Origin of the sequence: Streptomyces sp. NPDC096046 (assembly GCF_040303285.1) — a bacterium.
Lineage (GTDB): Bacteria > Actinomycetota > Actinomycetes > Streptomycetales > Streptomycetaceae > Streptomyces.
The window spans coordinates 56,211-113,881 of sequence record NZ_JBEOSZ010000020.1 but is presented as its reverse complement, the minus strand read 5'-3'; the positions used below and the strand labels follow the sequence as shown (position 1 = coordinate 113,881).

The window sequence follows — 57,671 nt, the reverse complement described above, 5'->3', positions numbered from 1 at the left end:
TGACGGAGGCCTTCGCGACGGCGGGCTTCACGGCCCCCCGCGTCTTCGAAGCGGTCCCGTCGGCGGGCGCCGGCCGAGTGCACTGACCCCCCGAGAGCGGCGCCCTCCCCTGTGGCCGGGGCACCGCTCCCGCCGTCGTCAGCGGCGACGGACCGGATCTCCTGGACCGTCACCGCCTGGACCGCCTCGACGACGGTCACCTCGCCGGTCGCCTCGTCGACGATGTGGGCACCGTCCGGCAGCTCGCCCCGCGCGCCGCAGGACCCCGCCCACGAGGTCTGCGGGGTGACCGCTGCCTTCAGCCGGCGGGCCGCGCCGTTCGGCGCAGCCGCTTCGTCAGCATGTACTCCGTGATCCCCGGCGGGTAGTCCGGCACCGCGCACACCACCCGGTACCCCTGCTTCTCGTAGAACCGCGGTGCCTGGAAGTCCCAGGTCTCCAGGCGGGCCGAGCGGCAGCCGCGCGACGATGTCGCGATGTGTTCCGCCTCCGCGAGCAACCGTGCGCCCAGGCCCCTGCCGCGGTGGCGTTCGTCGACCCAGAGGTAGGTCACGTGGAGCCATGTCGCCCAGGTGTGGCCGACCAGGCCGCCGGCGAGGCCCTCGTCCCGGTCGTTCACAGCCCACACATGCAAGGGGGCGTCCCTTTCGTCCGGTGTCCCGCGCAGGGCGCGCAGGATCGGAGAGGCGGCTGTGTTCGTGTCCCGCAGGCGGGTGCGGAGCAGATCACGTCGGGCCTTGTCGACTTCTGTCTCAAGACGGAACATGCGGCACACCATAAACGCGCCGGACAGTCAGTTCTGCAAATAACCTTCCGCTCCGGGCCCCCGCCCGTACCCTGATGAACAGCACCGGTGGGGGCCGGTGCCGATCAGGGGGCGAGACAGCCGGGTACGACGCCCGGGGTGGGGGTAGCGGTTACTGCACGGCGGCGGCCGTGCGGCTGCGGCGACCCGAACAGGCTGCTGCGGCAAGGACGGACGGTCGGACGTGGCAGATCGGACACCCCGGCGTCGTACCCGAGCGGTGTCCTCCTCCGACGTAGGGGTATCCCCTGCTCTTCAAGAGCTCGGGTAAGGGGGTTTCGTGGTTCGTATCCGAGTCCTGGTCGTCGACGACCATCGCATCTTCGCCGAGTCACTCGCGGCGGCCCTGGCCGCCGAGCCCGATGTCGACGTCTCCGCGGCCGGCAGCGGTCCGGCCGCGCTGCGCAGCCTGGAGCGGGCGGTCGCCGAGGGGCGGCGGTTCGACGTGCTGCTCGTGGACGCCGATCTGGGCGGCAGGGTGCCGGGCACCCGCCCGGCCGTACCCGTGCAGGAGGGCAACGAGGACGGGCTCGTCGACGGGATCTCCCTCGTCACGGGGGTGCGTGCCGCGCAGCCGAACGTACGGATCGTGGTGCTCGCCGAGAAGGACGACCCGCGGCGTGCCGCGCTCGCCCTGCAGGCCGGCGCCTCCGGCTGGGTCGCCAAGGACTGCTCGCTGTCCCGGCTGCTCACGGTCATCCGGGGCGTGCTGCGGGAGGAGACGCATCTGCCGCCCGCCCTGCTGACCGGTGTGCTGCGGGAGCTCACCGCCGCCCGCAAGCACCGCACCGAGAGCGAGCGGCTCGTCGAGTCCCTCACTCCGCGTGAGCGGGAGGTGCTGCGGTGCATGGTCGCGGGGCTGGGGCGCAAGGCCGTCGCCGAGCGCCTGTATCTGTCGCCGCACACCGTGCGGACGCACATGCAGAACGTCCTGGGCAAACTCGGCGTGCATTCCACGCTCGCCGCCGTCGCCCTGGCCCGGCGGGCCGGGGTCGGACCCGCCGACCTAACCGGGGATGTTGTCGAACGGGGCGGTCAGCTGGCGTAGCAGCCCCGCCAGTTCGCCGCGCTGGGCCCGGGAGAGCTCGGCGAGGATCGCGCGCTCCTGGTCCAGCAGGCCCGCCAGGGCCTGGTCCGCGCGGTCCCGGCCCTCGTCCGTCAGCCGGACCAGGACGCCCCGGCGGTCGCTGGGGTCGGGGAGCCGTTCCACCAGATCCTTCTTCGCCAGGCGGTCGATGCGGTTCGTCATCGTGCCCGAGGTGACCAGGGTCTGCGTGAGGAGCTGCCCCGGCGACAGCTGGTACGGCGTGCCGGCGCGGCGCAGGGCCGTCAGCACGTCGAACTCCCACGGCTCCAGGCCGTGCTCCGAGAACGCCAGCCGTCGCGCCCGGTCCAGGTGCCGGGCCAGTCTGCTGACGCGGCTGAGCACCTCGAGCGGTTCCACGTCGAGGTCCGGGCGCTCCCGGCGCCACGCTGCGACCAGCCGATCGACCTCGTCCTCCATGACGATCAGTGTAGTGGTTGTGTCGACGTAGAGTCTCTTGACGTCCAGTTTCTTGACATCGAGATATCTTCGCGATCACGCTGGGTGCACGTCCCGTACGGTCACCACCAGGACACCAGGAGGACCCATGCCCGCAGCCGCCCCCACCTGGGACCCCGACCAGTACCTCCGTCACGCCGGCCACCGCGCCCGCCCCTTCGGCGACCTCCTCGCACGCGTCCCCGACCCGCCCGCCGACCGTCCCCGCATCGCCGACCTCGGTTGCGGCCCCGGCAACGTCACCGCGCTGCTCGCCGCCCGCTGGCCCACCGCCCGGATCACCGGCTACGACAACTCACCCGAGATGCTCGACAAGGCCCACGTCGATCACGAAGGGCCCACCCCGGGCGGCGGGCGCCTCGACTTCGGCCACGCCGACGTACGGACATGGACGCCGGACGAGCCGCACGATCTGATCGTCGCCAACGCCACCCTCCAGTGGGTGCCGGGGCATGCCGAGCGGTTCGCCGACTGGGTGGCCGGACTGAAACCCGGCGGGACCCTCGCCTTCCAGGTGCCGGGCAACTTCGACGCCCCCAGCCACCGGCTCATGCGCGAACTCGCCGCCTCCCCGCGCCGGCGCGCCCGGCTCGACGGCACCCTGCGCCACGCCGACGCCGTCCTCGCCCCCGAGGCCTACCACGAGCGGCTGACGTCCCTCGGCTGCACGGCCGACGTGTGGGAGACGACGTACATCCACCTGCTCCAGGGCGAGGACCCGGTGCTCGACTGGGTGAAGGGGACCGGGCTGCGGCCCGTGCTGACCGCGCTCGCCGACGATCCCGAGGAGCGGGAGGCCTTCGTCGCCGAGTACCGGGCGGCCCTGCGCCAGGCCTATCCGGCCGGGCCGCACGGCACACCCTTCCCGTTCCGCCGCGTGTTCGCCGTCGCCCGGAAGGAGAGCCGGTGATCACCGCCCTCGACCGTGTCCGGCTCGCCGCCCCGCCCGGGAGCGGGAGCGGGCGTACCGCGTCGACGTCCTCGGCATGACCGAGAGCCCCGAACCCCGCTAGGCCTTGCGGCGGCCTATCAAGTGCGGCTTGGCCTCTATGCCGTCCAGGCCGTGCCACGCCAGGTTCACCAGATGTGCGGCCACCTCGGCCTTCTTCGGCCTGCGCACGTCCAGCCACCACTGGCCGGTCAGGGCCACCATCCCGACCAGGGCCTGGGCGTACAGCGGGGCCAGCTTGGGATCGAAGCCGCGGCTCTTGAACTCGCGGCCGAGGATGTCCTCCACCTGCGTGGCGATGTCCGAGATCAGCGAGGCGAAGGAGCCCGTCGACTGCGGGATGGGGGAGTCACGGACCAGGATGCGGAACCCGTCCGTGTACTCCTCGATGTAGTCCAGCAGGGCGAACGCCGCCTGTTCGCACAGTTCGCGGGGGTGACCGGCGGTGAGCGAGCTGGTCACCATGTCCAGCAGGCGCCGCATCTCGCGGTCGACCACGACCGCGTACAGCCCTTCCTTGCCGCCGAAGTGCTCGTAGACCACGGGTTTGGAGACCCCGGCCTTCGCCGCGATCTCCTCCACCGACGTGCCCTCGAACCCCTTCGCCGCGAAGAGCGTGCGGCCGATCTCCAGCAGCTGCTGGCGGCGCTCGGCACCGGTCATCCGGGTGCGACGCGCTCGCCGCGGCTTGTCATTGCTGGGAGTGCTGCTCGAGTCGGTCGCCACAGCGACCATCATGCCGCCTCGGCGGGTTCCTTCCCCCTCTGGGAGCCGCCTTCCCCGGTGTTACGGCGCGAATCGATACGGGAGCGTGACGGCCAGCGCACGTCGTACGCCCAGCCCGCCATCTCGAACCAGCGGATCAGCCGGGCGGACGAATCCAGCTGGCCGCGCATCACCCCGTGCCGCGCCGAGGTCGGGTCGGCGTGGTGCAGGTTGTGCCAGGACTCACCGCAGGACAGCACCGCCAGCCACCACACGTTGCCCGAGCGGTCACGCGACTTGAAGGGGCGCTTGCCGACCGCGTGGCAGATCGAGTTGATCGACCAGGTCACGTGGTGCAGCAGGGCCACCCGGACGAGCGAACCCCAGAAGAACGCGGTGAACGCGCCCCACCAGGACATCGTCACCAGACCGCCGATCAGCGGCGGCAGCGCCAGCGAGACCACCGTCCACAGGACGAACTGGCGGGAGATGGTGCGGAGCGTCTTGTCCTTGACCAGGTCCGGGGCGTACTTCTCCTGCGACGTCTGCTCCTCGTCGAACAGCCATCCGATGTGCGCCCACCACAGGCCCTTCATCAGGGCCGGCAGCGTCTCACCGAACCGCCACGGCGAGTGCGGGTCGCCCTCCGCGTCGGAGAACTTGTGATGCTTGCGGTGATCGGCCACCCAGCGCACCAGTGGCCCCTCGACCGCCATGGACCCCGCGATCGCCAGCGCGATCTTCAGCGGCCGCTTGGCCTTGAAGGAACCATGCGTGAAGTGCCGGTGAAAGCCGATCGTGATGCCGTGGCATCCCAGGTAGTAGAAGAAGACCATCAGGCCGAGGTCCAGCCAGCTCACCCCCCAGCCCCACGCCAGCGGCACGGCCGCCAGCAGCGCGAGGAACGGAACGGTGATGAAGAGGAGGAGGGCGATCTGCTCGACGGACCGCTTCTTCTCGCCGCCCAGCGTCGCGGAGCCCGTGGCGGCGTCGGTGTGCTGACCGGGTGCCTTCGCGGCGTCCTCGATCACATCGGAACTACTGGTCATACGCGTCCCCTGGGGGGTATGTGGATGGAGAAGGAGTCGCCGGGTCACCGGAGACCGCGCTTCCTACGGTTCCGTAACCTACGGCATCGTAAGTATGGCAGTGCGTCGCCCGGCGGCAAGAGCCCCCGCCCCTGCGCGTCCGGCCGACACCTATCCTGGAGTCGGTCGGACAGCGCGGTCCGCTCTGAATTTCTTCCCGGACGACCGGACCGTAAGCGGCGCCCCGCCGCGCGAGACACCGTCCGGGTTCCCCTCCCAGACGATCCCACCCGTCGCCCACCACCGCCCTTTCAGGGAGTCGCTTCGCGACGCACCTCCTGATTACTGCAAGGAGCCGCACCTGTGAGCAGTGCCGACGACCAGACCACCACGACGAGCAGCGAGCTGCGTGCCGACATCCGCCGGCTGGGCGACCTCCTCGGCGAGACCCTCGTCCGCCAAGAAGGCCCTGAGCTGCTGGAACTCGTCGAGAAGGTCCGCCGCCTCACCCGAGAGGACGGCGAGGCCGCCGCCGAGCTGCTGCGCGGCACCGAACTCGACACCGCGGCCAAGCTGGTCCGCGCCTTCTCCACCTACTTCCACCTGGCCAACGTCACCGAGCAGGTCCACCGCGGCCGCGAGCTGCGCGCCCGCCGCGCCGACGAAGGCGGACTCCTCGCCCGTACGGCCGACCGGCTCAAGGACGCCGACCCCGAGCACCTGCGCGAGACGGTCCGCAACCTCAACGTGCGCCCCGTGTTCACGGCCCACCCCACCGAGGCCGCACGCCGGTCCGTGCTGAACAAGCTCCGGCGCATCGCCGCGCTCCTGGAGACCCCGGTCATCGGTTCCGACCGGCGCCGCCTCGACATCCGGCTGGCCGAGAACATCGACCTCGTCTGGCAGACCGACGAACTGCGCGTCGTGCGCCCCGAGCCCGCCGACGAGGCCCGCAACGCCATCTACTACCTGGACGAACTGCACGCCGGCGCCGTCGGCGACGTCCTGGAGGACCTCACCGCCGAACTGGAACGGGCCGGGGTCAAGCTCCCCGACGACACCCGCCCCCTCACCTTCGGCACCTGGATCGGCGGCGACCGCGACGGCAACCCCAACGTCACCCCCCAGGTCACCTGGGACGTCCTCATCCTCCAGCACGAGCACGGCATCAACGACGCCCTGGAGACGATCGACGAACTCCGCGGCTTCCTGTCGAACTCCATCCGCTACGCCGGCGCCACCGAGGAACTGCTGACCTCCCTCCAGGCCGACCTGGAGAACCTCCCCGAGATCAGCCCCCGCTACAAGCGCCTCAACGCCGAAGAGCCCTACCGGCTCAAGGCCACCTGCATCCGGCAGAAGCTGGAGAACACCAAGAAGCGCCTCGCCAAGGGCACCGCCCACGTGGCCGGCCGCGACTACCTCGGCACCGGCGAACTCATCGCCGACCTGCGGATCATCCAGAACTCCCTGCGCGAGCACCGCGGCGGCCTCTTCGCCGACGGCCGCCTCGCCCGCACCATCCGCACCCTCGCCGCCTTCGGCCTCCAGCTCGCCACCATGGACGTCCGCGAACACGCCGACGCCCACCACCACGCCCTCGGCCAGCTCTTCGACCGGCTCGGCGAGGAATCCTGGCGCTACGCCGACATGCCCCGCGACTACCGCGCCAAGCTCCTCGCCAAGGAGCTCAGGTCCAGAAGGCCCCTCGCCCCCACCCCGGCCCCCGTCGACGCGCCCGGCGAGAAGACCCTCGGGGTCTTCCAGACCGTGAAGAAGGCCCTGGAGGTCTTCGGACCCGAGGTCATCGAGTCCTACATCATCTCCATGTGCCAGGGCGCCGACGACGTCTTCGCCGCCGCCGTCCTCGCCCGCGAGGCGGGACTGATCGACCTGCACGCCGGCTGGGCCAGGATCGGCATCGTGCCGCTGCTGGAGACCACCGACGAGCTCAAGGCAGCCGACACCATCCTGGAGGACATGCTCTCCGACCCGTCCTACCGGCGCCTGGTCGCGCTGCGGGGCGACGTCCAGGAGGTCATGCTCGGCTACTCCGACTCCTCCAAGTTCGGCGGCATCACCACCAGCCAGTGGGAGATCCACCGCGCCCAGCGCCGCCTGCGCGACGTCGCCCACCGCTACGGCGTACGCCTGCGCCTCTTCCACGGCCGGGGCGGCACCGTCGGCCGCGGCGGCGGCCCCACCCACGACGCCATCCTCGCCCAGCCCTGGGGCACCCTCGAAGGCGAGATCAAGGTCACCGAGCAGGGCGAGGTCATCTCCGACAAGTACCTCATCCCGGCCCTCGCCCGCGAGAACCTCGAACTGACCGTCGCGGCCACCCTGCAGGCCTCCGCCCTGCACACCGCCCCACGCCAGTCGGACGAGGCCCTCGCCCGCTGGGACGCCGCCATGGACGTCGTCTCCGACGCCGCCCACAGCGCCTACCGCAAGCTCGTCGAGGACCCCGACCTGCCGACGTACTTCCTCGCGTCGACACCGGTGGACCAGCTCGCCGACCTGCACCTGGGCTCCCGGCCCTCCCGCCGCCCCGGCTCCGGCGTCTCGCTCGACGGACTGCGCGCCATCCCCTGGGTGTTCGGCTGGACCCAGTCCCGCCAGATCGTCCCCGGCTGGTTCGGCGTCGGCTCCGGCCTCAAGGCCCTGCGCGAAGCCGGCCTCGACACCGTCCTCGACGAGATGCACCAGCAGTGGCACTTCTTCCGCAACTTCATCTCCAACGTCGAGATGACCCTGGCCAAGACCGACCTGCGGATCGCCCAGCACTACGTCGACACCCTCGTCCCCGACGAGCTCAAGCACGTCTTCGACACCATCAAGGCCGAACACGAACTCACCGTCCGCGAAGTCCTGCGCGTCACCGGTGAGAACGAACTCCTCGACGCCGAACCCGTCCTGAAGCAGACCTTCGCCATCCGCGACGCCTACCTCGACCCCATCTCCTACCTCCAGGTCGCCCTGCTCAAGCGCCAGCGCGACGCGGCAGCCGCCGCCGAACAGGCCGACCCGCTCCTCGCCCGCGCCCTCCTGCTCACCGTCAACGGCGTGGCAGCCGGCCTGCGCAACACCGGCTGAACCACCCCGGACACCACCGTGCCCCCGAGCCCGTACAGAGCTCGGGGGCACGGCCGTTCCACGTCAGCCGCGGCCGAACCCGCGCCGCCGCACCACCAGGAACCCGCCGGCCGCCAGCAGCACCGCCGCCACACCCGACAGCAGACCCACCGGCGCCCCGCTCCCCGTCTCGGCCAGGTCACCGTCCGTACCGCCCTGCGGCGACGGCGACGAGGACACCGGCACACCACCACCGGCCGACGCACTCGGGGACGCCGACACACCCGGCTCACCCGACGCGCCCGGCTCGCCCGACGGGGCCTGCGACGCCCCCGTCGACGGCGACCCGGACGCCGACCCGGACGGCGTTGCGCCACCCGGCTCCTGCTCGTCCTCACAGTCCGTCCAGAACACCTTGTGCTTGGCGGATCCCTTCTCCCCCTCGAAGGTCCAGAACAGCTTGTAGTGCCCGTCGGGCAGCGACAGGTCCGCACTGCGACCGTGACCCTGGGCGTCCAGCGTCAGCGCACCCGACTTCACCGTCTCCCCCTTGTTCTCACTCGGAGGGATGGCGTCGATGTGCCAGTCCACCTCCTGCCCGCCGTCGAAACCGAAGGCGTCCAGGTAGAAGGTGCACACATGCGGCTCGTTACGGCGCAGCTCCTCACCCGTCGAGGCGTCATGGATCTTCACCGTGCCGTTGTCACCGGGCGGAGTGGCCTCGGCGGCCGGAGCGAGCAGGAGAACCGCGGAAGCGGCGGCGCAGACAGCGCCCGAACACGAGAGAGTGCGCATCGAGAGATAGTCCATCTTCGAGAAGTGACGGGAAGATGTGGAGGGGGCGGCTCAGCTTCCAGCCTCACCAGGCAACACGTCAATCACGAACACACAACGCCTCGACCCCTCCACAGAAGGAGAGAACGCCCCGACCCCTCAGACGGTCACGAACGCGGCCGTCAGCAACGCCACCCCCGACAACGCCAACACCCACGCCGCCCGCGTCCGCAGCAGACCACCCGCCACCACCACCGACGCCAGCAGCAGCGCACCACCCAGCGGAACCCACGCGTACAGGACCCCCGCCGGGCCCGAACGCACCGCCTCGTCACCGCCGGGCTTCATCACCACCGTGTAGGCCCCGCCCTGCTCCACCGCGACCGACTTCTCCAGCACCACCCGCGACCGCGGAAGCGAACCCTCCGACAGCGGCGTGTACCGGCCCGAACACGTCTTCGGCCCACACCGCGTCACCTCGACCGTGCCCCGCTCCCGGCCCTTCGTCAGCATCACATGCTGCGCCGTACCCCACGAGGCCCACACGCCCGCGATCAGGAGCAGCACCGCGACCGCCCCCATCGCGGCGAACCGCCCGAACCGCAGCACAACGGCCGAGGCCCGACGGGAAGAAGCGGCATGGGCAGGCATGGCCGGGATCATTGGCCATGCCTGAACGGCACGTCAACCTCAGTGGGCGACACGTCAGGAGTTGTACGTGCTTTGCGCCCGCTCCAGCCCCTCGATGACCAACGCCTCCACCGCGTCCGCCGCCCGGTCCACGAAGTAGTCCAGCTCCTTGCGCTCCGCCGACGAGAAATCCTTCAGCACGAAATCCGCCACCGGCATCCGCCCAGGCGGCCGCCCGATCCCGAACCGCACCCGGTGATACTCCGCACCGAACGCCTTCGTCATCGACTTCAGACCGTTGTGCCCGTTGTCCCCGCCACCCAGCTTCAGCCGCAACGCCCCGTAGCCGATGTCCAGCTCGTCATGCACCGCCACCACATGGCCCACCGGGACCTTGTAGAACTCCCGCAGCGCGTTCACCGGCCCGCCCGACAGATTCATGTACGACATCGGCTTCGCCAGAACCACCCGCCGGTTCTCCCCCAGTGCCTTAAGGGCCTGGGAGGTGCCCCCAGGCCCCGGAGGCCCGATCCGGCCCTCCACGACCTGCGCCTGCGCCCGCCCGGCCCGCTTGAACCTCCCCCCGACCCGGTCCGCCAGCAGATCGGCCACCATGAAACCCACGTTGTGCCGGTTCCCCGCGTACTCCGGCCCCGGATTGCCCAGTCCCACGATCAGCCAGGGAGCGGCGGCATCGGTCGTCACGTCCATGTCTCCTTCATACGCGTCGGCCGCTGCCCCGCACGGGAACAGCGGCCGACGAAACGACGAAGCGGAGGATCAGGCCTCGGCGGCCTCTCCGCCCTCTTCCTCACCCTCCGAGGACTCCTCGGCCTGGGCGGCCAGGACCTGAAGGACGACGGTGTCCTCCTCGACGGCCAGCGTCGTGCCCTTCGGCAGCGGGATGTCCTTGGCAAGGATGGAGTCACCGGCCGTCAGACCCTGGACGGAGACGGTCACGGACTCCGGGATGTGCGTGGCCTCGGCCACGACCGGAAGCGCGTTCAGCACGTGCTCCAGCAGGTTGCCACCCGGGGCCAGCTCACCCTCGGTGTGGACGTAGATGTCGACGTTCACCTGCTCGCCACGCTTCACCAGCTGCAGGTCGACGTGCTCCAGGAAGCCCTTCAGCGGGTCACGCTGCACGGACTTCGGAATCGCCAGCTCGTTGCTCGTGCCGTCGATGTCCAGCGCGATCAGCACGTTCGGCGTACGCAGCGCCATCAGCAGGTCGTGACCCGGCAGCGTCAGGTGCACCGGGTCCGAACCGTGCCCGTACAGGACACCCGGAACCTTGTCTTCACGACGGATACGGCGCGCGGCACCCTTGCCGAACTCGGTGCGCGTCGCGGCGGAGATCTTCACCTCGGACATAGTCACTCCTCGAAGTCAGAAACGGGTGGGGGTACCCCCTGCTCTTTCGAGCTTGGGGGAGGTCACCCGGCCACGAACGGCCTGCTACGAAGAGCGCGTCGATAACGGACAGCCGCGTCCCGAAACGGAAACGGCCTCCCTCGCCGAGCAACTTCAGCAGTCTACTCGGAGGGGAAGGCCGCACCCAAAACGATCTACACAGACCCGACCAGCGACTCTTACTGATCGTCGAACAGGCTCGTCACCGAACCGTCCTCGAACACCTCACGCACCGCGTTCGCGATCGTCGGCGCGATGGACAGCACCGAGATCTTGTCCAGATCCGCGCTCAGCTCACCCGGCGTCGGCAGCGTGTTCGTGAACACGAACTCACTCACCCGCGAGTTCTTCAGACGATCGCTCGCCGGGCCCGACAGCACACCATGCGTCGCCGTCACGATCACGTCCTCCGCGCCGTGAGCGAACAGCGCGTCCGCCGCGGCGCAGATCGTCCCACCCGTGTCGATCATGTCGTCCACCAGGACACACACACGGCCCTTCACCTCACCCACGACCTCGTGGACGGTGACCTGGTTCGCCACATCCTTGTCCCGGCGCTTGTGCACGATCGCCAGCGGCGCACCCAGCCGGTCACACCAACGGTCCGCCACCCGGACCCGGCCCGCGTCCGGCGACACGACCGTCAGCTTCGCCCGGTCCACCTTCCGGCCCACATAGTCCGCCAGCAGCGGCAGCGCGAACAGGTGGTCCACCGGACCGTCGAAGAAGCCCTGGATCTGGTCCGTGTGCAGATCCACCGTCAGGATCCGGTGCGCACCCGCGGTCTTCATCATGTCCGCGATCAGACGCGCCGAAATCGGTTCACGCCCACGGTGCTTCTTGTCCTGCCGCGCGTAACCGTAGAACGGCACGATGACCGTGATGGAGCGGGCCGACGCACGCTTCAGCGCGTCGATCATGATCAACTGCTCCATGATCCACTTGTTGATCGGAGCCGTGTGGCTCTGGATCAGGAAACAGTCGGCACCACGCGCCGACTCCTGATACCGCACATAGATCTCACCGTTCGCGAAGTCGAAGGCCTTCGTCGGGACAACCCCGACTCCCAGCTGTTGGGCGACCTCCTCCGCAAGCTCGGGGTGGGCGCGGCCGGAGAAGAACATCAACTTCTTCTCGCCGGTCGTCTTGATCCCGGTCACAGCACTGTCTCCTCAGAGGTTTCGCAGCTGGGTGTCGAGAGACCTCGCAGCCGGCTTGCCGGAGGCCGTCTCAGCTGGTGGGGGTGCGGGTGTGCACTTATCACCGTACGCCGTGTTTGAGGCATCGGTTTCCGGTCAGCCCTCACCGGCCGACTCCCGGGAAGCCGCCTCAGCCGCCCTCGCGGCCGCGCTCCCCGGACGCTTGCGAGCCACCCAACCCTCGATATTCCGCTGCTGACCACGGGCCACGGCCAGCGAACCGGGCGGCACATCCTTCGTGATCACGGACCCGGCGGCGGTGTACGCGCCGTCCCCCACCGTGACAGGCGCCACAAACATGTTGTCCGAGCCCGTCCGGCAGTGCGAACCGATGGTCGTGTGGTGCTTCTCCTGCCCGTCGTAGTTCACGAACACGCTCGCGGCGCCGATGTTGGTCTGCTCCCCGATGGTCGCATCACCCACATAGGAAAGGTGCGGCACCTTCGTCCCGTCCCCGATCGACGCGTTCTTCGTCTCGACGTACGTCCCGATCTTGCCCTTCGCACCCAGCCGCGTCCCCGGACGCAGATACGCGTACGGACCCACCGTCGCCTCCGGGCCGACCTCGGCACCCGTGGCCACCGTGTTGTCGACCCGCGCACCCGCACCCACGCGCGTGTCGGTCAGCCGGCAGTTGGGCCCGACCTCCGCGCCCTCCGCCAGATGCGTCACACCGAGCAGCTGGGTGCCCGGGTGAACGACGGCGTCCTGCTCGAACGTGACGGTCACGTCGACGAAGGTCGTCGCGGGATCGATGACCGTCACACCCGCGAGCATCGCCTCCGTCAGCAACCGGTCGTTCAGGATCCGACGGGCCTCCGACAGCTGCACACGGTTGTTGATCCCGGCGATCTCACGGTGGTCGCCGGCCACCGACGCCCCCACCCGGTGCCCCGCCTCACGCAGGATCCCGAGCACATCGGTCAGATACTCCTCACCCTGGCTGTTGTCCGTCCGCACCTTCTTCAGCGCGTCGGCGAGCAACTGGCCGTCGAAGGCGAACACACCCGAATTGATCTCACGGATCGACCGCTGCGCCTCGGAGGCGTCCTTGTGCTCCACGATGGCGGTGACGGCACCCGTGGCGTCGTCCCGCACGATCCGCCCGTAGCCCGTCGCGTCCGGCACCTCGGCGGTCAGCACGGTGACCGCGTTGCCGTCGGCGGAATGCGTCCCGGCGAGGGCCCGCAGCGTGGCGCCGGTCAACAGGGGAGTGTCCCCGCACACGACCACGACCGTCCCGTCGACGGACCCGCCCAGCTCCTCCAGGCCCATCCGCACGGCGTGCCCCGTGCCGTTCTGCTCCGCCTGTACGGCGGTGCGCACGTCGGGCGCGATCTCACCGAGATGCGCGGTGACCTTCTCGCGGGCGTGGCCGACCACGACGACCAGGTTCTCGGGCTGCAGCTCGCCCGCTGCGGCGAGCACGTGCCCGACGAGACTGCGGCCGCAGAGCTCGTGCAGGACCTTGGGTGTGGCCGACTTCATACGGGTGCCCTCACCCGCTGCGAGAACGACGACGGCTGCCGGGCGGTTGGCGCTCACGGGATGCCCTTCGGCTGTGGATGGGGTGGGGTGACATCCGCAGGATACCGGGGGGGGTTTGTGGGGGGCACGAGAGCGGGCCCTGACTTGGCTGTCGCCGATCAGGGCCCGAAGGTGAGCGTGTGCTCCCCCGCCAGGACTCGAACCCGGACAGATGGCACCAAAAGCCACAGTGCTTACCAATTACACCACGGGGGAATAAACTCGATTAAACCGGACATTCAGTCAGGTCGTCGAGCGGCGCCTCCTACTATGCCGTACCAGGCGCCTTCCATGCGACGGTACAGGTCGGCGCTCTTGAGTACATAGATGATCAGGCAGCCGCGGTATGCCTCCGAGGTGTTCTTGCGGCTTGTCTTCGGGTTGTGCTTCTTGAGGGTGGCCTTCTGGAACGAGGCGGGTGCCACGCCGGCAAGTCCAGCCCAGAACTCTTCGGCCTCCTGCACATTGGCCGACTCGTGGATGCTCACTCGAAAGCGCAGGCGCTCGCGTTCCACGCCAAGTGCGTCCAGCCAGCGTAGAAAGAAGCTGATGACGTTCGGGTCGCTGTTGATGAAATGCAGCCTCTCGCGGCGGCTGTACGACTTGTCCTTGGCGCCCTCTGCCCAGTAGAGGACCACTCCTGCCAGGAACACTTCCCGGTCGGTCAGGTCGCCGACCGCTTGCTGGGCGACCGCCTTCGTGTGCTGTCGTTCCTCCTCGCGCCGTCGCAGTGTGACGTCCCAGCCTCGCCTCGCGATTGCCGACGCTTCCTCGGTTGAGCGCTTGCGCTCGGGCTTCGGCAAGTCCCGCACCCACAGCGAGATCGAACTCTTCGAGCAGCCCAGCTCCACCTGGATCCGGTCGTACGTCCAGCCCTGGAGCCGAAGCTCCCTCGCCTTCTCTCTCAGGTCGTCCTTCGCGTTCGGGCGCTTCGTCCAGGCCGGCGGCGGCTCGCCCTCCAGCAGGCGGTTGAGGATGTCGTTGTTGTCGACGTGGAGACGGTCGCGGATCTGGCGGCGGCTGAGCCCTGCGCGCCGCAGCTCCACCGCCTTCTCGCGCAGTCCCTCGAAGTCCGCGTACTTGCCAGGTGCATGTGTCATACGCATACCGTCGAGGCGGAATGGCGGGCTCCGGAGTCGAACGGTGAGCGATTCAGCAGTTCGAGGGATATCGGGTGGTTTCGCAGCCGAACGGTCACCCAGTGTGGTGTAGGCCAGTCCGGGAAACTCACCGGAAAACCGGCGGTGGCCGCCCGTAGGCTGGGAGGCATGACCGCGACGGGGGAAGACCATGTGGCGGCCCGGGGAGGGCCGTGGTGGTGGGCCAGGCGGCGTAGTGCCGTGTTCGACGGGAGCCTGGCGGTGGCGTCCGCGCTGGAGTGCGCGCTGGAGGGGATGCCGTTCGCGAAGGACGCCGGGATCCCGGTGGCGGCGGGGGTCGTCTTCGGGGCGCTGGCCGGTTCCGTGCTGCTCGTGCGGCGGCGGTGGCCGATCGCGGTCGTGCTGGTGTCGATCGCCATCACGCCGGCCGAGATGGGTTTCCTGATGGGGGTCGTCGGCCTGTACACGCTGGCCGCGGCCGAGCTGCCCCGGCGGATCATCGCCTCGCTGGCGGGGATGTCGCTGGTCGGGACGATGATCGTGACGTTCGTGAAGACGCGGCAGGACATGTCGCGGGGGGACTTGGACATAGGGGACTGGTTCGTGCCCTTCGCGGCGATCACGATGTCGTTGGGATTCACCGCGCCTCCGGTGCTGCTGGGTCTGTACGTGGGGGCGCGGCGGCGCTTGATGGAGAGCCTGCGGGAGCGGGCGGACAGTCTGGAGCGGGAGCTTCAGTTGCTCGCTGAGCGGGCGGAGGAGCGGGCCGAGTGGGCCCGGAACGAGGAGCGGACGCGGATCGCGCGGGAGATGCACGATGTCGTCGCGCATCGGGTGAGTCTGATGGTGGTGCACGCCGCGGCGTTGCAGGCGGTGGCGCGGAAGGATCCGGAGAAGGCGGTCAGGAATGCCGCGCTGGTGGGGGACATGGGGCGGCAGGCGCTGACGGAGTTGCGGGAGATGCTCGGGGTGCTGCGCAGCGGTGGGGACGATGTGCGGCGTGAGCGTGCGGCGGCGGTGCCGTTGGTGGCGGTGGGGGTGGCCGCGGCCGCGGCGGCTACGCGGGCGGCGGATGACGAGGGGCCGTCGCTGGCGGAGATCGAGGAGTTGGTGGGGCAGTCGGCTGCCGCGGGAATGGTGGTGGCGTTCTCGGTGGAGGGGGATGTCCGGTCGTACGCGCCTGTGGTGGAGCAGACGGCGTATCGGGTGGTGCAGGAGGCGTTGACGAACGTCCACAAGCACGCGGCCGGGGCGAAGACGTATGTGCGGTTGGCGCATCGGGTGTCGGAGGTCGCGATGCAGGTGGAGAACGAGCCGCCTGAGGAGGCGGCGTCGTCGGCGCGGTTGCCGTCCGGGGGGAACGGGCTGGTGGGGATGAAGGAGCGGGTGTCGGCGCTGGGTGGGGTGTTCGTGTCCGGGCCGACGGATGCGGGGGGATTTCGGGTGTCGGCGGTGATTCCGGCGTCGTAGCCCGTTCGGGGCGGGTCGCGTGGTCAGCCCGTGGTGAGGCGTACGGGGTCGGTGCCGGTGATGAGGGTGGCGAGGGCCTGGTCGATGTCGGGGCCGAGGTACCAGTCGCCGGTGTGGTCGAGGGTGTAGACGCGGCCGTCGGTGTCGATGGCGAGGAGGGCCTGGCTGTCGGTTTCGGCGCCGAGGGGGCAGACGTCGGTGCCGAGGGCGCGGCCGAGGTCGCCGAGGGTGCGGGCCATGTGGAGGCCGTGCAGCGGGTCGAGGTGGAGGGTGGCGGGGGCGACCTGGCGGCCGGGGCCGGTGGGGGTGATGTGGAGTCCGCCGAATTCTGCCCAGGCTTCGACGGCGGCGGGGAAGACGGTGTGGCGGTGGCCGGCGGGGGAGGCGTGGTCGCGCAGGGCGTCGGCCCAGATCTCGGCTTGTTTGATGTCCCAGCGTCCGGGTTGCCAGCCGGCGGCGCGCAGGGCGGCGTCGACGGGCGCGGCGAAGCGGGATGGGGATCCCCCGTGCCCGAAGGGAGTTGAGGGCTTGGGGGAGGAGGTGCGGTCGGTGTGCATCTGCCCTTCGTCTCGTCGAGGTTTTCGGGGTGGCGTGAGGGGCGCGCCGGGGTGTCCGGTGGCGCGAGGGTGGTGCGGGGGGTGGGGGTGGGGGGCGTCAGTTGTTCCGGGACGCCGGGTCGACTATGCGCACGCCGAAGTGGGCGCTGAGCGCGGTGCAGGCGCGGCAGGGGGTGGCGAAGCTGCCGTGGAGGGGGTCGCCGTCCTCGCGGATGCGTCGGGCGGTGAGTTTGGCCTGCTTGAGGGCTTTGCGTGCCTCGCCGTTGGTCATGGCTTTGCGCGCGGCGCGTTTGCTGCGGGCGGTGTCGGCGGCGGCGATGTGGCGGGAGATGAGGATGGTTTCGGCGCAGCGGCCGGTGAAGCGGTCGCGCTGGGCGCTGGTGAGGGTGTCCAGGAAGTCCTGGACGAGGGGGTGCAGGGCGGGGGGTGTGTCGCCGCGGGCGGCGGTGCCGGTGAGGGTGGCGCCGCGGACGGAGAGTGCGGCGGCGACGGTGGGGAGGATGCCGTCGCGGCGGTGGCGGAGGACGGGGGCGTGGGCGGCTTCGGCGGAGCTCCAGCCGATGCGGGGGTCGCCGGCTCGGGGGGCGCCGTCTCGCGGGTCGCCGGCCATGGGGCCGGTGGCGTGGGTGCGGGCTCGTGGGTCGCCGTTTCGTGGGTCGGCGGACCTGCCGGTGTGTGGCCCCGTCTGCGTCGCGTTCATGATCGTCTTCCCCTCCGTGCATCCCCCCGGAGGTCACAGACTGCCAAATTCCGCGGCTGGTGCGGAAGCTGGGGCGCTGCGACACGCCCGGAGCGTGGTGTGCCGTCACGGTGGGGTGACGGCCGGTCACGGAGGCGGAGGGGGTGCCGGCCGGTGCCGGTGACCGGTGTCGTCGCACCGCATAGGCTGTCGGCACCGCGGGCGATGCGGTGATCCGTTCGGAGATCGATGCCGTGAACCGGCGGGGGATCCGTGAGGGTCGGTGCCTGCGGTGACGTGCAGTGAAGTCGAGACAGATGACGTGACAGTCGATACGGGCCGTAGTGCGCCAGAGGTGGTGGATACGGGTCGTACAGAGTGCCGCAGGGGGCAACCGCCATGACGACAGGTCGGCTCGGGCAGCAAGCCGCGCCGCCGAACGCGGCCTACGCCGGGCAGGTCGTGCATTTCCCGGATCCGGTCCGGGCGGCCCGTCACCCGAGAGGGGTACGGGTCGACGAGCATGGTTATCCCGACTTCTCGGCTTACGCGCGTGCGGCCGCGGAGATCGCGGAGCCGCCGGAGGGCTTCGGCGTCGACGAGTTGCGGCTGACGGACTACGTGTCGGCGAACACGGCGCTGTCGGCGTCCGGGCATGAGTTGTGGGACACGGTGCCGGCGGTGGCCACGCCGCACGGCTGGACGTGGCACCACGTGGTGGGGACGCGGCGGCTGGAGCTGGTTCCGGTCGAGGTGAAGGCGCTGCTGCGGCATCACGGGGGCGTGGCCACATCGGGCGTCGATCATGCCAAGCGGGGCACGCGGCCGTTGCAGGAGACGCGTCCGGCGCACTTCGGGCTGCCGAAGTCGGGTGTCGCGGTGACCGAGTCGCAGGTGCAGGGGGTCGAGGAGGACCTCGGCTACCGGCTGCCGGGCGCGTACCGGTCGTTCCTGAAGGCGGCGGGCGGCTGTGCGCCGGTGGGTGCCGCGCTGGACGCGGAGCTGGGGCTGCTGGTGGACCAGCCGTTCTTCACGGTGCGCGACGAGGCGGCGGTCAATGACCTGGTGTATGTCAACAAGTGTCTGCGTGACCATCTGACCAAGGACTATCTGGGGATCTCCTTCGTCCAGGGCGGATTGCTCGCCGTGAAGGTGAAGGGTGAGCGGATCGGTTCGGTGTGGTTCTGCGCGTACGACGACGCGCGGGACGTGGATCCCTCGGTGCCGCCGGCGGAGCGGGTGGAGCGGTTGTTGCTGCCGTGCGGGGACGACTTCGACGTGTTCCTGTCGCGGCTGGCGGGCCATCCGCCGGAGTTGGAGACGGTGGCGAATCTGATGGTGGACGGCGGGTTCGCGCGTGTGGTGCCGGTGGGCGCGGTGTCGTCCTCGGCTGTGGGGGAGTGACGTCAGCGATGGTGACCTTCGCGCAGGCGCAGGAGCGCGCGGAAGAGTGGATCAACGGGGATCTGCCGTCGTACCAGCATCGTGAGGTGCGGGTGCGGGAGTTCGGCCTCGGGTTCGTGGTGTGGGCCGAGGACCGGTCGGACGGGCCGCGGTCGGACGGCGGTGCGCAGCGGCTGGTGATCGCGCGGGACAGCGGTGAGGCGACGCTGTGGCCCGGGCTGCCGGTGGGTGAGGTGATCCGCCGGTACGAGGAGGAGTACGGCCGTGCGGACGGGGTGGATGAGCCGGCTGCCCCGGCGCCTGCCGCGCGGGTGGATCTGAATCAGACGTCGTTCCTGCTGACTCCGCCGGAGTGGTTGCAGGATGCGGCGGACAAGCTGGGGATTCCGGATCGGCGTGGTGCGGGGGCCGGTGCCGCGTCGGCGGCTGCCGGTGAAGCGAGTTCGGGTGCTGCTGGTGAGGGGGCGGCTTCCGGTTCCGTTTCCGGTGCCTCGGCCGGGGGTGCGGCGCCTCCCGCGCAGGGAGCGCCGGTCGCGCCGGACAGTGGTGCGGCGTGGCCGGCCGCCGGGGGGAGTGACCCTGGGGCGGACGACGGCTCGGTCGCCGGGCCGGGTGCTTCGGCCGCGCCGGGTGTGCCCGCCGGGGCGACGCCCTGGGCCGGTACGGACACCAACGGCGATGCCGGTGACGACCGGTCCGTGCCGCTGCCCGCGACGGTCTTCGCGCCGCCGCTGAGCGAGGCCGACGACACACCGCCGCCGTCGACCGCGCCCGATGCCAAGACGGCCCTGATGTCCGGCGGCAGCCGGCTTCCGCGGACGGCGGTGACGCCGGCGGTGGACGATCCGCACGCCTCTGGTTCCGGTCCGCATGCCCCCGGGTCCGGCGCTGTGGGTGGTCCGGGCTACGGCTTCCCTTCGGGCCCGGCCACCGCGCCCGGCGTGCCGGGGACGCCGCCCGGTGGGGTGCCGCAGGGCGGCACGCCACCGGTGCCGGGCGGGCAGCCCTACGGCTCTCCGCAGAGCCCGCGGGGTTCGCGGTCGAGTACGCCTCCGCCCGGGCCGGGTGGGGCGACGTACGGGTATCCGCAGGGGGCGGGCGGCGGGGCCGCCGGTCCTGGAGGTGGTGCGCCGCAGTCACCGTCCGCGCCGGGTGCGCCGGAGCGGCCGCTCGCGCCCCACGCCGGGGACATCGCCGACGCCGCGACCAGCAAGGCGGCTCCGCCGCCGGGCCGTGGGCGCGCCGCGGGTCCGACGACGCCGCCCCCACCGCCCCCGCCGGGCGCTCCGGGTGCTCCTGGTGCGCGCCCGGGCAGCGCGCCGCCGTCGTCGGGGCCCGGGGGGCCGGGGACTCCGGCGGGTGGTTACGTACCCACGCAGTTCGTGTCGGCGCTCGGTCCCGAAGGGCTGGGCGGCCCGGGAGGGCCGGGTTCCGAGGGGCCTGGCGGTCCTGGCGGTTCCGGTGCCGGTGGTCCCGGTGGTTCTGCGGGGGCCGGGGCTTCGCAGGGTCCGGGTGCGTTTCAGCCCTCGCGGCCGCCGGGGCCTCCGGAAGCGCCGGGCGCGCCGCAGCCGCCCGGCCCGCCCGGTGCGCCGCAACCTCCGGGCGCCCCTGGTGGCACGCCCCCGGGCGGTGTCCACCATGCCGCGACGATGTTCGCCGATCCCGGCCGGATGGGCCCGGGAGCGTCGCGGCCGCCGGGGCCTCCGGGAGCGCCGGGCGCGCCGCAGCCGCCCGGCCCGCCCGGTGCGCCGCGCCCGCCCGGCGCTCCCGGCGCGCCCGGCGGGCCGGGCCCGGTGCATCACGCGGAGACCATGCTGGCCGCGCCCCCGGCGGGCGGTCCCGGTGTGCCTCCGCCTCCGCAGGCCCCCGGCGCACCTCCCGCCGCGCCGGGCGCCCCGGGCATGCCCGGCGCACCCGTGCCGCACGGCGTGGTGCCGGGTGCGATGCCGCCCGGCGCGATGCCGCCGGGTGCGATGCCGCCGCCCGGTCAGCCCGTTCCCGGGCAGCCGCCCGCGTACGGCTATCCGCAGCAGCCCACCCGACAGCCGACCGTCGGCCCCGGCTACCAGGCCGTGCTGCGCTACCGCGCGCAGGACGGTTCCGAGCAGCAGCTGATCCGGCGTTCGGCGCCGGGCACGCCGCACCCGGAGTGGCAGATCTTCCACGAGCTGCGGGCCATGAACGTGCCCCCGGATCAGGTGCTGGAGCTGCACACCGAGCTGGAGTCGTGTGAACTGCCCGGTGCGTACTGCGCGCGGATGATCCGGGAGCAGTGGCCGCAGGCGCGCATCACGTCCATCGCGCCGTACGGGACGGACCACGCGAGCCGGCAGCAGGGCATGCAGCAACTGCTGGCCCATCAGGGCGAGTTGCATCAGGTGGCGGACGGTCCGGCGCGTCCGGCTCCGGTGCGCGCTCCGCTGCCGCCGGTGCAGGCGGCGCCGCCGATCCCGCCGGAGGCCATCGGGCAGGAGCTGGGCGCCGCTTTCGGGCCGGGGGTGTTCCGGTTCGAGCAGGCCGCGGTGTCGCGGCAGGGTGTGCCGCCGTTGGTGGCGCACACACTGGTGGCGGCCGGACTGCCCCTGGACATGGGCCCGTTCTTCTGGGCGCAGGCACAGCCGGGCCGGCCCGTTCCGACGCTGGCGGAGCTGGCGGCCGAGCGTGGTGTGCGGCCCGCAGCGGACGCGGGTTCCTATCTGGTGATGGGCAGCGACTTCGGCAAGGCGATCTGCGTGCAGTACGGCACGGCGAACATCGTCGCCGTGCCGGTGGAGGCCGGGCCGGGCGGGGCGCCCGTACCGCCGCAGTTCGTGAACACCGGGCTGCCGGAGTTCGCGCGCTGCCTGGCGCTGCTCGGGCGGATGTGGCGGCTGCGGTTCGGGCTGAACCAGGAGCAGGCGGGCCGCTGGACCGTCGATTTCCAGGCCCAGTTGGCCGCGCTCGACCCGGCGGCGCTCGGGTCGCCGGAGAGCTGGTGGTCGGTGCTGCTGGAGCAGATGTGGGACGGACTGCTGTGACGCCTCGCCGTTGAGGTGCCGCAAGGAGCCGGGTCCGGTCGCTCGTACGACCGGGCCCGGCTTCTTCGTGCCCGGGCCGGAGAAGAAGTCCGTGCCGGGCTGTCACACCTTCTGCCGTCGCTCCGTCAGTGCAATGACAGTGACAGTGGCGCACGCCCACACAGGAGGCAGAGAGCATGCAGGCACGGATGACGAACCCGGCGTATGTCCTTTCCGGCGCGATGAAGGGCATCGGCACCCTCTTCCAGGCGATCGGGGAGGGCGGCCTGGCGCAGGACGTCGCGGAGATCGTCGGGCTGCGCGCCAGCCAGATCAACGGCTGCGGGGCCTGTGCGCACGGGCACGTCGCCAACCTCCGCAAGGCCGGCGTGAGCGAGGAGCGCATCGCGGCCGTCGCCGCCTGGCGGCACGCGCCCTACTTCTCGGACGCCGAGCGCGCCGCGCTGAAGCTGACGGAGGCGATGACGCGGCTTTCCGACCTCTCCGGGGAGTCGGTGCCGGACGCGCTGTGGGACGAGGTGGCCGACCACTTCGACGAGAAGGGACTCTCCGCGCTGATCCTCACCGTCTCGGTCACCAACATGTTCAACCGCATCAACACGACCATCCAGGAGCCCGCGGGCACCACCTGGGGCTGACCGCGGTACGGCCCGGCCGTGGTCCCGTGACCTCTGAGCGGAGTGTCGGGTTATGAACACTTCCGTCTGATCCACCAAAATGTGAGCTGAATCATCCCATTTTTGGCGTGACTTCACGTCGGTGTGGTGGAGAGGGGTCCGGATGAGCAGCGCGACGGTGTCACCGCACGGCTTCACGGCCGTGCGGGGGCGCGGCTACCGTCCCGAGCAGGTCGACGCGTACGCCGAAGCCCTCTCCGCTGACCGGGACGCGGCCTGGGAGAGAGCTGCCCGGCTGACGGTGCTCGCCCGGCGGATGGGCGAGGAACTGGCGCTGCTCCGCGAGGCCGTGGCGCGGCTGGCCCCCCAGACCTACGAGACGCTCGGGGAGCGGGCGCGGCGGCTCTTCGAACTCGGCGAGCAGGAGGCCGCGGCCGTGAGGGAAGGGGCGCGGTGGGAGGCGCGGCAGTGCGTGGACGGGGCGCGGGCGTCCGCGACCGGCCTGCGTGAGGCCGCGCAGGCGCACGCCGACGCCGTGCGCGCCGACGCCGATGAACGTGCCCGGCAGCGGCTGCTGGCGGCCCGCGTCGAGGCCGACGAGATCCTGGACGTGGCCCGGCGTGAGGCGCGGGAACAGCGGGGCGAGGCCGTGGCCGCGTTGCGGGAGATGAGGCAGCGGACCTCCGGGATGCTGGCCGAGCAGGACAAGGAACGCGCCGAGCGGTGGGCGGAGACCGAACGGGAAGAGGCCGGCCGGGCGGCGGTCCTGGAGGCGAGCCACACGAAGGCGCGCACGCGTGCCGAGGAAGTGCTGTCCGACGCCGAGCAGGCCTTCGCCGATGCGGAGGACTTGGCCCGCGACCTGGAGGAAGAGGCCCACGCCCAGGCGGCGGAGCTGGTCGCCCGGGCCCGCGGACACGCCGAGGCGGTGGAGGCGGAGACGGCCCGGCTCCTGCGCGACCACGCCGAGCGCTGGGACGAGGCCCGGGCCCACATCGACCGCGTCCACGCCGGCCTGACGGACTGGGCGGGGCGGGTGGCGGCGGAGTGACATCGCGTCGGCGGGTGCTGCCCGGGGTGGATGACGAGACGGACGCCGTCTCGGCCGGGCGGGGACGCCGGCCTGCCGGGTGCGTTGGCGGGGGCGCCGGCCTGCCGGGTGCGTCCATGGGTGGCGGGTCCCGGCCGTGCGTCTCCGAGCGGCTGTGCGAATGCGAGTGCGCGGGCGCACGCACGCCCGGTGGGTCCGCGCCTGGCGTGGTGGCCACGGTCGTGTGGCTCTTGCCGGCTGTGCGTGCGTGCGCCGGTCGATGCCCGGCGTCTCTACGCCCAGCGTCCCCCGCCCGGTGGCGGGCTCGGCCGTTCGTGTCCTCCCGTGGCGGGCCCCGGCTGCCGTTCCGGGCGTCGGCGCAGGGCGCGCCCGCACTGTGGTCGAGCCGCGCCGCGGAGGGGCGCCTGGCCGAGCCCTGTCCCGGTCGGCCTGGCCGCCGGCCGGCCCCAGCCGTCGGCGGGCCTGGCCTGACCCGTCGTCCCCCGCACCCGGTCAGCCCGCCCGGCGGCACGGCAAGCCGTCACCGGCCGCCGTGCCGTTCGCGTCAGTGGTCCCTGCGGGCCGCGCCCGCCAGGATCCAGCCCTCCACCGCCTCGTACTGGTGGCGTTGTTCCTCCGACTTGCGGCGGCCGGAGGCCATCGTGCCGAGCCAGCCGCAGGCGAAGCCGAGGGGGATGGAGAGCAGGCCCGTGGTGGTGAACGGGAACCAGTTGAAGTCGGCTTCGGGAAAGGCCGAGACGGGCGAGCCGGACACCAGGTTGGTGCCCGGCATCAGCAGCAGTACCGCGAGGGAGCCGCCGATGAGCGTGCTGAGCAGGCCCGCTCGTGTGAAGCGGCGCCAGAACAGGCTGTAGACCAGGGCGGGTGCGATGGCCGAGGCGCCCAGGCAGAAGGACAGCGTGACCAGCCATTGCAGGCTGCGGTGCTGGACCTGGGTGGCCAGGAAGATCGCGGGAATGCCCACGGCCACCGCCGACAGTCGCGCCATGGTCATCTCGCGGCGCGGCGACATCTCCTGCACCCGGGCCGCGAACACGTCGTGGGCGAGGGAGTTGGCGCAGGCCAGGATCATGCCGGCGACGGAGGCGAGCAGCGTGAGGAAGACCGCGGTGGTGATGGTCGTGAACAGGAACGTCTCGGCCGACGACACGTCCGCGCCGAACGCCGCCTGTGACCCCAGCAGATAGGCCGTGTTGCCCTGCGGGTCGACCTGCGCGATCAGTTCCCGCCCGACCAGCGCGGTCGCGCCGAAGCCGACGACGGTGATGATCAGCACGAACAGGGCCACGCCCGACACCGCCCAGGACATCGAACGCCGCACCTGCCGGGCGCTGGAGGCGGTGTACATGCGCATGGTGACGTGTGGGAGGACGCCGCCGCCGAGGACCACCGTGAGCTGCGCGGTGATCATGTCCAGGTCGGGGCTGGGGCCGCCCGCGAACTGCAGTCCCGAGGAGAGGAACGCCGAGCCGACGCCGCTGTTCCGGGCGGCCGCGGCGAAGAGGGCTCCCGGGTCCCAGTCGAACCGGTGCAGGATCAGGACCGCGACCACCATGCCGGAGCCGAGCAGCATCACGATCTTCAGGATCTGGATGAGGGCGGTGCCCTTCATCCCGCCGATCGCCGCGTAGCTGATCATCAGCGCGCCGACGCCGATGATGCAGCCCGTCTGCAGTGACTCGCCGGAGAAGCCGAGGATGAACGCCATGAGCTGTCCGGTCCCCGCCAACTGGACCACCATCAGCGGCAGCAGCGCCGTCAGGGTGACCGCGCAGGCCGCGATACGGACAGCGCGGCCCGGCATCCGGCGGGTCAGCGCGTCGCCCATGGTGAAGCGGCCCGCGTTGCGCAGTGGTTCGGCCAGCAGGAACATCAGCAGCATCAGCGACAGGGCCGTGCTCAGCGCCAGCACGATCCCGTCGTAGCCGAACAGCGCGATGACGCCGCCGGTGCCCAGCACGGTCGCGGCGGAGATGTAGTCGCCGGCGATGGCCAGGCCGTTGCGCATGGGGGACAGCGAGCTGTAGCCGGTGTAGAACTCGTCCAGGTCGTCCCGGTCCGGGCCCGTCATCACGCACAGCAGCAGCGTGATCGTGGCGACGGCGGAGAAGCCGACGAGGGACATGGCCTGGGCGTTGCCGCTGAATTCGGTGGTCACCGTGCTCCCTCCCGCTTGGCGTCCAGCTCGGCATGCCTGCGGATGCGGTCCGCGATCGGGTCGACGCGGCGGCGGGCCGTCTGCTCGTACAGGGCGATCGCCAGCCAGGTCACGGGGACCTGGATGAGCGCGAGGAGCAGACCGGTGGGCAGGCCGTCGGTGACGGTGCTCGTCATGAACGAGGGTGCGAACGCCGACAGGATGAGGAACAGAAGGAAGTAGCCGAGCGCCGTGAGCGTGGCCACGCGCCGCTGCCAGCGGTAGGCGCTGCGCAGAACGCGCAGATCGCTGTGCTGCCCGAGCGCGGCATGGCGCTGGGGACGCCGGCCGGCCGGTTCGGGCGCCTCCTGCGGTGCCCAGGGGTAGGTGTCGTACGTGTACGCGTACGGGTCGTGGGACGGTGACGGACCGGGTGGTCGGTACGGGTGCGACGGGGGCGGGTCGTAGGACATCCCGGTGCTCCTTGCGAGGGTGGGATCCGGTGCGGCGGACCGCAGGGAGGTGGGGGGTGGGAGCCACGCACGCTACTGCGGAGTAGGGGTTGAGCGCGAGGGTTTCCGCAAACTGATCGGTCGGTATGCGCTTACCTTGCCGACCTGGGGTGTTACCCGCGTTAACCCGGCTTTCTCACACGAGCCGGCGCTCGTGGCGCACTCCCGGCCGGCCGTCCACCGTCGTGTCCCCGACCCGCGTGAAGCCGCTGCGGGCCAGGACCCTCAGGGATGCGGGATTGTCCAGGGTCGTGACCGCGGTGAGGGACGTCAGGCCGTAGTCGGTGACGGCCAGCCGGCACACCTGCGCGACGGCCGCCGTCGCCACACCCCGGCCGGCGGCGCGTTCGCCGACGCGGTAGCCGAGTTCGGCGCTGCCGTCCGCCAGGTCCACCAGGTTCACCCGGCCGATCACCTCGCCGTCCTCCCCGAGGACCACGTGGAAGCGGCACACGCGCGCGTGCTGTTCGTCGAGGAGCGCCCCGAGGCGTGCGGCGAAACCCTCAGGGGTGAAGAAGGCGTCTCCCCGGTCCGGCACGGTGCGCGCGAAGTACGCCCGGTTCTCCCGCTCGAAGGCCAGCAGCGCGTCCGCGTGGCCGGCCCGGAGGGGCTCCAAGGTCACCATGGGCGCGAGGATACGGACGATCAGTCCTTGAGCACCGGGAATTTCCGGGGCGCGAGGAACAGCAGCACCAGGAACGCCAGGGCCGCCGCACCCGCCGCGCCCAGGTAGACCGCGTGCACGGCGTCGGCGATCGCCCGTCTGGTCGTCTCCGGCGCGGTGCCCGCGTCGAGCGCCCGCGTCACCGAGTCCAGGTCGCCCGCGCCGCCGAGCCGCGCGGCCAGCACCCCGTTGGCGACCGCGCCGAACACCGCCGCGCCGATCGTCTGGCCGGTCTGACGGCAGAACAGCACGGACGCGGTCGTCGTACCCCGCTCCGCCCAGCCCACCGTCGACTGCACACCGACGATGAGCGGCAGTTGGAACAGACCCAGCGCGGCGCCGAGCAGCAGCATCAGCAGCGTCGGCTGCCACGCCTGCCCGGGGTACGGCAGGAAGGGGAACGCGAACAGGATCAGCGCGGCCGTGCCGATGCCCAGCATCGCCGTGTTGCGGAAGCCGATCCTGCGGTACACGTGCTGGCTCAGCGCCGCCGACACCGGCCAGCTCAACGTCCAGACGGCCAGCACGAATCCGGCGGCCACGGGCGCGAGGCCCAGCACCGACTGGGCGTAGGTGGGCAGGAAGACCGACGGCGCGACCATCAGCAGGCCCAGCGCGCCCAGGGCCAGGTTGACCGCGGCGATCGTACGGCGCCGCCACACCCAGCCGGGGATGATCGGCTCCGCGGCCCGGCGCTCCACCAGCACCACGACCCCGGCCAGGGCGAGTCCCGCGCCGAACAGCCCCAGGGAGGGCGCCGACAGCCATGGCCACGCCACCCCGCCCTGCACGAGAGCCGTGAGCAGCACGCCGCCGCAGGCGAACACCGCGAGCGCGCCCGCCCAGTCCACGCGCGCGTGCGTGGTGGCTTCCCGCTCCGGTTCGTGGAGGTGACGGACGATCAGCCACAGCGCGACCGCGCCGATCGGCAGATTGATCAGGAAGATCCAGCGCCAGTCCGCGTACGCGGCGAGCACCCCGCCGAGTCCGGGGCCGGCGACCGCGGACACCGCCCACACCGTGGACAGCTTCGCCTGGATCTTGGGACGGTCCTTCAGCGGATACAGGTCGGCGGCGAGTGTCTGCACCGTGCCCTGGAGCGCGCCGCCGCCCAGGCCCTGCACGACGCGGAAGGCGATGAGCGCCCCCATGTTCCAGGCCAGCGCGCACAGCGCGGACCCGAGGAGGAAGACCACCGAGCCCGCTACCAGGACCGGTTTGCGGCCGAAGGTGTCGGAGAGCTTGCCGTACACGGGCAGGGTGACGGTCACGGCCAGCAGGTAACCGGAGAAGAGCCAGGAGAAGACGGAGAAACCGCCGAGGTCCCCGACGATCTGCGGGACGGCGGTCGAGACGATGGTGGCGTCGAGGGCGGCCAGCGCCATCGAGAGCATCAGCGCCGCCACGACGGCTCCGCGCCGGCCGGTCGTGGCGGGACGTGCGGACTCGCGTGCCGCGGAACCGGTGCTGCCCACCCCGGTGCCCCCCTCGCCCCGGCCGCACCCGCGTCCCGGGTCCCGCCGCTTGTGTCTGCCCCTTGCATCTACCTGCCGCGGACAGTTTCTCACTTGACCCTGACGTCGCGGGAGGGTGGAGGCTGTATGGACCGACGGGTGGAGCGAACCCTGAGACGGTCTCCACCCTTGGGTGGACTGCCCCTAGGGGTACCTCCGTACTACGACCTGGGGAGGGTTCGTACCGACGGAGGATGAGACGGGGAGGGCCCCTTCCTTAACCTGGCTTTACGCCGCCGGGGGGCGGTGACACACACCGCGGGGGTGGGGTTTTCCACAGTAAAAGACTGCGCTGAACACCAGGGCGCACGGCCCCTCCCCGCCGCGAGACTTGAAACGCACCGGAGCGCCGGAGCACCGGAGGCACCTGACGGACCGCACGGTCCGGCGAGGCGCACAGCGGCTGCCGACCAGGTGACCGCCTTCACCAACTGCTGACCGATATAGGAGACATACCGTGACATCGGCTGTAACCATTCCCAGGCACGGGGGCACTGGAGGGCGTACGGCCGTTGCCGCGCGGGCGCGGCAGGTCGTGAAGGCGTACGGATCCGGTGAGACCCGTGTCGTCGCCCTCGATCACGTCGACGTGGACATCGCACGCGGCCAGTTCACCGCGATCATGGGCCCCTCGGGGTCCGGCAAGTCCACCCTGATGCACTGCCTGGCCGGCCTCGACACCGTGACGAGCGGTCAGATCTACCTTGACGAGACCGAGATCACCGGTCTGAAGGACAAGAAGCTCACGAGGCTGCGCCGGGACCGGATCGGGTTCATCTTCCAGGCGTTCAACCTGCTGCCGACGCTGAACGCGATCGAGAACATCACCCTGCCCATGGACATCGCGGGCCGCAAGCCGGACAAGGAGTGGCTGACGCGGGTGGTGGAGACCGTCGGACTCGCCGACCGCCTCAAGCACCGGCCCACCCAGCTCTCCGGCGGCCAGCAGCAGCGCGTCGCCGTGGCGCGGGCCCTCGCCGCCCGGCCCGAGATCATCTTCGGCGACGAGCCGACCGGAAACCTCGACTCCCGCGCCGGCGCCGAGGTCCTCGGCTTCCTGCGCCGGTCCGTCGACGATCTGGGCCAGACCATCGTCATGGTCACCCACGACCCGGTCGCCGCGAGCTACGCGGACCGCGTGCTGTACCTCGCCGACGGCCGCATCGTCGACGAGATGTTCAAGCCGACCGCGGAGGCCGTTCTGGACCGCATGAAGGACTTCGACGCCCGGGGGCGTACGTCATGACCGTCATGAAGACCTCCATGCGCAACTTCTTCGCGCACAAGGGGCGCATGGCGCTCTCCGCGATCGCCGTCCTGCTGTCGGTGGCCTTCGTCTGCGGCACGCTCGTCTTCACGGACACCATGACGACCACCTTCGACAAGCTCTTCGCGGCCACCTCCTCCGACGTGACGGTGAGCGCCAAGGGCGCCTCAGACACCGGCCAGACCACCGCCGACAACGGCAAGCCGCCGGTCATGCCGGCCTCCGTGCTGGGCGAGGTCCGCAAGGCGCAGGGCGTGAAGTCCGCCGAGGGCACGGTGTTCTCCACCTCGGTGACCGTCGTCGACGCCGACAAGGACAGCCTGTCGCCCACCAGCGGCGGCCCGACCATCGTCGGCAGCTGGAACAACAACGACGCCCGCACCATGAAGATCACCTCCGGTGCGGCGCCCAAGAGCGCCGACCAGATCATGGTCGACGCCGACACCGCCGACAAGCACGACCTGAAGCTCGGCGACGAGATCGGTGTGATCAGCGCCATCGGCACCCACACCGCGAAGGTCTCCGGCATCGCCGACTTCACCGTCACCAACCCCGGCGCCGCGATCTTCTACCTCGACACCGAGACCGCCCAGCGCACCCTGGTCGGCGAGAGTGACGTCTACACCAACGTCAACGTCACCGCGGCCGTCGGCGTCAGCGACGCACAGCTGAAGAAGAACGTCACGGCCGAACTCGGCGGCGACTTCCAGGTGCAGACGGCCAAGGAGACCGCCGACGCCAACCAGAAGGAGGTCGCGGGCTTCATGAACGTCATGAAGTACGCGATGCTCGGCTTCGCCGGGATCGCCTTCCTCGTCGGCATCTTCCTGATCATCAACACCTTCTCCATGCTGGTCGCCCAGCGGACCCGGGAGATCGGCCTGATGCGGGCCATCGGCTCCTCCCGCAAGCAGGTCAACCGCTCCGTCCTGGCCGAGGCACTGCTGCTCGGTGTCGTCGGCTCCGTGCTCGGTGTCGGCGCGGGCGTCGGCCTCGCGATCGGCCTGATGAAGCTCATGGGCCAGATCGGCATGGAACTGTCCACCGACGACCTCACGGTGGCCTGGACGACCCCGGTGGTCGGCCTCGTCCTCGGCGTGCTCGTCACCGTACTGGCCGCCTACCTGCCCGCCCGGCGCGCCGGCAAGATCTCCCCGATGGCCGCACTGCGCGACGCGGGAGCCCCCGCCGACGCCAAGGCGGGCTGGATCCGCGCCGCCATCGGAACGGTCCTCACCGGCACCGGCGGCCTCGCCCTCTACCTGGCGGCGGCGGCCGACAAGGCCACGGACGGCTCCCTGTGGCTCGGCCTCGGCGTGGTGCTCACGCTGATCGGCTTCGTCGTCATCGGCCCGCTGCTCGCCGGCGGTGTGGTCCGCGTCCTCGGCGCCCTCCTGCTCCGCATGTTCGGCCCCGTGGGCCGCATGGCCGAGCGCAACGCCCTGCGCAACCCGCGCCGCACCGGCGCGACCGGCGCCGCCCTGATGATCGGCCTCGCCCTGGTGGCGTGCCTGTCCGTGGTCGGTTCCTCCATGGTGGCGTCCGCCACCGACCAGCTCGACAAGACCGTCGGCACGGACTTCATCATCCAGTCCGACAGCGGTCAGCTGATCACCCCGCAGGCGGTCGAGGCCGTGAAGTCGTCGCCCGGCCTGGCGCGGGTCACCGAGTACAAGTGGACCAAGGCCGACTTCACCACTCCTGACGGCAAGACGCTCAAGGACACGGCGGTCACGGCGGCCGACCCGTCGTACGCGACCGACCTGCGCACCGAGACGGTCGCCGGCAAGCTCCCCGACGCCTACAAGCCCGACTCCATGTCGGTCCACGAGAAGTTCGCCGAGGACCACGGCATCAGCCTCGGCTCCAAGATCAAGGTCGCCTTCAAGGACGGCTCCGCCGCCGACCTCACGGTCCGGGCGATCACCAGCAGCGACGTCGTGATCGACGCGGGCGCGATGTACATGTCCATCTCGACGATGGCCAAGTACGTCCCGGCCGACAAGATGCCCCTCGACTCGCTGGTCTTCGCCAGCGCCAAGGAAGGGCAGCAGGACGCCGCCTACAAGTCCCTGAAGTCGGCCCTGCACGACTACCCGCAGTACACCGTGCGCGACCAGACCGACTACAAGGACGCCCTGAAGGGCCAGATCGGCCAGCTGCTCAACATGATCTACGGCCTGCTGGCCCTGGCGATCATCGTCGCCATCCTGGGAGTGGTGAACACCCTGGCCCTGTCGGTGGTGGAGCGCACCAGGGAAATCGGCCTGATGCGGGCGATCGGCCTCTCCCGCCGCCAACTGCGCCGCATGATCCGCATGGAGTCGGTCGTCATCGCCCTCTTCGGCGCCCTGCTGGGCCTCGGACTGGGCATGGGCTGGGGCGCCACGGCACAGCAGCTGCTCGCCCTGGAGGGCCTGATGGTCCTGGACATCCCCTGGCCGACGATCATCGGGGTCTTCATCAGCTCTGCGTTCGTGGGCTTGTTCGCGGCACTGATCCCGGCGTTCCGGGCGGGCCGGATGAACGTCCTGAACGCGATCGCGACGGAGTAGCCGACGGCTGCGACCGCCGCCCGAGAACCACCGCACACGGGGGTTGCGGGGGATGGGCCCGCCCTGGAGGTCTCCACCTCGGGGGCGGGCCCGCGGCTTGCCCCCCGACGATGAGCGGCCACTCCGGCCCGGCGCAACCCCGGGGGCCTTCCCCCGCCGGGTGGCCCTGCTGGCGAGCCGCCAGGCCAGGCCCGCCTGGTGGCACCGGTGAGGTGTCGCCGGGCTCCCTCGCCTGTGACCCCGCGGGAGGAGCGGCCCGACGACGGGCCCGGTGACTCGCCGCCGTTCACTTGCGGCGGCACGGATCTCCGCGACGGCCGGACTCGCTGCCGGTCGCTGTCTGCCCGGCTGTACGGGATTTCCGCACTGGCCCGCCCCGCCCGCTTCCCCACAAGGCCGCACTCGGCGAGGAGGCGTGGCGCCCAGGCGCGGCCGCCGTGCGCCCCCGGCCACCGCAGCCGCCCAAGCTGACTGCGCCGCCCACCATCGCAGCCGCCGGCCCCGGCTCCGGTCCCGGACCCCTGCGCCGGAGCCGACTGCGCCGCCCACCGCAGCCGCCGGAGCAGGTCGCGCCGTCGGCCGCCGCAGCCGCCCAAGCTGACTGCGCCGCCCAGCACCGCAGCCGCCGGCCCCGGCTCCGGTCCCGGACCCCTGCGCCGGAGCCGACTGCGCCGCCCACCGCAGCCGCCGGCTCCGGCTCCGGTCCCGGTCCCGGCCCCGGTCCCGGCCCCCTGGAGAATGGGCGCTATCCGGAGAACGGGCGTTATCCACAGGCCCGCCGTGCGGGCGCGCGTCGTCGTACGCTGGAGACCCCCCGGCCCGCGGCGCGCGTCGGGCCCATCGTGTTGCCCACCCCCTGGACGGAAAACGCCCCCATGAGCCTGCACGGTCTGCTCGACGCCGTAGTCAAGGATGCTGCCCTCGCAGAAGCGATCAGGGCGGCTGCCGACGGCAACCGCATGCACGTCGACCTGGTCGGCCCCCCGGCCGCGCGCCCCTTCGCGGTCGCAGCCCTGGCCCGCGACACGGGCCGCCCGGTGCTGGCGGTCACGGCCACGGGCCGCGAGGCGGAGGACCTGGCCGCGGCCCTGCGCTCCCTGCTCCCGCCGGAGGGAGTCGTGGAGTACCCGTCCTGGGAGACACTCCCGCACGAGCGGCTCAGCCCCCGCAGCGACACCGTCGGCCGCCGCCTGGCCGTGCTGCGCCGCCTGGCTCACCCGCGCCCCGACGACCCCGAGACCGGCCCCGTCTCGGTCGTCGTGGCGCCTGTCCGGTCCGTGCTCCAGCCGCAGGTCAAGGGCCTCGGCGACTTGGAGCCGGTCTCCCTGAGGAGCGGACAGAGCACCGACCTCAACGAGATCGTCGAAGCCCTCGCGGCAGCCGCCTACGCGCGCGTGGAGCTCGTCGAGAAGCGCGGCGAGTTCGCCGTGCGCGGCGGCATCCTCGACGTCTTCCCGCCCACCGAGGAACACCCCCTGCGCGTCGAGTTCTGGGGCGACGACGTCGAGGAGATCCGCTACTTCAAGGTCGCCGACCAGCGCTCCCTCGAAGTCGCCGAGCACGGCCTGTGGGCGCCACCGTGCCGCGAGCTGCTGCTCACCGACGACGTCCGCGCCCGTGCGCGTGCCCTGGCCGAACAGCACCCCGAGCTGGGTGAACTGCTCGGCAAGATCGCCGAGGGCATCGCCGTCGAGGGCATGGAGTCCCTCGCTCCGGTCCTGGTCGACGACATGGAGCTGCTGCTCGACGTGCTGCCGAAGGGCGCCATGGCCGTGGTGTGCGACCCGGAGCGGGTCCGCACACGCGCGTCGGATCTGGTGGCCACCTCGCAGGAGTTCCTCCAGGCCTCCTGGGCGGCCACCGCGGGCGGTGGCGACGCCCCCATCGACGTCGGCGCGGCCTCCCTGTGGTCCATCGCGGACGTCCGGGAACTGGCCCGCGAGCTGGAGATGATGTGGTGGTCGGTGTCGCCGTTCGCCGCGGACGAAGAGCTGGACGCGGACACCCTGAAGCTCGGCATGCACGCCCCGGAGACCTACCGCGGCGACACCGCCAAGGCCCTCGCCGACACCAAGGGCTGGCTTGCCGACGGCTGGCGCGCGGTGTTCGTCACCGAGGGCCACGGCCCGGCCGCGCGTACCGTCGAGGTGCTGGGCGGCGAGGGCATCGCGGCCCGCCTCGATTCCGACCTCGGCGAGATCTCCCCGTCCGTCGTGCACGTGGCGTGCGGCTCGATCGACCACGGTTTCGTCGACTCGGCCCTCAGACTCGCCGTCCTGACCGAGACGGACCTGTCGGGGCAGAAGGCGTCCGGCCGCGAGGGTGCCCGGATGCCGGCCCGCCGCCGCAAGACGATCGACCCGCTCACCCTGGAGGCGGGCGACTACATCGTCCACGAGCAGCACGGCGTGGGCCGTTACATCGAGATGGTGCAGCGCACCGTGCAGGGCGCGACCCGCGAGTATCTGGTCGTCGAGTACGCCCCCGCCAAGCGCGGCCAGCCCGGCGACCGCCTCTACATCCCCACCGACCAGCTGGAGCAGATCACCAAGTACGTCGGCGGCGAGGCCCCCACCCTGCACCGCCTCGGCGGCGCCGACTGGACGAAGACGAAGGCCCGCGCCAAGAAGGCCGTCAAGGAGATCGCGGCCGACCTGATCAGGCTGTACAGCGCGCGCATGGCCGCCCCCGGGCACGCCTTCGGCGTGGACACCCCCTGGCAGCGGGAACTGGAGGACGCCTTCCCCTACGCGGAGACGCCCGACCAGCTCACCACCATCGCCGAGGTCAAGGAGGACATGGAGAAGACGGTTCCCATGGACCGTCTGATCTGCGGCGACGTCGGCTACGGCAAGACCGAGATCGCGGTCCGCGCCGCCTTCAAGGCCGTCCAGGACGGCAAGCAGGTGGCCGTCCTGGTGCCCACGACCCTGTTGGTGCAGCAGCACTTCGGCACGTTCAGCGAGCGGTACGCGCAGTTCCCGGTGAGCGTGAAAGCCCTGTCCCGCTTCCAGTCCGACACCGAGGCCAAGGCGACCCTGGAGGGCCTGCGCGAGGGCTCGGTCGACATCGTGATCGGCACGCACCGGCTGTTCTCGACCGAGACGAAGTTCAAGGACCTGGGCCTGGTCATCGTCGACGAGGAGCAGCGCTTCGGCGTCGAGCACAAGGAGCAGCTGAAGAAGCTCCGCGCCAACGTCGACGTGCTGACGATGTCCGCGACCCCGATCCCCCGGACCCTGGAGATGGCGGTCACCGGCATCCGCGAGATGTCCACGATCACCACCCCGCCGGAGGAGCGCCACCCGGTGCTCACCTTCGTGGGCCCCTACGAGGAGAAGCAGATCGGCGCCGCGATCCGCCGCGAGTTGCTGCGCGAGGGCCAGGTCTTCTACATCCACAACCGCGTCGAGTCGATCGACCGGGCCGCCGCCCGGCTGCGCGAGATCGTCCCCGAGGCGCGGATCGCCACCGCCCACGGACAGATGTCGGAGGCGGCGCTGGAGCAGGTCGTCGTCGACTTCTGGGAGAAGAAGTTCGACGTGCTGGTCTCCACGACGATCGTGGAGTCCGGCATCGACATCTCCAACGCCAACACCCTGATCGTGGAGCGCGGCGACAACTTCGGCCTGTCCCAGCTGCACCAGCTGCGCGGCCGGGTGGGCCGTGGCCGCGAGCGCGGCTACGCCTACTTCCTCTACCCGCCGGAGAAGCCGCTGACCGAGACCGCGCACGAGCGGCTCGCGACCATCGCCCAGCACACGGAGATGGGCGCCGGCATGTACGTCGCCATGAAGGACCTGGAGATCCGCGGCGCGGGCAACCTCCTGGGCGGTGAGCAGTCGGGCCACATCGCGGGCGTCGGCTTCGACCTGTACGTGCGCATGGTCGGCGAGGCCGTCGCCGACTACCGGCGCCAGCTGGAGACCGGCGAGATCGAGGAGGAGCCGCCGCTCGACGTCAAGATCGAGCTGCCCGTCGACGCGCACGTCCCGCACGACTACGCGCCGGGCGAGCGCCTCCGCCTCCAGGCCTACCGCGCCATCGCCTCCGCCAACTCGGAGGAGGACATCAAGGCGGTCCGCGAGGAACTCGCCGACCGCTACGGCAAGCTGCCCGAGCCGGTGGAGAACCTGCTGCTCGTCGCGGGCCTGCGCATGTTCGCTCGGGCGTGCGGCGTCGGCGAGATCGTGCTGCAGGGCAACAACATCCGGTTCGCGCCGGTGGAGTTGCGCGAGTCGCAGGAGCTGCGGCTCAAGCGGCTGTACCCCGGGGTCGTCATCAAGCCGGCGGCGCACCAGGTGCTGGTACCGCGCCCGAAGACCGCGAAGGTGGGCGGGAAGCCGCTGGTCGGGCGGGAACTGCTGGCGTGGGTCGGGGAGTTCCTCACCTCGATCCTGGGATCCTGACACCACCTCGGCCGAACCCCGTCAGGCCACCGGCCGCACGCGCCCGCCGGTGGCCTGGTGCCGATCCGTCGCCGGTTCCCGGGGCGGGTCGACGGTTCGGTGCCGGGCTGCGGCCGGTTTGAGGGGCGCGCTGGTCGTCCTTAACCGGGGCTGCCGCCGGTTGGAGGGGCGCGCCGATGCTCTGGTGCCGATATGTTCGAGATGCGAAGAACGCGCAGTGAGGCCCGATGTGGCCTGGACCTCTTCGTCGCTACCGTGGGACCAGGCACGGACCGCCCGTGCCGGGGCGGAACAGGCAAGCAGAGGAGGGGCGCGGTGACGCGTCTGAGGGGCGGGGCCGCACTGGCCGTCGCGATGGTGTTCACCGGTTCTGCGCTGGCCGGCTGCGAGGGCCTGGCCCCGCCCGCCGACGGCGACGGACCCTCCGGTTCCGGCGTCCCGGCCGCGGGCGACGGGCGGGCCGTGAACCCGCTGGACAACCCGGACGGCACGAAACCCGGGCTGGCGGCCATCGGTTCCGACGCGGACAAGGAGAGGGCGCGTGCCCTCATCGAGAAGGTGGTGACGAAGGGACGCGGCCCCAGGACGGGCTACGAACGGGACAAGTTCGGCTACGCCTGGATGGACTCGGCACCACGGGAGGTCCCCTTCTCCCGCAACGGCTGCGACTCGCGGAACGACCTCCTGAAACGAGACGGGGAGGATCTGCGCTTCCGGGCGGGGTCCGACTGCGTGGTCACCTCGCTGACGCTGCACGACCCGTACACCGGGAAGGTCATCGAGTGGACCAAGTCCCGTGCGATCAAGGTCCAGATAGACCACGTCATGCCGCTGTCGTACGACTGGCAGATGGGCGCTTCGCGCTGGACGAAGGACAAGCGGGAGTCCATCGCCAACGATCCGCTCAACCTCCTCCCGGTGGACGGACCGACCAACGGCTCGAAGGGGGACTCCGGCCCGGCGTCCTGGCTGCCGCCGAACAAGCGGATCCGCTGCGCCTACGCGGTGCGCTTCGCCCAGGTGTCGCTGAAGTACGAACTCCCCGTGACGGCCGCCGACAAGGAGATGATGCTCAAGCAGTGCGGCGGGTGAGGCCCCTGCCCCGCGACGGTAATTCGGTTCCGGGTTTCCGCACTCGTGCCTACCGTGATCACATGCAGCCGAAGACAGCGAGCCTCGCCGAGCGTCCGGACATGCTGGAGCGGGTCGTCGGGATGGCGGACAGCTGGCCGGAGTTCGTGATCCAGGACCTCGTGGGCGCCGCCCACTTCCCCCGGATCGCCGCCGAACTGCCGGAGTACGTCCTGTTCGCCGAGGACGAGCAGGGCGAGATCGTGGCGAACGCCTACAGCGTGCCGTTCGCCCTCGCAGCCGAGCACCGCGGCAGACTGCCCGCCAACGGCTGGGACGCGGTGCTCGTATGGGCCTTCTCCGATCTGCGGCGCGGAGTGCGGCCCGACACCGTCAGCGCCATCTCGGTCTCCGTCGCCCCGCACGCCCAGGGCCGCGGGCTGTCCGGAGTGATGCTCTCCGCCATGCGTGACAAGGCCCGGGCTCGTGGCTTCCGTGAGGTCGTCGCCCCCGTCCGCCCCAACGCCAAGCACCTCGAACCGCATACGCCGATGGAGGAGTACGCCCGTCGCGTCCGCCCCGACGGGCTGCCCGAGGACCCGTGGCTGCGCGTGCACGCCCGGGCCGGTGCCGTCATCGACTCGGTGGCACCGGCGTCCATGACGGTGGCCGCCCCGCTCGCGGACTGGCGCCGCTGGACGGGCCTGCCGTTCGACACGGACGTCGAGGTAGAGGTGCCGGGAGGTCTCGTGCCGGTGCGCTGCGAAGTGGAGCGCGGATACGCCGTCTACGTCGAGCCCAACGTGTGGATGCGGCACCCCCTGTAGGACGCGGCGGACGGCTGGGCCGTGACCGGCTCGGGAAAGGGCCGTACACGCGATGTGATCAGCATGACAACGGTTCGGTACAACCCGCGACCGGTTGTCCGTGTCGGGCTATACGCTCGGATTCCCCAACAGGGTCTGTCACTCGCACGTCCGTCCCATCGGCCCCACCGGTCCAGGAGCAGTCATGTACGGCCACGGCGCGGCGCCGCCTCCCCGCAGCGCGGCAACGGTCATTTCCCTGCGCGTGCTGTTCGCCGCAGCCGGTTTCCTCACGTGCGGCTTGCTGGCCTGCGTACCGCTGTTCCGGGTGGCCGTCCTGCGCGGACGGGCCCTCGACTGGACGTTGGCGTGGGTGAGCCTGCCGCTGTCCATCACGTGCTTCGCCGTGGTCGGCTCACTGCCGGACGGCGACGTCCGGACGGACCTCGCGCTGGCGGTGATCCTCTTCGTTGGAGCGGCCGCGGCCGTCTACTTCCTCGTCGTGGACATCACCCACCACGGCGAGCGGCGGGCCGCCGGTCACGCCTCGCCCCACGCACCCACCGTCGTGGCCACCCCCTACGGCTATCCGCACCCGGCGCCGCCCTACGCCCCGAACTCCACGCCCGTCCCGCAGCACCCCGTGCCTCACACGCCCGTGCCTCGCACACCCGCACCCCACGACGCCACACCGGGGGTCCCGGGCCCGATCCAGCCGCCCCCGTCCCCCCAGCCCCCCGGCCCCGCCCGCATCGACCAGGTCCGCGCCGAACTCGACGAGCTCAGCGACTACCTGCGCCGGCACGACGGCGGGAGCAACGACGGGCCCGAGGGCGGAAGGTGACCGCGGCGGCAGGACGTGTCGTCGCCGACCGTTACGAGCTGTCCACCGTCCTCGGGCAGGGCGGCATGGGCCAGGTCTGGACGGCGTACGACCAGCGGCTCGACCGGCGCGTGGCGGTGAAGCTGCTGCGCCCCGACAAGGTGGCCGGGCAGGACGCGGAGGAACTGCGCCGGCGTTTCGTGCGCGAGTGCCGGGTGACCGCGCAGGTCGACCACCCCGGCCTGGTCACCGTGCACGACGCGGGCAGTGAGGGCGAGGAGCTGTTCCTCGTCATGCAGTACATCGACGGTGCCGACCTCGCCGGCCACCTCGCCGAGCACGATCCGTACCCCTGGCAGTGGGCGGTCGCGGTCGCGGCGCAGCTGTGCGCGGTGCTGAGCGCCGTGCACGCCGTGCCGATCGTCCACCGCGACCTCAAGCCGCGCAACGTGATGGTGAAGCAGGACGGTACGGTCGCCGTCCTCGACCTCGGCGTCGCCTCCGTCATGGACGCGGACACCACCCGCCTCACCCACACCGGCACCCCCATCGGCTCGCCCGCCTACATGGCCCCGGAGCAGGCGATGGGCGGCGCGGTCGGCCCATACACCGACCTGTACGCGCTCGGCGTGGTCCTGCACGAACTGCTCAGCGGCGACGTGCCCTTCTCCGGCTCCACGGCACTCGGCGTCCTGCACCGGCACCTGTACGAGCCCCCGCTGCCCGTGCGCCGCGTGCGCCCCGAAGTCCCCGAGGCCCTGGAGGCCCTCGTCCTGCGCCTCCTCGCCAAGGACCCGCAGCACCGGCCCGCCTCCGCGCAGGAGGTCTACGAGCACCTGGAACTGCTCCTGCCCGCTCGCGGGACGCCCACCGGCGCGACCCTCGATCCCACCCGGCCGTTCCTGCGCCCGCACGCCCCCTGGCCGGATCGTGCGCGCACCCCCGCGCCCCGGCCCACGCCCGCCACCCCCGTCACCGACACCGCGGGGAAGACGGACATCGCCCGCGCCGTCGACGAGGTCAAACGGCTCCTCGGCGAGGGCCGCGTCACCCAGGCCGTCGACATCCTCGGCGCGATCCTGCCCGCGGCGGCCGAACAGCACGGCGCGCACTCCCCGGTCGTCCGCACGCTGCGCAAGCAGTACGCGGCGACGCTCCTGGACGACGGCCAGTACCGGCGCGCCCTGCCCGAGCTGCGCCGGCTCGCCGACGAACGCGCCGCCGAGGCCGGCCAGGCCGACCCGCAGGCCCTGCGCTTCCGCTACGAGGCCGCCCAGTGCCTCGAACAGCTGGGTGAGCCGGCGGCGGCGCTCGCCGAGTACCGGGCGGTGCTGCCGTACTACGAGAACCAGTACGTCGCCGCAGGCGGCCCCGAGCTCGCGCACGACGTCCGCCGTCGCATCGGTCATCTCCTGCTCGCCCTCGGTGACCGCGGCGCCGCCCACGACACCCTGGCCAGGCTGCTGCACGACGTGGAGCGCACCCACGGCCCCGGGCACCCACTCGGAGCGGAGATCCGCAGGACACTGCAGTGGCTGGGGCAGGTCCGCGGCTGACGACCGCCCCGGGGTTGGCGCGGCGGTGCCGGAAGTCCCGGTGAATCGTTGGTCGAATGGGTTGGCCAGAGCTTGGCCACTGCCTACCATCGATCATCGCAAGACCTTGTGCACCGTCGCACAATCTCCTCGGGAGGTTTCCTTGCACCGCCGCCGTCGCACCGCGCTCGTCCTCACCGCAGCGATCGCCGCCGCGGCACCCCTTCTCACCGCCTGCGGGAACGACGCGCATCCCGGCGCGGCGGCCCTGGTGGGTGGCCAGCGCATCACCGTCTCCCAGCTGGACGAGCGGGTCGGCGAGGTACGCGCGGCCCAGCGGGCGGCCGTGCAGAACGAGGCCCAGTACCAGCAGGCCATCGCCAGGACCGGCACCCTCACCCGCGACACCCTGCACACCATGGTCCTGGACCGGGTGCTGCACCGCGCCGCCGACGACGCCGGAGTCAGCGTCTCCCGCAAGGAGATCCAGCAGATGCGGTCCGGCCTGGAACAGCGGGCCGGCGGCGCCAAGGCGCTGGAGACGGCCTGGCTCCGGCAGTACGGCATCCCGCCGCAGCGCCTCGAAGAGAGCCTCCGCCTCCAGCTGGAGGCCCAGAAGCTCGCCGAGAAGCTCGGCACGACCGTCGACCGTCCCGAGTTCTGGAAGGCCCTCTCCGACGCCTCCAAGGACCTGAACATCGACCTCAACCCCCGCTACGGCACGTGGGACGTCCAGAAGAGCAGCCGCGCCGACGCCAAGACGCCGTGGGTCCGGGACGTCACGACGGCACCGACCCCGCAGGGTATGTAGGAGCAGGGGCGGAATGCGGGGCACCCGCTCCCGGGGCCCTGTGGACAACTTCGAGGACGGTCGGCGGCGTGGGATAGCTTCGAACCGTGAACGCCAACAGCCCCGAAGCCACCCCGGGCCCCGAGCGGACCGCTCCCGACGCGGCCGCCGCCCCGGGCCGCATCATCCTGCTCACCACCAGCCACCGCGTCGCCCCCGGCCTGCTCTCCTGGCCCGCATGGCAGGCGCTGCACGCGGCGGACCGGGTGCTGTGCGCGGACGGCGCACACCCGCAGCTGCCGTATCTGCGCGAGGCGGGGATCCCGGTCGACGAGGCGTCCCCCACCGCCCAGGAGCTGGTCGACGCCTGCTCCGGGGGGCGCACGGTGGTCGTGGTGGCGACGGGTGAGGGCGAACCGGTCCTGACGGACGGACTGGCCCGCCTCGCCGGTACCGGCCGTATCGCCATGCCCGAGCTGGAGCTGCTGCCCGCTTCCTACGACCTCCCGGGCGCCCGGCTCCTCGACCTCGTCCAGGTCATGGACCGCATCCGCGTCGAATGCCCGTGGTCTTCGCAGCAGACCCACAAGGGCCTGGCGAAGTACGGCATCGAGGAGGCGTACGAACTCGTCGAGGCGATCGAGGAAGGCGACCGCGACGAACTGCGCGAGGAGCTCGGTGACGTCCTCCTCCAGGTCGTCTTCCACGCCCGCATCGCCGAGGAGGGCCGCCCGGAGGACGGGGAGGAGGCCTTCTCCATCGACGACGTGGCCGGCGGCATCGTCGCCAAGCTGATCCACCGCCATCCGCATGTCTTCGGCGACGCGACGGCCACCACCCCCGAGGAGGTCAAGGAGCACTGGCTGCGCACCAAGGCGGTCGAGAAGCGGCGCACCTCGGTCACCGAGGGCATTCCCCTCGGCCAGCCCGGTCTGGCCCTCGCCGCCAAGCTGGCCTCCCGCGCCCGCACGGCGAACCTGCACATACCGCTCCCGCCCGTCGAGGGCATCGGCTACGAGCTCCTCGCCCTGGCCGTCCGCGCCGAGTCCGAGGGCGTGGACCCGGAGGCGGCCCTGAGGGCGGCGGCCCGCGCCTACCGCGACGCGATCAGACGGGCCGAGGGCGAGGGCTGAACGGAAGGTCCGCGCCGAGTCCGAGGGCTGAACGGAAGGTCCGTGCCGACTTCGAGGGTTGACGGGAGGTCCGTGCCGAGCCTGAGGGTTGAACGGAAGGTCCGTGCCGACTTCGAGGGTTGACGGGAGGTCCGTGCCGAGCCTGAGGGTTGAACGGAAGGTCCGTGCCGAGCCCGAGGGCTAACGGAAGGCCCGCTCCGAGTCCGAGGGCTGAACGGAAGGGGAGCGGGCAGCAGGGGAGGGGCGGGAAGCGGGGCGGGAAGCGGCGGGAAGCCGGATACGGTCGACGCGTGACCGACCAGCCCCAGCCCCGCACCCCCGCGACCGCGCCCGACCTCTTCACCTGGGAGTTCGCGAGCAACCCCTACCCCGCCTACGCCTGGCTCCGCGAGCACAGTCCCGTCCACAAGACGCGGCTTCCCAGCGGCGTGGAGGCCTGGCTGGTCACGCGGTACGCCGACGCCAAGCAGACGCTCGCCGACCACCGGCTCTCCAAGAACCCGGCGCATCACGACGAACCGGCGCACGCCAAGGGCAAGACCGGAATCCCCGGGGAGCGCAAGGCCGAGCTGATGACACATCTGCTGAACATCGATCCGCCGGACCACACCCGGCTGCGGCGACTGGTGTCCAAGGCGTTCACGCCCCGCCGGGTCGCCGAGTTCGCGCCACGGGTGCAGGAACTCACGGACACCCTCATCGACGGGTTCGCGCGGAAGGGGTCCGCCGACCTCATCCACGAGTTCGCCTTCCCGCTGCCCATCTACGCCATCTGCGACCTGCTCGGGGTCCCCCGCGAGGACCAGGACGACTTCCGCGACTGGGCGGGCATGATGATCCGGCACCAGGGCGGTCCCAGGGGCGGCGTGGCGCGGTCGGTGAAGAAGATGCGCGGCTACCTCGCCGACCTCATCCACCGCAAGCGGGAGGCGCTGCCCGCCGAGCCCGCCCCCGGCGAGGACCTCATCTCCGGTCTCATCCGCGCCTCCGACCACGGTGAGCACCTCACCGAGAACGAGGCGGCGGCCATGGCCTTCATCCTGCTGTTCGCCGGTTTCGAGACCACCGTGAACCTGATCGGCAACGGCACCTACGCCCTGCTCACCCACCCCGAACAGCGGGCGCGGCTCCAGGCGTCCCTCGCCGCCGGGGAAACGGCCCTCCTGGAGACCGCCGTCGAGGAACTCCTGCGCTTCGACGGACCCGTCGAACTCGCCACCTGGCGTTTCGCCACGCAGCCCCTCACCCTCGGCGGGCAGCACATCGCGCCCGGCGACCCGGTTCTCGTCGTCCTGGCCGCCGCGGACCGGGACCCGGAGCGGTTCGCCGATCCGGACGTGCTGGACCTCGCCCGCCGCGACAACCAGCACCTGGGGTACGGCCACGGCATCCACTACTGCCTCGGCGCCCCACTCGCCCGCCTGGAGGGCCAGACCGCGCTCGCCACCCTCCTCACCCGCCTCCCGGACCTCCGGCTCGCGGCGGATCCGGCCGAGCTGCGGTGGCGCGGCGGCCTCATCATGCGCGGGCTGCGCACCCTGCCGGTGGAGTTCGCGGCGGCCGGACGTGACGAAACATCAGAGCTGTGATCTTCACGTGATCTGCGCGGCATTAACTTGTGACAAGTGATCTCCTGCCGATACGTTCACCCATCAACGCGGCCGGGATGCCGGACGCGTCGGTCACCGCTGTCGTGTGAAAGGTCTCCGTATGCTCTCCGGGAACGGTCGGCACCGTCGCCCCCGCCAGGCTCCGGCTCTCCTCGTGGCGGCCGGAGTGACCGGCTCCGCCATCGCGATCCCACTCCTCGGGGCCTCCGGTGCCAGCGCGGCCGACGGCACGACCTGGGACCGGATCGCGGACTGCGAGACCGGCGGCGCGTGGAGCCAGAACAGCGGCAACGGCTACTACGGCGGCCTGCAGTTGTCCCAGGAGGACTGGGAGAACCACGGCGGCCTCGAGTACGCCGCGAGCGCCGACCTGGCCAGTCGCTCCCAGCAGATATCCGTGGCCGAGAGAATCCTCGCCGACCAGGGGGTCGGCGCGTGGCGTACCTGCGGACTGCTCTCCGGCCTCCAGCAGGACGAGGGGTCGGGAGCCTCCGACTCGTCCGAAGCATCCGGTGAGGTGGACTCGCCCGGTCTGCTCGACGGCTACGAGTCGTCCTCTTCCGCGGAGCCTTCCGCGAGCCCTTCGTCGTCGCCCGACGCGCAGTCGATCCAGAAGGACGAGACCTCCAAGTCGGGCAAGTCGTCTGATTCCGCCTCTCGGGAGCAGGGGCAGAAGCAGGATCGGAAGCCCGACGGCTCTCCCTCCGCCACCCCCGGCGGTGACGAGTCCGGCAACTCCCGCCGGGGCGGCGACTCTTCGGCCCCGACGGACACCGGCTCCGGCCGTCACCGCGGCCCCAGCGCCGAGGAGGACGCCGCCTCCGCGGGCGGCCGTGAGGGCGCGCCCTCGGGCCGCCACGCCTCGCCCGGTGACGCCTCCCGGGGCGCGTCCGAGGGCTCCTACATCGTCGGCGTGGGCGACAGTCTCTGGTCCATCGCCGACTCCCTTGACGTCGACGGCGGATGGAACTCCCTCGACGACGGGGGCGAGCAGGCCGTCGGTACCGACCCGAACCTCATCCTCCCCGGTCAGACGCTCACGACAGGGGTCGAAGCGGACGAGGGGTAGCCGTTCGGGCAGTGCGGAAACCACGGCCGAAGTCACCCCGAAAGCGGGTGAGTTCACGTCACGTTTCGCGTCGAATGTCCCGTTTGAGGCCCGTGAGAGATAGATCTCAGAAGCCCTGATCGTCTTTGAAATTCCGTGGATCGCGTGTCTACGGTCGTGATCGCTCGTCACCGCGAGCCCCGGCTGCCGCAACGCCGAATCCTGCCAGCGGCGGTACGGGAACAGTCGTCGCGTCAAGCGCCGTAGGCAGGAGCGGGGGACCCAAGGTAAGTGCCCGACCGGCCGGTTGTGCCGGAAGGGCTTGGGGTGAAGCCGTGTCCCGGGAGGGGCGCGGCCGGGCAACTCAACCGGCCCGAACCCGACAGCTCACCTCGCAGGCGTCGGTGAGGGGATCTCTCCATGCTGTTTTCCGGTAAGGGCACGCACCGCCGTCCGTCCAAGGCCACGCGCGCCATCGCCATCGCCGGTGTCACCGGTGCCGCCGTCGCCGCCCCGCTGATGGCGGCCGGCAACGCCTCCGCCGCCACCGCCTCCGAGTGGGACGCCGTCGCCCAGTGCGAGTCCGGCGGCAACTGGTCCATCAACACCGGCAACGGTTACTACGGCGGTCTGCAGTTCTCCGCCTCCACCTGGGCCGGCTACGGCGGCACGAAGTACGCCTCCACCGCCGACCAGGCCACCAAGGCCCAGCAGATCGAGATCGCCGAGAAGGTCCTCGCGGGCCAGGGCAAGGGTGCCTGGCCGGTCTGCGGCAAGGGCCTGTCGAGCGCCGGTTACACCGGCGGCGGCTCCTCCAGCGGCTCCACCAGCAACTCCGGCGGCTCCTCCAGCAACTCCGGCGGCTCCTCGCAGCAGAGCGGGCAGAGCACCGAGACCCGCCAGACCGAGCAGCAGCCGGCTTCCCGCTCCGACGAGCGCCCGGCCGCCAAGAAGACCGTCACCACGCCGACCGGCAAGAAGGTCAAGAAGGGCGACGGCGAGTACAAGGTCGTCAAGGGCGACACCCTCAGCTCGATCGCCGCGGACGAGAAGGTCAAGGGCGGCTGGGAGAAGCTGTTCCAGCTGAACAAGGACATCGTCGAGGACGCCGACCTCATCTACCCGGGCCAGCAGCTGCACCTGAAGTAAGCAGCGGCTTGCCGGACCCGCCCAGGGTCCTCGTGCTCCCCGCCCCGGTGCGTCGTCCCCCGTACGCGCCGGGGCGGGGGTTTTTCGGCAACGGGCTTTGTTCCGTTCGGAAACAATTTACTCTCGGTTCTGTCCATGGGGTGGGCGACCCGGTGGCCGATCGCCCGGAGCCGGTTAGGCTCATGTCGCGAGCCACCACGGCCCGCACCTCGCAGGGTCCACGCGACCCGCGTCACCGCGTCACATCCAAGAAGGAGATGCTCGTGCCGTCCATCGACGTCGTCGTAGCCCGGGAAATCCTGGACTCCCGAGGCAACCCCACGGTCGAGGTCGAGGTCGGCCTCGACGACGGCAGCACCGGTCGTGCCGCCGTCCCGTCCGGCGCCTCCACGGGCGCCTTCGAGGCCATCGAGCTCCGCGACGGCGACTCGAACCGCTACCTCGGCAAGGGTGTGGAGAAGGCCGTCCTGGCGGTCATCGAGCAGATCGGCCCGGAGCTGGTCGGCTACGACGCCACCGAGCAGCGTCTGATCGACCAGGCGATGTTCGACCTGGACGCCACCGACAACAAGGGCTCCCTCGGCGCCAACGCGATCCTCGGCGTCTCCCTCGCCGTCGCCCACGCCGCCTCCGAGGCCAGCGACCTGCCGCTGTTCCGCTACCTGGGCGGCCCCAACGCGCACCTGCTGCCGGTGCCGATGATGAACATCCTGAACGGCGGCTCGCACGCCGACTCCAACGTGGACATCCAGGAGTTCATGATCGCCCCGATCGGCGCGGAGTCCTTCTCCGAGGCCCTGCGCTGGGGCGCCGAGGTCTACCACACGCTGAAGAAGGTCCTGAAGAGCAAGGGCCTGGCCACCGGCCTCGGCGACGAGGGCGGCTTCGCCCCGAACCTCGGCTCCAACCGCGAGGCCCTTGACCTCATCCTCGAGGCGATCAAGGAAGCCGGTTACACCCCCGGCGAGCAGATCGCCCTCGCCCTCGACGTCGCCGCCTCCGAGTTCTACAAGGACGGCGTCTACACCTTCGAGGGCAAGGACCGCTCGGCGGCCGAGATGACCGAGTACTACGCGGAGCTCGTCGACGCCTACCCGCTGGTCTCCATCGAGGACCCGCTGTTCGAGGACGACTGGGAGGGCTGGAAGACCATCACCGACAAGCTCGGTGACAAGGTCCAGCTCGTCGGCGACGACCTGTTCGTCACCAACCCCGAGCGTCTCGCCCGCGGCATCGAGGAAGGCGCGGCCAACGCGCTCCTGGTCAAGGTCAACCAGATCGGTTCGCTGACCGAGACCCTGGACGCCGTCGAGCTGGCCCAGCGCAGCGGCTTCAAGTGCATGATGTCCCACCGCTCCGGCGAGACCGAGGACGTCACCATCGCCGACCTGGCCGTGGCCACCAACTGCGGCCAGATCAAGACCGGCGCCCCGGCCCGCTCCGAGCGCGTCGCCAAGTACAACCAGCTGCTGCGCATCGAGGAGATCCTCGACGACGCCGCGGTGTACGCCGGCCGCTCGGCGTTCCCCCGCTTCAAGGGCTGACCCGGCCCGTAAGGAGCAGCGTCGTACGTACGTCCCCGTACTCGGTCCCGTACCGTGTCCGGGGACGTACGCGCGTATGACGGTGGAGCGGGAGGCGGACAGATGGCCGTGAAGGACCGGGACCGGTTCTCCACCGCGACCAGGATCCGGCTGCTCGGAGAGCAGACGGCGGCCCGGGTCTACCGCTCCCAGACCAAGCGCCAGGCCCGCCGCTCACGGCTGACCGGCCGGGCGGCGCTGCTCGCCCTGGTGATGTGCTCGCTGATCGTGGCCCTGGCCTACCCGATGCGCGAGTACGTCTCGCAGCGTGCCGAGATCGACGACCTCCAGCGCGAACAGCGGCAGGCCCGCGAGCGCGTCGAACGGCTGCGCGACCTGAAGGCGCGCTGGCAGGACGACGCCTACGCCGAGCAGCAGATCCGGCGGCGGTTGCACTACGTCATGCCGGGGGAGACGGGCTTCATCGTCGTCGACCCGCACGCGGCGAAGCCGTCGCGCACCGACTTGGGGGCGGCCGACCGCCCCTGGTACTCGAACGTCTGGGACGGGGTCGACAAGGCCGACGCCTCCGACCGGTGACCCGGCCCAGTCAGTGACCTGAACCCAGAGAAAGACAGCCTGAAGACAGTCATGGAAACGCCCCCGCCGACCACCCCGCGCACCGAGCCCACCGACGCGGACGTCGAGGCCTTCAAGCAGCAGCTCGGCCGACCCCCGCGCGGTCTGCGCGCGATCGCGCACCGCTGCCCGTGCGGACAGCCGGACGTCGTCGAGACGGCCCCGCGGCTGCCGGACGGGACACCGTTCCCCACGCTGTACTACCTGACGTGCCCACGCGCCGCCTCGGCGATCGGCACGCTGGAGGCCAACGGCGTGATGAAGGAGATGACCGAACGGCTGGCCTCGGACCCGGAACTGGCGGCCGCGTACCGTGCCGCGCACGAGGACTACATCCGCCGCCGCGACGAGATCGAGGAGCTGAAGAACTTCCCGAGCGCGGGCGGCATGCCGGACCGGGTGAAGTGCCTGCACGTGCTGGTGGGCCACTCGCTGGCCGCGGGCCCCGGGGTGAACCCGCTCGGGGACGAGGCCATCGCGATGCTGCCGGAGTGGTGGCGCAAGGGGCCGTGCGTGAGCACCGCCGAGGAGGACGCCCGGTGACCCGGGTCGCCGCCGTGGACTGCGGTACGAACTCCATCCGCCTGCTGGTCGCCGACGCGGACCCGGCCACCGGTGAGCTGGTCGAACTGGACCGCCGGATGACGATCGTCCGGCTCGGGCAGGGCGTCGACCGCACCGGGCGGCTCGCCCCGGACGCGCTCCGGCGGACCTTCGCGGCCTGCCGCGAGTATGCCGGGATCATCAAGGAGCACGGGGTGGAGCGGCTGCGGTTCGTGGCGACCTCCGCCTCCCGGGACGCCGAGAACCGGGACGAGTTCGTGGGCGGCGTGCTGGACATCCTGGGCGTCGAGCCCGAGGTGATCTCCGGGGACCAGGAGGCCGCGTTCTCCTTCATCGGCGCCACCAGGGAGCTGGCCGGGGGCGACCATCTGCCGAAGCCCTACCTCGTCGTGGACATCGGGGGCGGCTCGACCGAGTTCGTCGTGGGCGACGACCGGGTTAGGGCGGCCCGCTCGGTGGACATCGGCTGCGTCCGGATGACCGAGCGGCACCTGGTCCGGGACGGGGTGGTGAGCGACCCGCCGCCCGAGGAGCGGATCGCGGCGATGCGGGCCGACATCGAGGCCGCGCTCGACCTCGCCGAGGAGACGGTTCCGCTGCGCGAGGCGCGCACGCTGGTCGGCCTGGCCGGGTCCGTGACGACCGTGTCGGCGATCGCCCAGGAGCTGCCCGAGTACGACTCCGAGGCCATCCACCACTCCCGTGTCTCCCACGACGGGGTCCGCGAGATCACCGAGTGGCTGCTGCGCTCCACCCACGCCGAGCGGGCGGCGGTGCCCTCCATGCACCCGGGCCGTGTCGACGTGATCGGGGCGGGCGCCCTCGTGCTCCTGTCGATCATGGAGCGGATCGGGGCGCGGGAGGTCGTCGTGAGCGAACACGACATCCTCGACGGCATCGCTCACAGCTGCGCCGCCGAGGCGCGCTGAGGGGCATGCTCAGGCGATGTCGGCACCGGGCGGGGCGTCACAGGTTGCGGTAGACGTCCCGCCGGTCGCCCACCTTGACAACGAGAATGACGAGTTCACCATCGTTGATCTGGTAGGCGATCCGGTAGCTTCCGACCCGGAGCCGGTAGAGGCCCGACGGGCCGGTGAGCTTCTTGACGTCGGCGTCCTGGCGGTACGGATCGTCACCGAGTGCGGTCAGCGCGGCCAGGATGCGCATGGCGTCGGGACGGCTGATGGCTCGGAGTTGCCGCTGCGCCGCCGTGGTGAACCGGAAGGCGTACTTCACGTCGCCTCGCCGTCCTGCTCGGTGAACAGGTCCGCGAGCAGTTCCGCCATGGTCACGGTGCTGCCTCCCTCGGCCAGCACCGCCTCGGCCTCGCGCGCCAGCACCACGTCTGCCGCTTCCTCCAACGCTTCGAAGTCCGAGATCGGGACCACGGCCGCCACCGGGGCGCCATTGCGCGTGATGACGGTCGGGACACCTTCCTCAGCCCGGTTGATGTGATCGGCGAGGTGCGCGCGGGCTTCCCGTACGGTCACGGTGTTCTCAGTCATGAAGGAAGTGTACGCATCACCGTGTACACGGCGCATCCGCAGGGGGAGTTGCGTTCCTGTACGACCCTCGACGGCATCGCGTGGTCGGTCGCCCGGCCCGCTTCTGAGCAGGCATGGATCACGGATGAGCGACTCCGGGAGGTTCCGGTGACGCCCCGGCGACAGCCCGTCGGAAAAGTTCGTGAAGTTCTTCACAAGGAATTGGGCCCTCTCGGGCGATCGAAGGACCCCCGTTGACCCGTCCGGGGGCTGAACGGCCCTTTGAACATGTTCAGAAGCGTGGTATGGAGGGGTCCGGGGAGGCGTTCGGGGGGAGCTTCCGGAGGGCCTCACGGAGGCTTCTCGCGCACAGAGAGGCAGCTCACGCGGCATTGACAACGGTCCGGGGTGCACAAACGCTCCCGGTTGTCACCATGACATGGATCACGCGGGCGGCGGAGGATAGCACACACCCCACCCAAGCTTGTGAAGGGGCGCACGAGCCACCCCCCTGAGGCGGGTGGATACTCGATGGCATGAGCACCACGGAGCGTCCCAGGATCCTCGTAGTAGGCGGTGGGTACGTAGGCCTGTACGCAGCTCGGCGCATTCAGAAGAAGATGCGCTACGGCGAGGCGACCGTCACGGTCGTCGACCCCCGGTCGTACATGACCTACCAGCCCTTCCTCCCCGAAGCCGCCGCCGGCAACATCTCCCCGCGCCACGTCGTCGTCCCGCTGCGACGCGTGCTGCCCAAGGCGGAGGTCCTCACCGGCCGGGTCACCACCATCGACCAGGACCGCAAGGTCGCCACGGTCTCCCCGCTGGTCGGCGAGGCCTACGAGCTGCCCTTCGACTACCTGGTGATCGCGCTCGGCGCGGTCTCCCGCACCTTCCCGATCCCCGGCCTCGCCGAGCAGGGCATCGGCATGAAGGGCATCGAGGAGGCCATCGGCCTGCGCAACCACGTCCTGGAGCAGCTCGACAAGGCCGACTCCACCACCGACGAGGAGATCCGCCGCAAGGCGCTCACCTTCGTCTTCGTGGGCGGCGGCTTCGCCGGTGCGGAGACCATCGGTGAGGTCGAGGACATGGCCCGGGACGCGGCCAAGTACTACAAGAACGTGTCCCGCGAGGACATGCGCTTCATCCTGGTCGACGCCGCCGACAAGATCCTCCCCGAGGTCGGCCCCAAGCTCGGCACATACGGCAAGGAGCACCTCGAGGGCCGCGGCGTCGAGGTCTACCTGTCCACCTCCATGGACTCCTGCGTCGACGGCCACGTGGTGCTGAAGAACGGCCTCGAGGTCGACTCCAACACGATCGTGTGGACCGCCGGCGTCAAGCCCAACCCGGCCCTCGCCCGCTACGGCCTGCCCCTCGGCCCCCGCGGTCACGTCGACTGCGAGCCGACCCTCCAGGTCAAGGGCACCGACTACATCTGGGCCGCCGGCGACAACGCCCAGGTCCCCGACCTCGTCGGCCGCAAGGCGGGCAACGAGAACGCCTGGTGCCCGCCGAACGCCCAGCACGCGCTGCGCCAGGCCAAGGTCCTCGGCGACAACGTGGTGTCCGGCATGCGGGGCTTCCCGCAGAAGGACTACGCCCACGCCAACAAGGGCGCGGTGGCCGGTCTCGGCCTCCACAAGGGCGTCGCGATGATCGTCATGGGCAAGATGAAGATCAAGCTCAAGGGCCGGCTCGCCTGGTACATGCACCGGGGCTACCACGGTCTGGCGATGCCGACCTGGAACCGCAAGATCCGCGTCTTCGCCGACTGGACCCTCGGCATGTTCCTCAAGCGCGAGGTCGTCTCGCTCGGCGCCATCGAGACGCCGCGCGAGGAGTTCTACGAGGCCGCCAAGCCGGCCCCGGTCGCCGCCGCGCCGAAGGAGAAGACCGAGGAGAAGGCCAAGGCCTCCTGACCCCCGGTCGGTCAACCGCCTGACGAAGGGCCTCCCGCCATCCGTGGTGCGGGAGGCCCTCGGCGTTTCCGGACCTCACTGCCGGGCCGGGGGGTGACGGCTTTGCCCAGACATGACGCGTGCCGGGGACTGCGCCGACGCCCCGCAGGTGATTACGTGGTGTCGGACATTCCGGGATTCCGCGTCATGGAGGTGTCACCATGGCAGACGCCGCGCAGCGACTGCAGGGCCTCTTCACACAGTTGCTGGGAGCACCGCTTCCGGTGCGCATCCGCGCCTGGGACGGATCGCTGGCGGGCCCGCCGGGCGCGCCGACCCTGGTGGCGCGCAACCGCCGAGCGCTGCGCCGCCTGTTGTTCAAGCCCGGCGAACTGGGGCTGGCCCGCGCCTGGGTCGCGGGCGACCTCGACATCGACGGGGACCTCTACACGACCCTCGATCTCATGGCCGGTCTCGTCTGGGAGCGCGGCGAGGACGCCCGCACCCTCGCCCAGGCCCTGCGCGACCCCGAGGTCCGTGCCGCCGTTCGCGGACTGGTCAGGCTGGCCGGGGCCCCGCTGCCGCCGGCCCCGCCCCGCGAGGAGGCCCGCCGCCCCCGTCGCCGCCCGCACACCAAGCACACCGACCGACGCGCCATCAGCCACCACTACGACGTCGGCAACGACTTCTACGAGATCGTCCTCGGCGAGTCCATGGTGTACTCCTGCGCCTACTGGGCCGCCCCGGACAGCACCCTCGAACAGGCCCAGCACGACAAGCTCGAACTCGTCTGCGGCAAGCTCGGCCTGAGACCCGGTCAGCGACTCCTGGACGTCGGCTGCGGCTGGGGCTCGATGGCCGTCCACGCCGCCCGCGAGCACGGCGTGCGGGTCGTCGGCGTCACGCTCTCCCAGGAGCAGGCCGCCTACGCCCGCAAGCGCGTCGCCGGCGAGGGCCTCACCGACAGGGTCGAGATCCGCGTCCAGGACTACCGCGACGTCCGTGACGGACCCTACGACGCGATCTCCTCCATCGGCATGGCCGAACACGTCGGCGCCGACCGGTACCTGGAGTACGCCGCCGACCTGTACAAGCTGCTCAAGCCCGGCGGACGGCTCCTCAACCACCAGATCGCCCGCCGCCCGCAGCGCGACGAGACGACGTACAGCGTCGACGCGTTCATCGACTCCTACGTCTTCCCCGACGGCGAACTCCAGCCGATCGGCAGCACCGTGGCCCAGCTGGAGCGCGCCGGGTTCGAGGTACGCGACGTCGAGGCGATCCGCGAGCACTACGCCCTCACCCTGCGCCACTGGGTCGCCCGCCTGGAGGCCGACTGGCAGCGCGCCGTGCGGCTGACCGGCCCCGGCCGCGCCCGGGTCTGGCGCCTGTACATGGCGGCCTCGGCCCTGGCCTTCGAACGCAACCGCATCGGCGTCAACCAGGTCCTGGCCGTCCGGACGCCGGACTCGGGCGCCTCCGGGATGCCGTTGCGGGCCCGCACCTGGGGCGCGCCCGGCCGCGGTTGATCCGGACACGAGCCGAAGGGCCGGGCTCCCCGTCGCGGGGGACCCGGCCCTTCGGTGTGCCGCGGCGCGGCGGGGTCACTCGGTCTTGATCGCGTTCAGCATGTTCAGGCGGGCGGCGTTGCGGGCCGGCCACAGCGCGGCCAGGACGCCCACCAGACCGGCCAGCACCAGGAAGATGCCGATCCGGTCCCAGGGCAGGACCAGCGCGTACCCGGGGATCTGGTCCGCGAAGGTCTCGCCGACGGCCCAGCCGAGGAACGCCCCGAGACCGACGCCGACCACCGCGCCGAACACCGAGATGACCACGGCCTCCAGCCGGACCATCCGCTTCACCCGGCGCCGGTCGAGACCGATGGCGCGCAGCATGCCGATCTCCTGCTGCCGTTCGAAGACCGACATCGCGAGGGTGTTGACGACGCCCAGCACCGCGATGATCAGGGCCATCGCCAGCAGGCCGTACATGATGTTCAGCAGGGTGTTGATGGCGCCGCCGAACTCGTTGCGGATGTCCTGCCGGTCCATCACCGTGATCGCCGGGTTGTCGCCCAGCGCGTCGACGAGGACCTTCTCGTTCGCCGCGGACTGACCGCCGTCGACCTTCACGAAGATCTGCCGGATGTAGGGCTTCGTCTCGTGCCGGTCCACGATCTTCCGGTCGATGAGGACGGGGGAGAGGAACTCGCTGTCCTTGTAGACGGCACCGACCGTCAGCGTGGCCTTCTTCTCGTCGCCGAAGGTGACGGGGAGGCTGTCGCCGGTCTTCCAGCCCCTGTTCTTCGCCGTCTTCTCGGCGACCGCGATCCGGCCCTCGGCGAGCGAGTCCACGCTGCCGTTGACGACGTCGACGGTCAGGACCTTCTCGATGTCGCCCGGGGTGACGGCCGAGGCGGACACGAAGTCCCTGCCGTCCAGCTGGAAGTAGGCGTCCTGCTGCGGTGAGACCGCGGACACGCCCTCGGCCTTCCGCAGCGCCGTCAGCGCGGACCCGTCGAGGTCACCGCCGTTGGCCATCGTGACCATGTAGTCGGCCTTGATGTTGTCGGTGGTCATCTTGTCGATGGCCGTGCCGACCGTGACGCCGAGCACCGACAGGCCGGTCACCAGCGTCAGCCCGATCGCCAGCGCCGAGGCGGTGGCGCCGGTGCGGCGCGGGTTGCGGACCGCGTTCTGGCCGGCGAGCTTGCCCGCCACCCCGAAGGGGCCGACGAGCAGCGGACGGACGAGCGCGATCACGGGCCGGGACAGCAGCGGGATCAGGATGATCACGCCGATCAGCGCGAGGAACGCGCCCGCCCCGATGTACATCCGGCCGTCGTCGCCGCCGGTCGAGGCACCCGCCACGATCCCCACCGCGCCGAGGGCGGTGACGGCCGCACCGATGGAGTTGCGCAGCACCAGCGACTTGGTGGTGGCCACCGCGTGGACGCTGTTCATGGCCGCCACCGGCGGGATCTTCGCGGCCCGGCGGCCGGGCAGCCAGGCGGCGAACACCGTGATCAGCACGCCCACCGAGACGGCCGCGATCACCGGCGTGGCGGACACGACCAGCGGGCCGTCCGGCATCTTCATGTCGAACGCGGACATGCCGGAGCGCAGTCCGACGGCCAGGCCGATGCCGAGGACGAAGCCGACGACCGAGGCCACCAGACCCACCAGCGCGGCCTCGGCGAGCACCGAGCGGGTGATCTGCCTGCGGGACGCGCCGACGGCGCGCATCAGGGCGATCTCCTTGGTGCGCTGGGCGACCAGCATCGTGAAGGTGTTGGAGATGAGGAAGACCCCGACGAAGAGCGCGATGCCCGCGAAGCCGAGCAGCACCTGCTTGAGGTTGCCCATGCCCTGCTCGATCTGCGCGGCCTGCTCTTCGGCGAGTGCCTGGCCGGTCTGCGCCTCGGCGGTGTCGGGCAGCAGCGGCTTGACGGCGTTCAGGATCTTCGTGTCGTCGGCGCCGGGGGCGGCGGTGACGGTGACGTTCTGGAAGTAGCCCGGCTTGAGGTACTGCCGCTGGGCGACGGCGGTGTCGAAGAGGACGAGGCTGCCGCCGGCGTTGACGGCGCCGTCCTCGGTGGTGAACACACCGCTGAGGGTGTACTCCTTCACCGGGCCGTTGGTCGCGACGCGCACCCGGTCGCCGACCTCGTACTCGCCCTTGGCGGCGGTCTCCTCGTCCAGGGCGATCTGGTCGTCCTTCACCGGGCCGGAGCCGTCGGTGAACGTGTAGGCGGCGTCCTTGCCGTCCTTGCCGGGGGCGAAGTTGGAGCCCTTGTTGGACCAGCCGACGCCGATCAGCTTCCCGTCGGGGTCGGCGACCCCGGCGAAGCCCTCGACGCGGCCGTACACCCCGGCCACGCCGTCCACGGCGGAGACGCTGTCGAGGACCTTGCCGGACAGGCCCGGCTCCTCCTCGGGGTTGTCCGGGTCGGCGTGCGAGGTGACGGCGACGGCGACGTCGTCGTAGCTTTTCGCCGACTGGTTGCGGAAGGCGTTGGAGAGGGTGTCGGCGAAGACCAGGGTGCCGGAGACGAACGCGACGCCGAGCATCACGGCGAGCACGGTCATCAGCAGCCGGGCCTTGTGCGCGAGTACGTTGCGCAAGGCGGTACGGAACATGGTGGCGGTTCTCAGTCCTGTCGGTCCTGACGGAAAATCAGCTGGTGCGGCCCTTGGCGTCGAACGCCTTCATGCGGTCGAGCACGGAGTCGGCCGTCGGCCGGTACATCTCGTCGACGATCCGGCCGTCCGCCAGGAAGATCACCCGGTCCGCGTAGGCCGCGGCCACCGGGTCGTGCGTCACCATCACCACCGTCTGGCCCATCTCCCGCACGGAGTTGCGCAGGAAGCCCAGCACCTCGGCGCCGGCGCGCGAGTCGAGGTTTCCGGTGGGCTCGTCACCGAAGATGATCTCGGGCCGGGAGGCCAGCGCCCGGGCCACGGCGACGCGCTGCTGCTGACCGCCGGAGAGCTGGGTGGGCCGGTGGCCGAGCCGGTCCGCCAGACCGATCATCCGGATCACGGAGTCCAGCCACTCCTTGTCCGGCTTGCGCCCCGCGATGTCCATCGGGAGGGTGATGTTCTCCAGCGCCGTCAGCGTCGGCAGCAGGTTGAACGCCTGGAAGATGAAGCCGATCTTGTCCCGCCGCAGCTTGGTCAGCTGCTTGTCCTTCAGCGAGCCGAGTTCGGTCTCGCCGATGCGCACCGACCCGGAGGAGAAGGAGTCGAGACCGGCCACGCAGTGCATCAGGGTGGACTTGCCGGAGCCGGACGGGCCCATGATCGCGGTGAACTCGGCCTGCCGGAAGTCGACGGAGACCCGGTCCAGGGCGACCACCTGGGTCTCGCCCTGTCCGTAGATCTTCGACAGCTCCGTGGCGCGTGCGGCCACGGTCGTTGCCCGGTCGGCGAGGGGTGCGGTGGTCACGGGATGGCTCTCCTGTCGGACGGCTGTGCACGGGGAAGGTCGTG

Annotated in this window: 48 protein-coding genes, 1 tRNA gene and 1 riboswitch (1 of these 50 only partly in view); of the genes, 27 read left to right on the top strand and 22 right to left on the bottom strand. The window is 71.2% G+C overall.

Annotation, left to right across the window (positions count from 1 at the left end):
- Positions 1-86 carry the 3' end of a galactokinase gene (gene galK, locus ABTX62_RS19450; protein ID WP_352117306.1) on the top strand. It extends 1,069 nt beyond the left edge of the window, so 86 of the gene's 1,155 nt are visible here — the last part of the coding sequence; its start codon lies off the left edge, out of view; its stop codon occupies positions 84-86.
- A gap of 212 nt (positions 87-298) precedes the next feature.
- Here galK and ABTX62_RS19445 read toward each other — a convergent pair whose 3' ends face one another.
- Positions 299-778, bottom strand: a complete 480-nt coding sequence (locus tag ABTX62_RS19445) for a GNAT family N-acetyltransferase (RefSeq protein ID WP_352117305.1) — start codon at positions 776-778, stop codon at positions 299-301.
- Positions 779-1,085: 307 nt separating this feature from the next.
- Here ABTX62_RS19445 and ABTX62_RS19440 point away from each other — a divergent pair, with 307 nt between their 5' ends.
- Positions 1,086-1,853, top strand: a complete 768-nt coding sequence (locus ABTX62_RS19440; RefSeq protein WP_352117304.1) for a LuxR C-terminal-related transcriptional regulator — start codon at positions 1,086-1,088, stop codon at positions 1,851-1,853.
- On the opposite strand, the gene tamR is transcribed toward ABTX62_RS19440, so the two are convergent.
- A complete protein-coding gene (tamR, locus tag ABTX62_RS19435) occupies positions 1,812-2,309 on the bottom strand; it encodes a MarR family transcriptional regulator TamR (RefSeq protein WP_215120920.1) in 498 nt (165 codons plus the stop codon). The two genes, ABTX62_RS19440 and tamR, sit on opposite strands and share 42 nt — an antisense overlap.
- 127 nt (positions 2,310-2,436) lie before the next feature.
- Here tamR and ABTX62_RS19430 point away from each other — a divergent pair, with 127 nt between their 5' ends.
- The gene (locus ABTX62_RS19430) at positions 2,437-3,258 is read left to right on the top strand and encodes a trans-aconitate 2-methyltransferase (RefSeq protein ID WP_352117303.1); all 822 of its coding nucleotides are present in this window, start codon (positions 2,437-2,439) and stop codon (positions 3,256-3,258) included.
- Positions 3,259-3,357: 99 nt separating this feature from the next.
- Here the strand turns inward: ABTX62_RS19430 and ABTX62_RS19425 are convergent, their stop codons facing one another.
- Both ABTX62_RS19425 and ABTX62_RS19420 read right to left on the bottom strand, forming a co-directional pair.
- A complete protein-coding gene (locus ABTX62_RS19425) occupies positions 3,358-4,035 on the bottom strand; it encodes a TetR/AcrR family transcriptional regulator (RefSeq protein WP_053675827.1) in 678 nt (225 codons plus the stop codon).
- Entirely contained in the window at positions 4,032-5,051 is a 1,020-nt protein-coding gene (locus tag ABTX62_RS19420) for an acyl-CoA desaturase (protein ID WP_352117302.1), read from the bottom strand. Before ABTX62_RS19420 ends, ABTX62_RS19425 begins: the two co-directional genes overlap by 4 nt.
- 342 nt (positions 5,052-5,393) lie before the next feature.
- On the opposite strand from ABTX62_RS19420, the gene ppc reads away from it, so the two are divergent.
- Positions 5,394-8,126 carry a phosphoenolpyruvate carboxylase gene (gene ppc / locus ABTX62_RS19415; protein WP_352117301.1) on the top strand — a complete coding sequence of 911 codons (2,733 nt, stop codon included), beginning with the start codon at positions 5,394-5,396 and terminating at the stop codon, positions 8,124-8,126.
- A gap of 63 nt (positions 8,127-8,189) precedes the next feature.
- Here ppc and ABTX62_RS19410 read toward each other — a convergent pair whose 3' ends face one another.
- The 8 genes from ABTX62_RS19410 to ABTX62_RS19375 all read right to left on the bottom strand — a co-directional run bounded on the left by ABTX62_RS19410 (position 8,190) and on the right by ABTX62_RS19375 (position 14,748).
- On the bottom strand, positions 8,190-8,900 hold the full coding sequence (locus tag ABTX62_RS19410) for an LPXTG cell wall anchor domain-containing protein (RefSeq protein WP_352117300.1): 711 nt from the start codon (positions 8,898-8,900) through the stop codon (positions 8,190-8,192).
- Positions 8,901-9,038: 138 nt separating this feature from the next.
- Complete coding sequence (locus tag ABTX62_RS19405) at positions 9,039-9,530, bottom strand: hypothetical protein (RefSeq protein WP_352117299.1); 492 nt, start codon at positions 9,528-9,530, stop codon at positions 9,039-9,041.
- Between the two features lie 54 nt (positions 9,531-9,584).
- Positions 9,585-10,220, bottom strand: coding sequence for an aminoacyl-tRNA hydrolase (gene pth / locus ABTX62_RS19400; RefSeq protein WP_352117298.1), 636 nt, complete (start codon positions 10,218-10,220; stop codon positions 9,585-9,587).
- Between the two features lie 69 nt (positions 10,221-10,289).
- Positions 10,290-10,883, bottom strand: coding sequence for a 50S ribosomal protein L25/general stress protein Ctc (locus ABTX62_RS19395; protein WP_352117297.1), 594 nt, complete (start codon positions 10,881-10,883; stop codon positions 10,290-10,292).
- Between the two features lie 218 nt (positions 10,884-11,101).
- On the bottom strand, positions 11,102-12,082 hold the full coding sequence (locus ABTX62_RS19390; protein WP_352117296.1) for a ribose-phosphate diphosphokinase: 981 nt from the start codon (positions 12,080-12,082) through the stop codon (positions 11,102-11,104).
- A gap of 135 nt (positions 12,083-12,217) precedes the next feature.
- Positions 12,218-13,666: a bifunctional UDP-N-acetylglucosamine diphosphorylase/glucosamine-1-phosphate N-acetyltransferase GlmU gene (gene glmU, locus ABTX62_RS19385; protein WP_352117295.1), complete on the bottom strand. Its 1,449-nt coding sequence runs from the start codon at positions 13,664-13,666 to the stop codon at positions 12,218-12,220.
- A gap of 125 nt (positions 13,667-13,791) precedes the next feature.
- A tRNA-Gln gene (locus tag ABTX62_RS19380) sits at positions 13,792-13,864 on the bottom strand.
- A gap of 23 nt (positions 13,865-13,887) precedes the next feature.
- Entirely contained in the window at positions 13,888-14,748 is an 861-nt protein-coding gene (locus ABTX62_RS19375; RefSeq protein ID WP_352117327.1) for a hypothetical protein, read from the bottom strand.
- A 168-nt stretch (positions 14,749-14,916) separates the two neighbouring features.
- On the opposite strand from ABTX62_RS19375, the gene ABTX62_RS19370 reads away from it, so the two are divergent.
- Entirely contained in the window at positions 14,917-16,218 is a 1,302-nt protein-coding gene (locus ABTX62_RS19370) for a sensor histidine kinase (RefSeq protein ID WP_352117294.1), read from the top strand.
- 23 nt (positions 16,219-16,241) lie between these two features.
- Here ABTX62_RS19370 and ABTX62_RS19365 read toward each other — a convergent pair whose 3' ends face one another.
- Together ABTX62_RS19365 and ABTX62_RS19360 are read right to left on the bottom strand one after the other, a co-directional pair.
- Positions 16,242-16,775 carry an SUKH-3 domain-containing protein gene (locus ABTX62_RS19365; protein WP_352117293.1) on the bottom strand — a complete coding sequence of 178 codons (534 nt, stop codon included), beginning with the start codon at positions 16,773-16,775 and terminating at the stop codon, positions 16,242-16,244.
- 97 nt (positions 16,776-16,872) lie between these two features.
- Complete coding sequence (locus ABTX62_RS19360) at positions 16,873-17,475, bottom strand: YwqJ-related putative deaminase (protein WP_352117292.1); 603 nt, start codon at positions 17,473-17,475, stop codon at positions 16,873-16,875.
- A 378-nt stretch (positions 17,476-17,853) separates the two neighbouring features.
- On the opposite strand from ABTX62_RS19360, the gene ABTX62_RS19355 reads away from it, so the two are divergent.
- The 4 genes from ABTX62_RS19355 to ABTX62_RS19340 all read left to right on the top strand — a co-directional run bounded on the left by ABTX62_RS19355 (position 17,854) and on the right by ABTX62_RS19340 (position 23,543).
- Positions 17,854-18,858 (top strand): SMI1/KNR4 family protein, encoded by a 1,005-nt coding sequence (locus ABTX62_RS19355; protein WP_352117291.1) that lies wholly within the window; start codon positions 17,854-17,856, stop codon positions 18,856-18,858.
- Between the two features lie 8 nt (positions 18,859-18,866).
- Positions 18,867-21,875, top strand: coding sequence for an SUKH-4 family immunity protein (locus tag ABTX62_RS19350; RefSeq protein WP_352117290.1), 3,009 nt, complete (start codon positions 18,867-18,869; stop codon positions 21,873-21,875).
- 176 nt (positions 21,876-22,051) lie between these two features.
- The gene (locus ABTX62_RS19345; protein ID WP_352117289.1) at positions 22,052-22,513 is read left to right on the top strand and encodes a carboxymuconolactone decarboxylase family protein; all 462 of its coding nucleotides are present in this window, start codon (positions 22,052-22,054) and stop codon (positions 22,511-22,513) included.
- 142 nt (positions 22,514-22,655) lie between these two features.
- Positions 22,656-23,543 carry a cellulose-binding protein gene (locus tag ABTX62_RS19340; RefSeq protein ID WP_352117288.1) on the top strand — a complete coding sequence of 296 codons (888 nt, stop codon included), beginning with the start codon at positions 22,656-22,658 and terminating at the stop codon, positions 23,541-23,543.
- Positions 23,544-24,087: 544 nt separating this feature from the next.
- On the opposite strand, the gene ABTX62_RS19335 is transcribed toward ABTX62_RS19340, so the two are convergent.
- The 4 genes from ABTX62_RS19335 to ABTX62_RS19320 form a co-directional block, all read right to left on the bottom strand.
- Positions 24,088-25,701 (bottom strand): sodium/solute symporter, encoded by a 1,614-nt coding sequence (locus ABTX62_RS19335; protein ID WP_352117287.1) that lies wholly within the window; start codon positions 25,699-25,701, stop codon positions 24,088-24,090.
- Positions 25,698-26,153 (bottom strand): DUF485 domain-containing protein, encoded by a 456-nt coding sequence (locus ABTX62_RS19330; protein WP_352117286.1) that lies wholly within the window; start codon positions 26,151-26,153, stop codon positions 25,698-25,700. The genes ABTX62_RS19335 and ABTX62_RS19330 overlap by 4 nt, the downstream gene beginning before the upstream one ends.
- Before the next feature lie 175 nt (positions 26,154-26,328).
- Complete coding sequence (locus ABTX62_RS19325; RefSeq protein ID WP_352117285.1) at positions 26,329-26,817, bottom strand: GNAT family N-acetyltransferase; 489 nt, start codon at positions 26,815-26,817, stop codon at positions 26,329-26,331.
- Positions 26,818-26,837: 20 nt separating this feature from the next.
- On the bottom strand, positions 26,838-28,331 hold the full coding sequence (locus ABTX62_RS19320; RefSeq protein WP_352117284.1) for an MFS transporter: 1,494 nt from the start codon (positions 28,329-28,331) through the stop codon (positions 26,838-26,840).
- A gap of 496 nt (positions 28,332-28,827) precedes the next feature.
- Between ABTX62_RS19320 and ABTX62_RS19315 the strand changes: the two genes are divergently transcribed.
- The 16 genes from ABTX62_RS19315 (at position 28,828) to ABTX62_RS19240 (ending at position 50,221) form a co-directional block, all read left to right on the top strand.
- Positions 28,828-29,616, top strand: coding sequence for an ABC transporter ATP-binding protein (locus ABTX62_RS19315; RefSeq protein ID WP_283974267.1), 789 nt, complete (start codon positions 28,828-28,830; stop codon positions 29,614-29,616).
- Positions 29,613-32,192: an ABC transporter permease gene (locus ABTX62_RS19310; RefSeq protein WP_352117283.1), complete on the top strand. Its 2,580-nt coding sequence runs from the start codon at positions 29,613-29,615 to the stop codon at positions 32,190-32,192. The genes ABTX62_RS19315 and ABTX62_RS19310 overlap by 4 nt, the downstream gene beginning before the upstream one ends.
- Positions 32,193-33,067: 875 nt before the next feature.
- On the top strand, positions 33,068-36,601 hold the full coding sequence (mfd, locus tag ABTX62_RS19305) for a transcription-repair coupling factor (RefSeq protein ID WP_352117282.1): 3,534 nt from the start codon (positions 33,068-33,070) through the stop codon (positions 36,599-36,601).
- 315 nt (positions 36,602-36,916) lie between these two features.
- Positions 36,917-37,693 (top strand): HNH endonuclease family protein, encoded by a 777-nt coding sequence (locus ABTX62_RS19300; protein WP_502997979.1) that lies wholly within the window; start codon positions 36,917-36,919, stop codon positions 37,691-37,693.
- Between the two features lie 62 nt (positions 37,694-37,755).
- On the top strand, positions 37,756-38,499 hold the full coding sequence (locus tag ABTX62_RS19295) for a GNAT family N-acetyltransferase (RefSeq protein ID WP_352117281.1): 744 nt from the start codon (positions 37,756-37,758) through the stop codon (positions 38,497-38,499).
- 184 nt (positions 38,500-38,683) lie between these two features.
- Positions 38,684-39,322, top strand: a complete 639-nt coding sequence (locus ABTX62_RS19290; protein ID WP_352117280.1) for a hypothetical protein — start codon at positions 38,684-38,686, stop codon at positions 39,320-39,322.
- Between the two features lie 38 nt (positions 39,323-39,360).
- Positions 39,361-40,857, top strand: a complete 1,497-nt coding sequence (locus tag ABTX62_RS19285; RefSeq protein ID WP_352117325.1) for a serine/threonine-protein kinase — start codon at positions 39,361-39,363, stop codon at positions 40,855-40,857.
- Positions 40,858-40,999: 142 nt separating this feature from the next.
- A complete protein-coding gene (locus tag ABTX62_RS19280; RefSeq protein ID WP_352117279.1) occupies positions 41,000-41,647 on the top strand; it encodes a SurA N-terminal domain-containing protein in 648 nt (215 codons plus the stop codon).
- An 86-nt stretch (positions 41,648-41,733) separates the two neighbouring features.
- Positions 41,734-42,759 carry a nucleoside triphosphate pyrophosphohydrolase gene (locus ABTX62_RS19275; protein WP_352117278.1) on the top strand — a complete coding sequence of 342 codons (1,026 nt, stop codon included), beginning with the start codon at positions 41,734-41,736 and terminating at the stop codon, positions 42,757-42,759.
- Between the two features lie 290 nt (positions 42,760-43,049).
- Positions 43,050-44,348 (top strand): cytochrome P450 family protein, encoded by a 1,299-nt coding sequence (locus tag ABTX62_RS19270; RefSeq protein ID WP_352117277.1) that lies wholly within the window; start codon positions 43,050-43,052, stop codon positions 44,346-44,348.
- Between the two features lie 121 nt (positions 44,349-44,469).
- A complete protein-coding gene (locus tag ABTX62_RS19265) occupies positions 44,470-45,438 on the top strand; it encodes a transglycosylase family protein (protein WP_352117276.1) in 969 nt (322 codons plus the stop codon).
- A gap of 228 nt (positions 45,439-45,666) precedes the next feature.
- A riboswitch (cyclic di-AMP (ydaO/yuaA leader) is annotated at positions 45,667-45,833 on the top strand.
- 4 nt (positions 45,834-45,837) lie between these two features.
- Positions 45,838-46,566 (top strand): transglycosylase family protein, encoded by a 729-nt coding sequence (locus ABTX62_RS19260; RefSeq protein WP_352117275.1) that lies wholly within the window; start codon positions 45,838-45,840, stop codon positions 46,564-46,566.
- 263 nt (positions 46,567-46,829) lie between these two features.
- Positions 46,830-48,110: a phosphopyruvate hydratase gene (gene eno / locus ABTX62_RS19255; protein WP_283974277.1), complete on the top strand. Its 1,281-nt coding sequence runs from the start codon at positions 46,830-46,832 to the stop codon at positions 48,108-48,110.
- A gap of 102 nt (positions 48,111-48,212) precedes the next feature.
- On the top strand, positions 48,213-48,689 hold the full coding sequence (locus ABTX62_RS19250; protein ID WP_352117274.1) for an FtsB family cell division protein: 477 nt from the start codon (positions 48,213-48,215) through the stop codon (positions 48,687-48,689).
- 51 nt (positions 48,690-48,740) lie between these two features.
- Positions 48,741-49,271: a DUF501 domain-containing protein gene (locus tag ABTX62_RS19245; protein WP_352117273.1), complete on the top strand. Its 531-nt coding sequence runs from the start codon at positions 48,741-48,743 to the stop codon at positions 49,269-49,271.
- A complete protein-coding gene (locus ABTX62_RS19240; RefSeq protein ID WP_352117272.1) occupies positions 49,268-50,221 on the top strand; it encodes a Ppx/GppA phosphatase family protein in 954 nt (317 codons plus the stop codon). Before ABTX62_RS19245 ends, ABTX62_RS19240 begins: the two co-directional genes overlap by 4 nt.
- 37 nt (positions 50,222-50,258) lie before the next feature.
- Here ABTX62_RS19240 and ABTX62_RS19235 read toward each other — a convergent pair whose 3' ends face one another.
- Entirely contained in the window at positions 50,259-50,528 is a 270-nt protein-coding gene (locus ABTX62_RS19235; RefSeq protein WP_006143791.1) for a type II toxin-antitoxin system RelE family toxin, read from the bottom strand.
- Complete coding sequence (locus ABTX62_RS19230) at positions 50,525-50,797, bottom strand: type II toxin-antitoxin system Phd/YefM family antitoxin (protein WP_352117271.1); 273 nt, start codon at positions 50,795-50,797, stop codon at positions 50,525-50,527. Before ABTX62_RS19230 ends, ABTX62_RS19235 begins: the two co-directional genes overlap by 4 nt.
- Positions 50,798-51,312: 515 nt before the next feature.
- Here ABTX62_RS19230 and ABTX62_RS19225 point away from each other — a divergent pair.
- Together ABTX62_RS19225 and ABTX62_RS19220 are read left to right on the top strand one after the other, a co-directional pair.
- On the top strand, positions 51,313-52,701 hold the full coding sequence (locus ABTX62_RS19225) for an NAD(P)/FAD-dependent oxidoreductase (protein ID WP_352117270.1): 1,389 nt from the start codon (positions 51,313-51,315) through the stop codon (positions 52,699-52,701).
- A 200-nt stretch (positions 52,702-52,901) separates the two neighbouring features.
- Positions 52,902-54,209 carry a class I SAM-dependent methyltransferase gene (locus tag ABTX62_RS19220; RefSeq protein ID WP_352117269.1) on the top strand — a complete coding sequence of 436 codons (1,308 nt, stop codon included), beginning with the start codon at positions 52,902-52,904 and terminating at the stop codon, positions 54,207-54,209.
- Positions 54,210-54,284: 75 nt separating this feature from the next.
- Here ABTX62_RS19220 and ABTX62_RS19215 read toward each other — a convergent pair whose 3' ends face one another.
- Both ABTX62_RS19215 and ABTX62_RS19210 read right to left on the bottom strand, forming a co-directional pair.
- Positions 54,285-56,819: an ABC transporter permease gene (locus tag ABTX62_RS19215; protein WP_352117268.1), complete on the bottom strand. Its 2,535-nt coding sequence runs from the start codon at positions 56,817-56,819 to the stop codon at positions 54,285-54,287.
- A 37-nt stretch (positions 56,820-56,856) separates the two neighbouring features.
- Entirely contained in the window at positions 56,857-57,627 is a 771-nt protein-coding gene (locus ABTX62_RS19210; protein WP_352117267.1) for an ABC transporter ATP-binding protein, read from the bottom strand.
- Between the last annotated feature and the right edge of the window lie 44 nt (positions 57,628-57,671).

Bases quoted from the DNA above. Each gene is read 5' to 3' on its own strand.
- ABTX62_RS19310 (WP_352117283.1), top strand. From the start codon at position 29,613: ATGACCGTCATGAAGACCTCCATGCGCAACTTCTTCGCGCACAAGGGG.
- tamR (WP_215120920.1), bottom strand. From the start codon at position 2,309: ATGGAGGACGAGGTCGATCGGCTGGTCGCAGCGTGGCGCCGGGAGCGC.
- ABTX62_RS19265 (WP_352117276.1), top strand. From the start codon at position 44,470: ATGCTCTCCGGGAACGGTCGGCACCGTCGCCCCCGCCAGGCTCCGGCT.
- ABTX62_RS19395 (WP_352117297.1), bottom strand. From the start codon at position 10,883: ATGTCCGAGGTGAAGATCTCCGCCGCGACGCGCACCGAGTTCGGCAAG.
- ABTX62_RS19360 (WP_352117292.1), bottom strand. From the start codon at position 17,475: ATGAACGCGACGCAGACGGGGCCACACACCGGCAGGTCCGCCGACCCA.
- ABTX62_RS19245 (WP_352117273.1), top strand. From the start codon at position 48,741: ATGGAAACGCCCCCGCCGACCACCCCGCGCACCGAGCCCACCGACGCG.
- ABTX62_RS19215 (WP_352117268.1), bottom strand. From the start codon at position 56,819: ATGTTCCGTACCGCCTTGCGCAACGTACTCGCGCACAAGGCCCGGCTG.
- ABTX62_RS19230 (WP_352117271.1), bottom strand. From the start codon at position 50,797: ATGACTGAGAACACCGTGACCGTACGGGAAGCCCGCGCGCACCTCGCC.
- ABTX62_RS19340 (WP_352117288.1), top strand. From the start codon at position 22,656: ATGAGCAGCGCGACGGTGTCACCGCACGGCTTCACGGCCGTGCGGGGG.
- ABTX62_RS19325 (WP_352117285.1), bottom strand. From the start codon at position 26,817: ATGGTGACCTTGGAGCCCCTCCGGGCCGGCCACGCGGACGCGCTGCTG.
- ABTX62_RS19420 (WP_352117302.1), bottom strand. From the start codon at position 5,051: ATGACCAGTAGTTCCGATGTGATCGAGGACGCCGCGAAGGCACCCGGT.
- ABTX62_RS19355 (WP_352117291.1), top strand. From the start codon at position 17,854: ATGACGACAGGTCGGCTCGGGCAGCAAGCCGCGCCGCCGAACGCGGCC.
- pth (WP_352117298.1), bottom strand. From the start codon at position 10,220: ATGGACGTGACGACCGATGCCGCCGCTCCCTGGCTGATCGTGGGACTG.
- ABTX62_RS19220 (WP_352117269.1), top strand. From the start codon at position 52,902: ATGGCAGACGCCGCGCAGCGACTGCAGGGCCTCTTCACACAGTTGCTG.
- ABTX62_RS19425 (WP_053675827.1), bottom strand. From the start codon at position 4,035: ATGATGGTCGCTGTGGCGACCGACTCGAGCAGCACTCCCAGCAATGAC.
- ABTX62_RS19405 (WP_352117299.1), bottom strand. From the start codon at position 9,530: ATGCCTGCCCATGCCGCTTCTTCCCGTCGGGCCTCGGCCGTTGTGCTG.
- ABTX62_RS19330 (WP_352117286.1), bottom strand. From the start codon at position 26,153: ATGTCCTACGACCCGCCCCCGTCGCACCCGTACCGACCACCCGGTCCG.
- ABTX62_RS19370 (WP_352117294.1), top strand. From the start codon at position 14,917: ATGACCGCGACGGGGGAAGACCATGTGGCGGCCCGGGGAGGGCCGTGG.
- ABTX62_RS19290 (WP_352117280.1), top strand. From the start codon at position 38,684: ATGTACGGCCACGGCGCGGCGCCGCCTCCCCGCAGCGCGGCAACGGTC.
- ABTX62_RS19375 (WP_352117327.1), bottom strand. From the start codon at position 14,748: ATGACACATGCACCTGGCAAGTACGCGGACTTCGAGGGACTGCGCGAG.
- ABTX62_RS19350 (WP_352117290.1), top strand. From the start codon at position 18,867: ATGGTGACCTTCGCGCAGGCGCAGGAGCGCGCGGAAGAGTGGATCAAC.
- ABTX62_RS19260 (WP_352117275.1), top strand. From the start codon at position 45,838: ATGCTGTTTTCCGGTAAGGGCACGCACCGCCGTCCGTCCAAGGCCACG.
- ABTX62_RS19430 (WP_352117303.1), top strand. From the start codon at position 2,437: ATGCCCGCAGCCGCCCCCACCTGGGACCCCGACCAGTACCTCCGTCAC.
- mfd (WP_352117282.1), top strand. From the start codon at position 33,068: ATGAGCCTGCACGGTCTGCTCGACGCCGTAGTCAAGGATGCTGCCCTC.
- ABTX62_RS19295 (WP_352117281.1), top strand. From the start codon at position 37,756: ATGCAGCCGAAGACAGCGAGCCTCGCCGAGCGTCCGGACATGCTGGAG.
- ABTX62_RS19365 (WP_352117293.1), bottom strand. From the start codon at position 16,775: ATGCACACCGACCGCACCTCCTCCCCCAAGCCCTCAACTCCCTTCGGG.
- ABTX62_RS19250 (WP_352117274.1), top strand. From the start codon at position 48,213: ATGGCCGTGAAGGACCGGGACCGGTTCTCCACCGCGACCAGGATCCGG.
- ABTX62_RS19445 (WP_352117305.1), bottom strand. From the start codon at position 778: ATGGTGTGCCGCATGTTCCGTCTTGAGACAGAAGTCGACAAGGCCCGA.
- ABTX62_RS19410 (WP_352117300.1), bottom strand. From the start codon at position 8,900: ATGCGCACTCTCTCGTGTTCGGGCGCTGTCTGCGCCGCCGCTTCCGCG.
- ABTX62_RS19225 (WP_352117270.1), top strand. From the start codon at position 51,313: ATGAGCACCACGGAGCGTCCCAGGATCCTCGTAGTAGGCGGTGGGTAC.
- ABTX62_RS19345 (WP_352117289.1), top strand. From the start codon at position 22,052: ATGCAGGCACGGATGACGAACCCGGCGTATGTCCTTTCCGGCGCGATG.